Genomic DNA, 57,216 nt, shown 5'->3' with positions numbered 1-57,216 from the left:
ACAGGTCGACTCCAGCCTGCTCGACGAGTGGGAACAGCTCGCCAACCCCGAGGTGATGACGGCCGAGGAGGCTCAGGAGAAGGCCGACCAGGTCAAGCCGGTCACCTCGAACGCCCGGGCCTTCCGTGTCCTCGTCCGCAACGCGATGTTCCGCAGGGTCGAGCTGGCCGCTCTGGACAACGTCGGCGAACTCGGCGCGCTGGACGGCGACTCCGGATGGGACGCCGACGCGTGGGGCGAGGCGATGGACAAGTACTGGGACGAGTACGAAGACCTCGGGACCGGTCCCGACGCCCGTGGCCCCAAGCTGCTGTCGATCGTGGAGGAGCCGCAGAACGGTCTGTGGCGCGTCCGTCAGACCTTCGCGGACCCGAACGGCGACCACGACTGGGGCATCAGCGCGGAGGTCGACCTCACGGCCTCGGACGCCGAGGGCCGTGCCATCGTCAAGGTCACCGACGTCGGACAGCTGTGAGCACAGGAGAATCCCACCGATGACGAACCCAGCCGAGAGGCTCGTCGACCTGCTCGACCTGGAGCAGATCGAGGTCAACATCTTCCGCGGCCGCAGCCCGCAGGAGTCGCTGCAACGGGTCTTCGGCGGCCAGGTCGCGGGCCAGGCGCTGGTCGCCGCCGGCCGCACCACGGAGGGCGGCCGGCCGGTGCATTCGTTGCACGCGTACTTCCTGCGTCCGGGCCGGCCCGGCGTCCCGATCGTGTACCAGGTCGAACGGGTGCGGGACGGACGGTCGTTCACCACACGGCGCGTCACCGCCGTGCAGCAGGGCCGCACGATCTTCAATCTGACCGCCTCCTTTCACAAGCCCGAGGAAGGGAGCTTCGAGCACCAGTTGCCGCCGGCCCGCGAGGTGCCGGATCCCGAGTCCCTGCCGACGGTGACGCAGGAGATCAAGGAGCATCTGGGCGCTCTGCCCGAAACGCTGGAACGCATGGCGCGGCGCCAGCCGTTCGACATCCGCTATGTGGACCGGCTGCGCTGGACGCCCGAGGAGACCAAGGACGCCGAGCCGCGCAGCGCCGTATGGATGCGTGCTGTCGGGCCGCTGGGTGACGACCCGCTCGTGCACACCTGTGCTCTCACCTACGCGAGCGACATGACGCTGCTGGACGCCGTCCGCATCCCGGTGGAGCCGCTGTGGGGACCGCGCGGGTTCGACATGGCGTCGCTGGACCACGCCATGTGGTTCCACCGGCCGTTCCGCGCGGACGAGTGGTTCCTGTACGACCAGGAGTCGCCGATCGCGACGGGCGGCCGTGGGCTGGCCCGCGGGCGCATCTACGACCTCGAAGGACGCCTGCTCGTCTCGGTCGTGCAGGAGGGACTCTTCAGGGCGCTGTAGGCGGACTCGTCCGGGCTCCTTCGGCGCAGCCACGCGAGCAGCCTCCGCGACCGCGCCGACTCAGGCGGCGTGTGCGGGGCCTCCGTGGCGGTGAGGCGCTCTCGTACGGCGCGCGGAACACCGGTCGGTGAGGGCAGGGCGGCCTTCGGTGGAGCCCCGGTCGGCCGGCTCGGCGACGACGCGTACGCCCGGCCCGGAGCTGGGCCGGTCGAGGGATCCGGTGCCGGGCGGGGCGCGGGGCGGTCTTCCCTGGCGTCCAGAACGCTCTGCCCCAGATCGGCCCTCAGCCAGCCGATCTCGTCCGGGTCGTCCGCCGTCGCGATGCGTTCGGCGATCAGCGCTCCGGGCGAGTCCGGTGCAGCCTGTGAAACAGGCGCGGGCCGCAGGCGGTTGAGATGGGCGCGCTCGTAGGGATCCTTGACGATCTCGGCCACGTGGACGGGGTCGAGCAGCGACGCCACCGCCGCGGCACGGGCCCAGGGGTCCTCCGTCCGCCTCAGCAGGAACCCCAGGTGACGGCCACGCCAGTTGCGGGGACGAAGGTCCAGTCCTTCGCGCAGCTGGTCCCGGAGGACTTCCGGTGTACGACCGCTCAGCAGCGGCGCGTTGTGCTCGTCGGTCGCGAACTGCCGTAGTTCCTCGGCGAGGTAGAGCCAGACGACCACCCTGTACCGGTTGAGGTAGAACTTGACCGGCACCACCAGTCCCAGGCGGGCGAAGCGGGTGAAGCGGGCGTTCGTCACGCCCACGAGGGCGGCGCCCTCCGTGGTGCCGACGGCCTTCACCCGCTCGCGCAGCGCCTCCGGGAAGCCGGCTTCCGCTCGCACTCGGTCGATCTCCGCGCGGGTGATCCGGCGTCCCCCGCCTCCCTCGTCGGGAACCGAGCGAAGACAGCCGAGGTGCAGGGCCAGGTCGAACTCGCCTCGCCTGAGCTCCAGTTCCCGTGCGGCCCGGCTGAGCGAGAGGGTGGCGGACTGGGTGATGGTGGTCGCGGACATGACGGTCTCCCCTGAGGTGTGGGAGGCTCGCGCCGGTGTGCGCTCGCCTCGGGAAAAACCGTATCCGGCTTGTCGGACATCGTGGTGAGCCTGTGGAAAACCTCAGCCGCGGCCCAGTTTCAGCAGGTCAGAGGTCCGAGGCGGGCTGGTCCTCGGGCCGGCGAGCGTCCACGCGAAGGTGTTCGCCGACGCGGTTCACCAGCAACGTCATCTCGTAGGCGACCTGGCCGATGTCCGCCTCCGCCCCGCTGAGGACGGACAGACAGCTCCCCGAACCGGCCGCGGTGACGAAGAGCACCGCGTCGTCGAACTCGACCATCGTCTGCCGTACCTGCCCGGCGCCGAAGTGGCGGCCGGAGCCCTTGGCCAGGCTGTGCAGTCCCGACGAGACCGCGGCGAGGTGTTCCGCGTCCTCGCGTCGGAGCCCTGTGCTCGCGCTCGTCACCAGCCCGTCGTTGGACAGCACCAGCGCATGCCGAACGTGCTCGACGCGCTCGGTGAGGTCGTCCAGCAACCAGCCGAGTCCCGTGTTCTGTTCCATGATCCGGTCTCCCCGTGTGCTGTTCCCCCTGACCGGAGGATTCGACCTGCAAGCCTTCCCCACTGCCGCCTTCCGGGCAAGGCGGACGGATGGCATGGCAGAGAAGATGGCCGACGAGCAGACGCGAGCGTGGCACCACGGGGCAGCCGTGCGACGTGCCGTGGGCAGCCGTGCGAGGTGCCGTGGCGCCGGGTGGCGTCACCGCGGACGGCGGGCAGCCTCAGCTGACGGATTCGAGCAGCCGGGCGGTGTGCGCCCTCCCCGCGTATTCGACGAGCCGGATCAGCACCTCCTTGCCGGACTCCCGGTCGCGGGCGTCACAGAGGACGACCGGCGTACCTCGGTCGAGGTCGAGGGCGCGGGAGACGTCCTGGACGCCGTACGTACGAGCCTCCGGGAAGCAGTTGACCGCCACCACGAAGGGAATCCGGCGGTGCTCGAAGTAGTCCACCGCCGGGAAACAGTCCTCGAGCCGTCGGGTGTCGGCGAGGACGACAGCACCCAGAGCGCCCGTCGACAGTTCGTCCCACAGGAACCAGAAGCGGTCCTGGCCGGGGGTTCCGAAGAGATAGAGCGAGAGCCCGGACCGGATGGTGATGCGTCCGAAATCCATGGCCACGGTCGTGGTGATCTTCTGACCCACGCCGCCGGTGTTGTCGACGGACCGCCCTGCCTCGCTCAGCAGTTCCTCGGTGCGCAGCGGCCGGATCTCACTGACCGCGCCCACCAGCGTGGTCTTCCCCACGCCGAACCCGCCGGCGACCAGTATCTTCAGCGCCATGGCGGTCGGATCGCCACCTGCGGCGTCGGAGTGCTCGGAGACCATGGATCACTTCTCTCGGAAGTGCCGGCGACCGCCGGCATCGGTGCGTCTGGTACGGGAGAGCGAAGCCAGCATCATGACAACTACGGCTCTCTGGGGTGGGCTTGGACCGCACATTGCTCCTTGTGACCGGAACACGCCCGTTCCGTGCCCGGGAGTGAGCGCGAAGGACTGTTGTGCCGACCGGTGTTCATCACCTAGAGCGCCCTCAGCCCCTCGATCACCTCGCGGAGGATGCGTTCGTCGGGCAGGTGCGCGGGCGGCACCGGACGGCTGACGGTGACACAGCCGCGTTCCAGGAGGTCGCCCAGGAGCACCCTGACCACGCCCACGGGAAGACCGGTGCCGGCGGCCAGTTCGGCGACCGACAGGGTCTCGGCACGGCACAGTTCGACCAGGCTCCGGTGCTCCGGGCCGAGGGAGCTGTCCCCATCGGCTCCCGGCGCCGCCCTGTCGAGCGTGACCAGGGCGATCAGATCGAAACGCGCCCCGGCGGGACCGGCTTTGGTGCGCCCGCCCGTCACGGCGTAGGGGCGGACGAGCGGGCCCGCCTCCTGGTCGTACCACTGGCTGCCCGGCAACTGCGGGGCACCCGGTGCGTCCTCGGTCATCTGTTCACGCCGTCCTCGGTCATCCCGCCGCGGGCGGCTGTGCGCCGACCCGGGGCGGGGCGTGGAGATGCTCGCCGACCCGCTTGACCAGGAGCGCCATCTCGTACGCCACGAGTCCGATGTCGGCGGTGACGGTGGTCAGGACGGCGAGACACGATCCGTCGCCCGCCGCGGCCACGAACAGGAAGCCGTCGTCCATCTCCACCATCGTCTGGCGCACCCCGCCCGCGCCGAAGTGGCGGCCTGCTCCTTTGGCCAGGCTGTGGAATCCGGAGGCGACGGCCGCGAGGTGTTCGGCGTCCTCGCGCCGCAGGGCGGTGGACGCGCCCACCGCCAGTCCGTCGTTCGACAGCACGACGGCGTGCCGTACCTCGGACACACGCAGCACCATGTCGTCCAGCAGCCAGTCGAGTTCGCCGGACCGCTGGGCTCTGCCCGTGCTCGGGTCCTGGATCATGAGGGGTCTCCTTCGCTGCTGTCGCCGCCCGCTTCGGGGCCGGCGGTTGCTCCGATACCGGGGGACCGGCCGCCGCCGCGTGCCCATCCGGCCCGGTACGCGGCCATGCGCGTCCGTACGAGTTCGGGTGTGCGCTCGTCGTCCTCCGGGGACACCTGGGGTTCCGTCGGCTCGTCGGAACGCTGTCCGCGCAGTTGGGGGGCCAGGTTCGCCTGGCGCACCCGGCGTGGAAGTGCGTCGGAGGCCGCCGCCGGGTCCTCCTCGGGACGGTGCAGGCGCAGCGGCGCCACTCCCGACAGCGCGGTCTCCTTGGTACCGCTCGCCCGGGGCGGTGCTCCCCGTGATCCGGTCGCCGGTTCCTCGGCAGCCTTCGGTCGCGGTGGGACCAGCGCGGGCCGCTCGGTGACGGCCTGGACGGCGTCGCGCACCGGAGTGACCGGCACGCGCGCGTACTCCCTCTCCGGCGGCCTGTCCGTGTGCGCCTCCTGGAGGGAACGTTCCATCGGGCCGTCCTGCAGCAGTGCCGTGGGCAGCAGCACGACCGCGGTGGTGCCCCCGTAGGGCGAGGTCTGCAGGTGCACCTTGATGCCGTGCCGGGCCGAGAGCCGGCTGACCACGAAGAGGCCCAGCCGGTCGCTGTCGTACAGGTCGAGGGCCTCGGACCGCTCGATCCGCAGATTGGCCTCGGTGATCCGCTCCTTGCTCATTCCCAGTCCCCGGTCCTCGACCTCGATCGCGTAGCCGTTGGCGACCGGTTCACCGGTGATCCGCACCCGGGTGTGCGGGGGCGAGAACTGGGCGGCGTTCTCGACGAGTTCCGCCACGAGATGGGTGAGGTCGGCGACCGCTCCGCCGACCACGGCCGCCTCGGGGAGTTGCCGTACCTCCACGCGCGCGTAGTCCTCGACTTCGGAGACGGCCGCCCGGACGACGTTCGTGAGCGAGACGGGCCTTCGCCACGCCCGTCCGGGCGCGGCTCCGGACAGGATGATGAGGCTCTCCGCGTGACGTCGCATCCGCGTGGTGAGGTGGTCGAGGCGGAACAGGTCGCTCAGCTCGTCCGGGTCATCGGACCTGCGCTCCATGGCGTCCAGGAGATTCAGCTGGCGGTGCACGAGTACCTGACTGCGCCGGGCGAGGTTGACGAAGACCCCGGAGATGCCGCCGGCCAGCTCCGCGCGCTCGACGGCGGCGCTCAGGGCGGCCCTGTGCACGGTGTTCAGCGCCTGGGCGACCTGTCCGGTCTCGTCCTCCGAGGGCCGGGCCGGCGGGGCCTCGTCGTCGACGTCCACCGGCTCTCCCGCGCGCAGCCTGCGCATGGCTTCGGGGAGTTTCCGGCGGGCGATGTCGAGGGCGCTGTCGCGCAGTCCCACGAGTTCGACGACGAGGTCGCGTCCGATGCGTACGGAGATGATCAGTGAGGCGACGACGGCGCCGAGGCCGAAGAGGACCGCGGCGCCGGCCGGGGTGAGCAGGGCGTGCCCGAGCGGGTCGGCCGCGTCCGCGGCACGACGGCCCGCGTCGGCCTCGACCGTACGCATTCCGTCGCTCACCCGCTCCGCAGCGATGCTCCAGGTCGCCTCCGGGGCCGCATCGAGGGCCTTGGGGCCGGGGCGCGCGAGGAGCACCTTGTCCTCGACGGCGCGCACGTCGTCGTAGGCGCTCCCCTCCATGAGGTCGTTCCAGGCGGTTCGTTCGGGACCGCCGAGGTCCGGTGCCGCGGCGTCCGTCAGGGTGCGGCGCGTGTCCACGGCCCCCGTGAACAGCCGTAGCCGTTCACCGTCGAGGGTCCGGGCGAGCCGGGCCCCGCCGAGTACGGCGTCCTCCTGGGCGAGTGCCTCTCCAGCCCGGGAGAATTCGAGGAGCACGCGTGCGTCGGTGCGCAGGCCCGCTCCGGAGACGCCCGTGAGCGCTCCGTCGACGCCGAATGCCGTCGAAATGGTCCTGGTGTACTCGCCGTACGCCTCTTCCCATCCGGTACGGCGCTCCAGCACACCTGCGCGCAGTGACCGCAGCCGCTCCGTGTCGGCGACGAAGGCGGCGAGACGTCCGGCGACACCGGCCGGCAGGTCCGCGCCGTCGGCGACGGTGTTGTGGTCTCCCAGGCGGAGCTTCGCCACGGCGCGGTCGGTGAGTCGTGAGAGGTCCTTGAAGTCGCCCGGCGACAACTCGGTGGGGTCGGTCGCGTAGCGGACGGCTTCCGCCCGTTCGGCCTGGAGCGCGGCGACCGCGGCGTCCACGGGGGCGCGGACCGTCAGGTCCACGCGCTGCGACTGCCGCAGCCGCGCGACGTCCTGCGCCGTGCTCACGGTGGCGTAGGCCCACAGGGCGAGCAAGGAGACGATGGGCACCATCAGCAGGCTGACGATCTTGGCCCGGACGGTACGGGGCCGGACGTGCCATCGTCCCGCGCGCGTGAGCGCTTCGGGCGAGGGTCCGGCGAAGTCGCCGAGGTTCCCCTCGTCCGCCGGTGGGCCCGCGTGCGCGCGACGACCCCGCCGCGGGAGCGGTGGCTGGGCGCCGGCTGTGGTGGTCCTGCGGGGTGTACGCATGGCCTCCTCGATCGGAGAGGTTCGGGGCGTGCCGTCCGGGCCGCGCGGCTCCGGTACCGGCGTCAGCGGGCGGCGCCCTCGACCGGACGTCGGGCCGGCGGGGACGCTTCGGTTCGGCCGGACATCGGCGACAGGGCGACGAAGGCCGCTGTCAGGAAGAGGTAGGAGCCGAGACCGACGGCGAGGGGGAAGATGAACTGCATCGCCGTGGCACCGGACAGCGGTACGCCGGAGGGGGTGACTCGTACGCTCACGGCCATCATTCCGGTGTAGTGCATGCTGCTCACCGCGCCGCCCATGACCAGGGAGGCCGCGGCGACCGCCACGGGGGACCGGATGGAGAGCGCGGCCCACAGTGCGGCGGTCGCCGCCACCACGGCGATCACGACCGAGAGGGCGACGAGTGCGGGGTCGTACCGCACTTGGCCGTGCAGCCGCAGCGCGGCCATTCCCAGGTAGTGCATGCTCGCCACGCCGACCCCTGTGGTGAGCCCGCCGAAGACGAGTGCGCGGTGCCGGTCGCGACCGTAGCCGACGGCGAAGAGGCCCGCGCCGACGACGGCCATGGCGACCAGCAGACTGAGGATCGTCAGGGGCACGTTGTAGCGGATCTCCGTGCCCGTGACGCCGAAGCCCAGCATCGCGACGAAGTGCATCGTCCAGATGCCGGTGCCGATCGCGGAAGCGGCCGCGAGCAGCCAGTTGCGGCGCGACCTTCCGGTGGCGTCGAGCCCGCGGACCGTGCAGCGCAGCCCCAGTGCGGAGCCTGTGCACGCCATCGCGTACGACAGTACGGGGGTCAGCCAGCCGAAGGCGGCGTGGTCCAGGTGTCCCATGGCCCCGGGACGCTAGTGCGCGCGGGGGCGCACAACAGGGGCGCGTTTCGAAAGCTGTTGCAAACTGACGTAGACGTGCGCCCGAGCGATCGCGGCGGGCTCGAACGTGTGCACCGCGTCGTCCTTCGTGTCGGTGAGAGATCATGCGGCACATGAGCGACGACCACACACACGTCCAGGAGTTCTTCGGCGCGCGCGCCGCCGGCTGGGACAGCCGTTTCCCCGACGACGGGCCCGCCTACGCGGCAGCGGTGGCCCGGATGGGGTTGCGCACGGGTGACCGCGTACTCGACGCGGGCTGCGGCACCGGGCGTGCCCTGCCCTCGCTGCGAGCGGCCGTCGGAGGCACCGGGGTGGTGGTGGGAGCCGATCTGACCCCGGCCATGCTGGAGGCCGCGGTCCGGGCCGGACGGGACCGCGACGGAAGGCTGCTGCTGGCCGATGTCACCGCGCTGCCGCTGCGCGACGAGTCGCTGGACGCGGTGTTCGCGGCCGGGCTCGTCGCGCACCTGCCGAACCCCGCCGAGAATCTGGTGGAGTTGGCCCGGGTGGTGCGGCCCGGCGGCGCACTCGCCCTCTTCCACCCCATCGGCCGGGCCGCGCTCGCGGCCCGCCAGGGCCGGCAGATCACTCCGGACGATCTGCGCGCCGAACACAACCTGGGTCCCCTGCTGGCCGCTTCCGGCTGGGACATGACCTCGTACGTGGACGAGGACGCCCGCTTTCTCGCACTGGCCGCACGCCGGGGATGACCGCCGGTCCTTCGCCGGAGGCCGGCGGGCCCTCCACCGGGGACGGCCCGCCGGCCGGATCCCGTGATCAGCCGTCAGGCCGCGTCGGCGACGGCCGCCGCGAACGCGTCGGGATTGTCGAACATGATGTTGTGTCCGGCACCCGGCACGGTCACGACACGCACCCCTGCCGCTTCCAGGTCACCGGCTCCCGGCACTTCGCCACTGAGCTCGCCCTGGAGGAAGACACGCTCGGCCCTCAGTCCCACGAGCATCTGACGCATCGTCGGGGTGGTGCCCCGGGCGAGTCCGGTCGCCGAGCGGTGCAGGGCACGCGGATCGGCGAGTCGCATGGTCGCGGCCCAGAGGGGGCCGATCTTCTCGAGCACGCGCGCGTGACCACCGTTGTCGACGTACTCGTCCTCCTCGTAGGAGGCGATGCCGCTGCTCCCCGCGGTGACCGGAGGACGGGGATCGAGGTTGGCCTCCACCAGGACAAGCCGTGAGACGAGCTCGGGGCGGCGATGGGCGAGCACGACCGCGACGGAGCCTCCCATGCTGTGTGCGACGAGCTCGGCTCCCGCTACACGCGCCGCGTCCAGGGCTGCCGCCAGAGCCGTGGCGTGGTCCTCCAGGGTGTAGCCGAAGTCGGCGGGACGGTCGCTGATGCCGTGGCCGGGCAGGTCGACGAACAGGGTACGCCGGCCCGCCAGTTCGGGCCGGGCCGCGATGTGGGCGTTGTAGACCGTCGAGGCCGACCCCAGGCCGTGCACGTACACGCGCGCGGGTCCACCGCCCGCCGCCTCCGTCCAGCGGATCATGCTTCCCGTGCCGTCGAACTCCGCCTGCCGCATAGCGCTCTCCCCTGTCGCCGTTCCTTCGTTCTCCACAGCTCCAGGAGCATACATCGGTTCCGATGTATTGATGGAACGATGTACAGCGTTGGTGCGGCAGAATGTGGTCATGCTGGAGCTGGCCATCCTCGGATTCCTGTACGACGCCCCCTTGCACGGCTACGAGCTGCGAAAGCGCATCACCGCGCTGACGGGGCACGTGAAGCCGGTGGCGGAGAGCACGCTGTATCCCGCGATCAAGCGGCTGGAGAACGCGCAGCTGCTGGAACGCGCCACCCAGCCCGGCTCCGTCGCCGCCCCTCGTCACGTCCTGACGCTCACCGAGGAGGGCGGACGCGAACTGCGCCGCAGGCTCGCGGAACCACCGCGGCGGGACATCACGGACGAGAACCGCTGGTTCACGGTGCTCGCCTTCCTGAGGCATCTGCCGGAACCCGAGGCACAGGCGGCCGTGCTGCGCCGCAGGCTGGCCTTCCTGGAGGAACCCGCGAGCTTCTTCTACGACGGCGACCGGCCCCTGCGGGCCGAGGAGCTGGACGACCCCTTCCGGCGCGGCATCCTCACCATCGCGCGGGCCACCAGCCAGGCCGAACTTGCCTGGCTGCGGAGCACCCTCGACTCACTCGACGCGGACGGCCGCTGACACGAGATCCGGCTTCACCCGGACCGCCCCTCTTCTGTCGCCGCAGCTCCATCTCTACGTTGAGTAGCAGCAACCGCACGATCGGCGATCACGCAGGGGACGGTGACCGGATGTCCGGCATATTCGGCAGGCTCCGCTCCATCGGGCGCAGGACCGCGGCCGAGCGGCCCGAGGGGTCCGCGAGGGAGACGGCCCGGAAAGAGAGAAAGCGCACATACAACCTGTTCGAGGCGGCCGCGGTGTACGTGGCCGCGTGCGCGGCGGACGACCAGGAGCGGATCGACGAGGCGGCCGCCTGGGTGTCGCCGGAGGCTTTGTCGTTCGGGGTCAACGAGCTGGCCTGCCGGGCCGTTGTCGCTCTCGCCCGCGAACGCGACGAGTCGCCGCAGGCGGTCGCCCGTACCCTGCTCGGACTGCCGGCGGCCTGACCGGGCCGGCCCGCGAGGGCGTTTCGCCCCTGTCCAGCCGGATAGCTGCAGCTCCGCACGGGTTTCGGGCCCGTGACAAGCGCCTTCCCGTCGCTTAGGGTGCGCCGACAGATGGAGCGATCGGGAGGCTGGAATGGTCGGGACGGACGAAGAAGCCGTCGCCACCGGGGACGACGACGCGCTGTATGTGCTCACGGCGGTGCTGCTGACGCCGGCGAAGTTCCCCAGCGTGCTCGGTGACGACTACCCGGAAGCCTGCGCGACGCTCGACCTCGCGCCTCTCGCGGACGGGTACGGGCTGGTGCTCGGCCAGGACGGGGAGGGCGCGCGCTGGACCGTCGTCATCGACGACGTCTCCCTGGTCGCCGTCGCCATCGCGTCCTGGGACTGCGGGATGGAGCACGAGCTGTCGCCGGACGAGCGGACGGTCGTCGCCGCGCTGCCTGGCTGGCCCCTCGATGTCGCCGTCTCGGCCCCCGGGGTGCCGGCTCCGCACGACCCCTCGCCCGAGCTCACGGAGCGGCCTCCGCTCAGCCCGCCGGACACCACCTCCTGGGGGCCGGCCCAGCGGCGCCTCGGCGCCGACGAGATCGCGCTCCAGTGGGCCACGTGGCGCGACCAGATCGACGACAGCGAGTTCGCGCCCTCGGAGGATGCCGAGAGCGCCTCTGACGACGCTCAGGACTCTCAGGGCGGGGACGAGAAGGAGGGCGAGGACAAGAAGGGCGTGAACCGTGCCGGGATCCGCCGCGTCCTCGCCGAGGCCCGCTCGTACGTGGACACACCGCCCCCGCTGGGCCGCGTTCGCTCGTCCTTCGCCACGGGCGACGCTCGCACCCTGCGCGCCGACGGCCCCGGCTGGTCACTGGTCGCCAGGACCGACGACATCGCTTTCGTCCTGCTCGACGAGGAACCCGGCGAGGTTCTGCCCGTCGGTCGCGGGCCGGAGCTGCCCGACCTCCTGGAGGCCCTGGACAAGATGGCGGTGCGCCCCAGCTGAGTGGCCGCGTCACGCGGAACCCCGGTGACGCGGCCCTGCCCGGTCCCCTGAGTCAGTCGCGTCGGCCGCTTCGGCCCTCACCGGCCACGGTGAGCGGAGAGACGGCCGGCGGACGGCTCGGCACCGGCCGGTCGGTCCTCAGCGGCCGATCTCCTTGCGGGTGACACGGCGCAGCCTGCGCCGCTGCGACGGATCCAGCGCCAGATACGCGGCCGCCGGAACTCCCAGCACGATCAGGAAGGCGGCCCACCAGGGCAGCCAGATCAACAGGATCAGGCCGACCGCCACACCTCCTGCGGCGATCTTCGCGTTCTTCGACATGTGTCGCCTCCTCCGCGGCTGCTGCCGCTCTCTGTCCTGAGAACGGGTCCCCGCGTCCCACGGTTCCGGACCGCGACCCTGATACATCCCTGACGCGTGCCCCTACTCACCCCTGAGAGGATCCCGGGTGGCCCCGCGCGGGCGTCGGACCCGGTGCCCTCGGTGCACAGGATCCGGGGCGCGGACCCGGGGCACAAGATCCGGGACACGGATACGGGGCACGGGACCTTCCGGCGGAGCCGCGAGCCCGGCCTCCGCACAAGACACACCCGACTCCGGACAGAGCACGAACGGCGCGCGACGCACCACGCGCAGCCGACGGTGAACGACCCGTCGACCGCCCTCGCGCGATCGGCGGAGACCCGATGACCGGTCGACGCGCGGCATTCACCCTCACGTCACCGTCCGTTCGACACCGAAGCCAACTCTTGCCGTTGTCAACGAAGTTGTGGCTCAGGAGGCCTGATGTCCCCGCATGTCGCCGGCAAGCACCGCGTCAACCGATCCGTCGCCTTGGGCGTGCCGCTCGCCGTGCTGGCCGCCGTCGTGACGGCGGGCACCGCGGACGCCACGTCCGGACCGGCGCAGCCGCGCGTGACGCACACCGCGACACTCGGGAACATCCCGCTCGGCACGTTCAGCAACGCGCTGCTGCCCGGCACGGTGGGCGACGACCGCGGTGTCGACCTCGGCGGCATCGGCAGCGACATCTACCCGGCCGGACGCAAGGGCGAGTTCTGGACGGTCACCGACCGGGGGCCCAACGGCCAGATCAAGGTGGCCGGCACGAAGCGGCGGACGTTCCCGGTTCCTGGCTTCGACCCGGCGATCGTGAAGATCCGGGTATGCGGTGCCACCGTGAAGGTCATCGGCTCGATCCCGATCACCACGTCGTCGGGGAAGCCGGTCACCGGGCTGTCCAACCAGGCGGGACGCGACGAGGCTCCGTACTCCTACGACGCCCAGACCTCCCTCCCGTACAACGCGAACGGTCTGGACACCGAGGGCATCGTGCGGGCGAAGGACGGCTCGTTCTGGCTCGTCGACGAGTACAGCCCGTCACTCGTGCATGTCTCCGCGCGCGGGAAGGTCCTCACGCGCTATGTCCCCGAGGGTCTCAGGCTGACCGGCACGGACTACCCGGTCGTCGAGGCGCTGCCGGCCGTGCTGCTCCACCGCAAGAGCAACCGCGGCCTCGAAGGGCTCGCCCAGCTCCCCGACGGTGATCTCGTGATGGCACTCCAGAGCCCTCTCTCGCTGCCCGACGCGGACGCGGGCAACGCGTCGCGCACGACGCGACTGCTGCGCTTCTCCCCCAGGAAGCACGCCGTGACCGCCGAGTACGCGTACCGCTTCGACCCGGTGAACGTGGTGGACCCGAGCGAGGACGACCCGTCCGAGCTGAAGATCTCCTCCGTGGTGGCCGTCGGCGGCGACCGCCTGCTCGTGGAGGAGCGCACCGACAAGTCGGCCCGTCTGCAGTCGGTGCGGCTCACCCGGGACGCGAACATCCTCGGCGGCCCGTACGACAGCGACACCACGTCTCCGTCGCTGGAGCAGTTGGACGACCCGGAGCCGGCCGGCGTTCCGGTGGCGGCGAAGCGTCTGGTCGTCGACCTCGGGACCGTCGCCGGGGTGCCCGGCAAGATCGAGGGCGTCGCGCGCGTGGACCACGACACGCTCGCCCTCATCAACGACAACGACTTCGGGATGACGGACGGAACGGGTGCCTTCGACGCACAGGGGCGGCTCGTGGACAGCGGTATCGAGACGACCGTCACCTACGTACGGCTGCCGCGCGGTATCTGATCCCGGGAAACCCTCAGCGGGGCACGCGTGGGTGCACGCTGGACGGACACGCGCGCGTGCCGCTCATTCCAGCGGTCCGGTGAGCTTGTGGGTCCCCTTGCCGACGCTTGCGGCCAGGCTGCACGCGACCTTGTCGATGCCGGTCTCGTAGCTCCCGGTGTCCGGGTACTGCACGAGTGTCTCGCGCACCGTACCGGCCGCTTGATACGACGCCTTTCGCTCCAAGGGAGCCTTGCACAGCGCGGAGGCGGCCTTCTTGAGAGCCGCCGCTGTGGTGTAGGTGCCGTTGAGCTCGGAGACCTTCACGACCTCGGCGTCGTGCGGCTGGGTGCACGTGCGTCTGGCGGCCTGTCCGGGCAGGGCGTCGTCCGTGTCGAAACAATCGCCCTTCCGGAGAAGGTAGTAGGGCACCTCGTCGTCCGCGAGCGACGGGAAGAGGGACCGCAGGTCGCTGGGCACCAGCCCGGTGGGCAGGTTCGAGGGAAGCGACGGCACGACGCTGGGCAGGCCCGAGGGAAGCGACGGAAATCCGGACGGGAGGCTCAGCGAGGGACTGGGAGACCGCTCGGTGCTCTCGGTGGGGGACTTCTTGCCTTTGCCGCCGCCACCCATGGCCGTGACGGCCACGGCCACGATGATGCCGACGCCGACGATCACCGCGATGACGAGGAGCAGGCTGTTGCGACGCCGCCCTCCGCGGTGACCGCCGGGCCCGAGTGGCGGTCCGGGCGGCGGAGGTGGCGGGGGTGGCGGCCATCCGCCGCCGCCCTGCCCGGGAGGCAGGCCCCCTCCTTGATCCGGCGAGCCGTAGCCCCCGGTTGGAGGGCCGTCACCCCCGGGAGGAGGGCCGAAGCCACCAGGCGGAGGGCCGTACCCCCCAGAGGGCGGAGGGCCATAGCCACCCGATGGCGGAGGACCGTAACCCCCGGACGACGGAGGACCGTAGCTCCCCGAACGCAGACCTAGGACATCACCCCCGAAAGGGTGCGTGTCTCCCTGCGAACGTGGAGGCTGAGGCGGTTCGGGCGGCATGGCCATACCGCCAAGAGTCGCCTCGAATCCGGTCATCGCGCGACCCCTGTGCGGAAGTTGATACGGACTCATGCCCTGGATCGCATGATTCCGGGACCATCCACGCGAGGATCGCACGCCGAGGCGTGCGGGCCGGACCCGCCTGAGGGCGGGTCCGGCCCATCGGGAGCGGTCCGGTCAGCCGCGCGTGCCCAGGAGGTGGTCCATCGCCAGCTGGTCCAGCTGCTCGAAGGCCATGCCGCGCGCGGCAGCGGCCTCGACGTCGAAGTCCTCGAAGGCGGCACGGTCGGCGAGCAGCCCCGCGAGACCGTCCTCGGCGGTGGGCTGCGCCAGCTCGTGCAGGCGCGAGGCGCGCAGTGCCGCCTGGACCTCGGGGTCGGCACGGAACGCGGCCGCGCGCTCGCGCAGGATCAGGTAGTTGCGCATGCAGCCCTCCGCCGACGCCCACACGCCGTCGAAGTCCTCGGTCCGCGGCGGCTTGAAGTCGAAGTGCTTCGGGCCCGCGTAGCCGGCGGTCTCCAGGAGGTCGACCAGCCAGAAGGCGGACCGCAGATCGCCCGCGCCGAACCGCAGGTCCTGGTCGTACTTGATGCCCGACTGGCCGTTGAGGTCGATGTGGAACAGCTTGCCCGCCCACAGCGCCTGCGCGATGCCGTGCGCGAAGTTCAGTCCGGCCATCTGCTCGTGGCCGACCTCGGGGTTGACGCCGTACAGCTCCGGACGCTCCAGGCGCTCGATGAACGCGAGGGCGTGGCCGACGGTGGGGAGCAGGATGTCGCCTCGGGGCTCGTTCGGCTTGGGCTCGATCGCGAACCTCAGGTCGTAACCCTGCGACGTCACGTACTCACCGAGGAGGTCGAAGGCCTCCTTCATGCGGTCGAGTGCGACGCGTACGTCCTTGGCGGCGCCGGACTCGGCACCCTCGCGGCCACCCCAGGCGACGTACGTCTCGGCCCCGAGCTCGACCGCCAGGTCGATGTTGCGGACGGTCTTGCGCAGCGCGTAGCGGCGCACGTCGCGGTCGTTCGCGGTGAACGCGCCGTCCTTGAAGACGGGGTGCGTGAACAGGTTGGTGGTGGCCATCGGCACCTTGAGGCCGGTGGCGTCCAGGGTCTGCCTGAACCGCTTGATGTGCGACTCGCGCTCGCTGTCCGAGGACCCGAAGGGGATCAGGTCGTCGTCGTGGAAGGTCACTCCGTAGGCGCCGAGCTCGGCCAGTCGCTGTACGGACTCGACCGGGTCCAGGGCACGCCGGGTGGCGTCGCCGAACGGGTCCCGTCCCTGCCAGCCGACGGTCCACAGTCCGAAGGTGAACCTGTCCTCGGGGGTGGGCTGGTAGTTCATGCCGCGGCTCCTTGCTAGCTCCGACTATTTCGTCATGGCAGTTTACAAATTAGTATGCGGACGCATCTCTGGGAAGAGACGAAGTAGGAAACCTGGTCACATCGGTCCGGGGACGAACCGCGGAATCCGGTCCGTGGCGGGTCCGCACACCCCCGTGACCAGCACAGATCCCATGACCAGCACAGATCCCGCGGAGCCGCGGAAGAGGGAGAGTCCGATGTCAGCAGCCGAGGGTCCGCTCGTCATCGGGGTGGATTCGTCCACCCAGTCCACCAAGGCCCTGGTCGTCGACGCGTCGACCGGACAGGTCGTGGCGAGCGGCCAGGCGCCGCATACCGTCTCCACCGGGGCGGGCCGCGAGAGCGACCCCCGCCAGTGGTGGGACGCGCTCTGCGAAGCGCTGCGCCAGTGCGGCGACGCCGCCCACGAAGCGGCGGCCGTGTCGATCGGCGGGCAGCAGCACGGGCTCGTGACGCTCGACGCCCACGGCGAGCCCGTACGCCCCGCCCTGCTGTGGAACGACGTGCGCTCGGCGCCCCAGGCCCGTCGGCTGGTCGAAGAGCTCGGCGGCCCGAAGTCCTGGACCGAGCGGACCGGCAGCGTGCCGGCCGCGTCCTTCACGGCCACGAAGTGGGCCTGGCTGGCCGAGCACGAGCCCGACGCCGTCCGCGCGACGGCAGCGGTGCGACTGCCCCACGACTACCTCACCGAACGGCTCACCGGACAAGGCACCACCGACCGCGGCGACGCCTCGGGCACCGGGTGGTGGGCCTCCGGGAGCGAGGCGTACGACGAGGAGGTCCTGGCCCACATCGGGCTCGACCCCGCCCTGCTCCCCCGCGTTGTCCGGCCGGGCGAGGTGGCCGGAACGGTGCACGCCAGGGGCGAACTGCCGTTCTCCAGGGGCACCCTGGTCGCGGCCGGAACCGGGGACAACGCGGCCGCCGCACTCGGCCTCGGGCTGCGCCCCGGCACCCCTGTGGTCAGCCTCGGCACTTCGGGGACCGTGTACGCCGTCTCGACGCACCGCCCGGCCGATCCGACCGGCACGGTGGCGGGGTTCGCGGACGCCCGCGGCGACTGGCTCCCGCTGGCCTGCACGCTGAACTGCACGCTGGCCGTCGACCGTTTCGCCGCGCTGCTCGGCCTCGACCGCGAGGCCGTCGAGCCGGGCTCCTCGGTGACGTTCCTGCCGTTCCTGGACGGCGAGCGCACACCGAACCTGCCGCACTCCTCGGGGCTGCTGCACGGACTGAGGCACGACACGACGGGCGGGCAGCTGCTCCAAGCCGCGTACGACGGCGCCGTGCACTCCCTGCTGGGCGCCCTCGACCTGGTGCTGGACGCGGACGCCGACCGTTCGGCACCGTTGATCCTGATCGGCGGCGGGGCGCGGGGCAAGGCCTGGCAGCAGACCGTACGACGGCTCTCGGGGCGGCCTGTGCAGATCCCCGAGGCCAGAGAACTGGTCGCGCTCGGCGCCGCCGCCCAGGCGGCCGGTCTGCTGACGGGCGAGGACCCGGCGGCGGTGGCCCGGCGCTGGGACACCGCCCGCGGGCCGGTGCTCGATGCCATGGACCGGGACGAGGAGACGCTGGCGCGGATCACCGGGGTACTCTCCGACGCGGCCCCGCTGCTCGAACGGGAGCCGAACAGGAACTGACCAGGACCAGGCGTGCCGCCCCGGCGTGAACGGCTCTCGCGAGTGGGGTCCCCTCCGGCGGGAGGGGTACCCGGCCTGGGGTGGCGACGGCGCCCCGCTCTGCGCGGGACCGCCCGGTGGGGACCCGCACCGAGACAGGCCGACGGGACGGCCGGACGAGGATTGACGGAAGCATGACCGCACCGCTGCACGAGGCCCATCCGACCGGTTCCGGCCGACGACTGCCCGACACCCAGCAGGGCATGCGCCGCCGCAACCTCTCGCGGGTCATGCACACCGTGAGCGACGAGGGACCGTTGTCGCGTGCCGCCGTCGCCTCCCACATCGGTCTGACCCGGGCGGCCATATCCACCCTGGTGGACGAGCTGATCCGCACGGGGCTCCTCGAAGAACTGGGACCCGAACGGCCGGGCAGAGTGGGGCGTCCGGGCTCGGCGCTCGCCGTCAGCGGGCACGGTCCGGCCGGGATCGGCGCCGAAGTGGGTGTCGACCATCTCGCGGTGTGCGCGGTCGATCTCCGGGGCGCCGTGCGGGCCCGTGCCGTACGGCACGGCACGAACCGCGGCCGGGCGGCCGTGCCGGTGGTCCAGGAACTGACGTCGCTGGTACGGCAGGTCGTCGCCGAGGCCGACCGGGAAGGGCTGTGGCCCGCCGGCCTCGCCGTCGCCGTCCCCGGGCTCGTGGCCCGTGACGCCCGGACCGTGGTCCAGGCGCCGAACCTCGGCTGGCACGACACGGACCTCGGTGAGCTGCTGCCCGCCGAGTGGCCCCTGACCGTCGACAACGAAGCGAACTTCGGCGGCCTCGCGGAGCTCTGGCTCGGCGACACGACCCCGCGTGACTTTCTGCACGTCTCCGCGGAGATCGGCATCGGTGCCGCGGTCCTCGTGGACGGCCGGCTCCTGCGCGGGACCCGTGGTTTCGCGGGCGAGTTGGGGCACGTTCCGGTGCGTCCGGAGGGACCGGAGTGCCCGTGCGGCGGACGCGGTTGCCTCGAACAGTACGCGGGCGAGGAGGCCGTTCTGCGTGCCGCCGGTCTCGAACCGGGCGAGGACCGGGTCGGGCTGCTGTCCCGGCGCGCCGCCGACGGCGATCCGGACGTGCGCCGTGCCCTGCACGACGCCGGCACCGCGCTCGGTATCGCTCTGACCGGGGCGGTCAACCTGCTGGACCCCGAGTCGGTGGTGCTGGGCGGGGCCCTCGCCGGACTGGCGCCCTGGCTGCTTCCCTCGCTGGAGGACGAGCTGGCGCGGCGTACGGCGGGTCCCGCCTGCCCGGTGTCCGTCTCCCGTCTGGGATCCGAGGGGCCGCTGCTCGGTGCGGCGCATTCGGTGGTGCGCGCGGTGCTCGACGACCCGGCGGCGGTGGCGGGGCGGTCATAGGCGGAACGCCGACCGGTCGCAGTCGAAACCCCGGCCGGCCGGCGACGCGGCCCCCACCAGTCCCAGGCGAACCCCGGCCGGCCGGCGTCGAAACCCTCACCAGTCCCAGGCTGAACCCCACCGGCCGTCGTCAGAGCCTCCACGCGTCACAGGCGGAACCCTCGCCGGCCGTCGTCAAAATCCCACCCGTCCCAGGCGGAACCCTCGCCGGCCGTCGTCGGAGACCCCAGCCATCACAGGCGGAACCCCGCCGGCCGTCGCCAGAACCCCCACCGGTCACGCGCGGCACGCCGACCGGTCGGCGATGGGACGCCGCAGCTGCGTTGCGCGGAACATCCGGATGGACACGAGACGCCGACCGAGTGCGTCCCCCTTGCGGGTGATCGTGTTGTCCACAATCCGCGGGCTGTCCACGGAGTCGCGCCCGGCCCTTCCTGCCCAACGGGCAAGCGCCGTACCGTAATTCACGCGAGGCGCAGCCGTCCTGCCGGGGGCTGTGTTCCGGTCGGATCGGGGGGTTCAGATGTCGGAGGAGGCGGTTCCGGGTCTGCGGCGTGAGGCGATCGGCCTGCGCGAGGTCCTGTTCCAGAGCATCACGGCGATGGCGCCTGCGGCTGCCGTCGCCGCGTCCATCCCGTCGGGAGCGGCGTTCGCGGGCGGCAGTCTGCCGCTGTCCGTGCTGATCGCCCTGGTGGCCTGTCTGTTCACCGCGTCGTGCGTGGCCGAACTCGCGCGGGAGATGCCCGCCGCGGGGTCGGTGGCCACCTACACCGCGCAGGGACTGCATCCGTCCGCGGGATTCCTCGTGGGCTGGGGTTATGTGTTCGTCGAGGCCCTGGTGCCGCCTCTGCTCCTTCTTCAGCTCGGGTTCACCACCGCGGGCACACTGCACCAGGAATGGTCCTCGTACCCGGGCGACCTCTGGTGGCCCTGGTCGCTCGCGGGCGCGGCGGTCATCGCGGTGGCGGGCTATTTGGGCGTACGTGCCTCGGCCCGCTTCGGCACCGTCCTCGGCGTCTTCGAGGTGCTGGTCTTCCTCGTCTTCGCGGTGTGGCTGATCGCCAAGGCAGGCGGTGACAACACGCTGTCGGTGTTCGGCACGTCCCACACCGCCAAGGGCTACGACGGGATCAGCGGGGTGTTCGCGGGATCGGTGTACACCGTGCTGGCCTTCGCCGGGTTCGAGGCGGCGGCCCCGCTCGCGGAGGAGACCAAGGACCCGCGCCGCACGATGCACCGGGCCGTCCTCGGCGCGGCGCTCGCCATCGGTCTCGTCTACGTCCTGACGACGTACGCCATGTCGGTGTACTTCGGTCCCGACCGGTTCGCGGGATTCGGGGCGTCCGGCGCCGCCTCGTGGGAAGGGGTGGCTCGCGCCTCGTTCGGGCTGTTCTGGGTGCTCGTGTTCCTCGCGGTGGTCAACTCGACGATCGCCAATGCCAACGCGTGTGCCACCGTCTCCACGCGAACGGCCTTCGCGTTGGCTCGGATCCGGGTCTTTCCCGCGCTCTTCGCGCGCGTGCACCCCCGACACCGCTCCCCCGCTGCCGGAGTGGCCGTACAGTCCGCCGTGAGCGTGGCGGCGATGCTGGGTCTCGGCCTCGCTTACGACCCCGTGACCGCGTTCCTGCTTCTCGCGACCGTGATCGTCACCGTGGTGATCGGCGTGTACATCGTGGTCAATCTCGCCTGTGCGGGCTACTTCCTGCGCCGCAGACGCGAGTTGCTCAAGCCGGTGCGGCACCTGGTGTTCCCGCTGCTCGGCATCATCGCCTTCGTTCCCGCCCTGCTGACGGCCGCGGGTCTGCCGGCCTTCGACTTCGTGACCGAGCTGACCCCGCCCGTGTCGTACGCCGGACCCGTCGTGGGTGTCTGGATGGCGGCCGGTGTCGTGATATTGATCTTCCTGCTGCGCCGCCACCCGGGGCGCATAGCCGAGACCGCCCGTGTCCACCTCGACGAGACTTCGACCCCCGCCCCTTCGCAGAGCGGAGCTGTGCAGTCATGAGCGATCCCCGGATCCTGACCGTGCGCCCCACGCCGGACGAGTTCGCCTGGACGTTCGGCGGGGCACCTCCCGTGGCACGCATCGCACCGGGCACGGTCCTCGATCTCTACACCGAGGACTGCTTCGCGGGACGGGTGCGCTCCGAGAAGGACCTGGTCTCCGAGGTGTGCGAGTTCCCGTTCCTCAATCCGCAGACAGGTCCCTTCCATGTCGAGGGAGCGGAGCCCGGCGACACGGTCGCGGTTCATTTCGTGTCGATCGAGCCGGCCCGTGACTGGGCCGCGTCGACGACGGTCCCGCTCTTCGGCGCCCTGACCTCCACACACACCACCGCGTCCCTTCAGCCACCGCTGCCGGAGACCGTGTGGATCTGGCAGCTCGACCGGGAGCGGCGGACCGCGCTGTTCAGCGCGCGGGACAGCGACATCCAGGTCGAACTTCCGATGGATCCGATGCACGGCACCGTGGGTGTGGCGCCTGCGAACCTGGAGGTCCGCTCCGCCTTGGTGCCCGACGCGCACGGCGGAAACATGGACACGCCGGAGATGCGGGCCGGAGTGACCTGCTATCTCGGGGTGAACGTCGAAGGCGCCCTGCTCAGCCTGGGCGACGGGCACGCGCGCCAGGGTGAGGGCGAGACCTGTGGAGTCGCGGTCGAATGCGCGATGAACACGGTGGTGATCGTCGAGCTTCTCAAGGGAGTCGCCACCGCCTGGCCGCGTATCGAGTCCGACACCCACATCATCTCGACCGGCTCGGCACGCCCGCTGGAGGACGCCTTCCGGATATCCCAGCTCGATCTCGTGCAGTGGCTGGTGCGTGACTACGGGTTCAGCGAACTGGACGCGTACCAGTTCGCGACGCAGACGGTCGAGTCTCCCCTCGCGAACGTCTGCGACACGAACTACACGTGCGTGGCCAAGCTCCGCAAGGAATGGCTGCCGGCGCGTGAGACACATCGCGGACTGCACGCCCGGCTGCGGGAGACAGCCGCGGCTCTCCGGCACTGATCGCGCGGCCGAGCGGTCCGGAACCTGAACCGGCACTCCGCCGCGTCCGGTGTCCACGCCGGCAAGGCCCGACTCCGGACCGTGGTTTCACGGCCCCGACCCCCCACCGACGAAAGGCCAACTCTCCATGGAACGAGCACGGTCGTTCCCGAGCCGACGGCGGCTGCTCAAGGGCGCGGCCCTCGCGGCCTTCCCCTACGCGTTGCTCCCCGATGTGAAGGCGGCCGCGCTGCCGGCGGCCGTCGACTATCCGGACGCCGACTGGAATCCGGCAACCAGCTCCAACTACACGGCGTCCGACCGCCCTTACAGCTACGAACTCGACTACGTGGTCATCCACGTCACCCAGGCCACGTATGCCACGACCCTGTCCATCTTCCAGAATCCGCAGAAGAAGGTGTCCGCGCACTATCTCGTGCGCTCGGCCGACGGCCATGTCACCCAGTGCGTGAGGGAGCGCGACGTCGCCTGGCACGCGGGCAACTGGGACTACAACACCAGAAGCATCGGTATCGAGCACGAGGGCTGGGTGGACCGGCCCGCCTACTTCACCAACGCGCTCTACGAGGAGTCGGCCAAGCTCACCGCCGCGATCTGCGACCAGTACGGGATTCCCAAGGACCGTGCCCACATCCTCGGTCACTACGAGGTGCCGGGCACCGATCACACCGATCCGGGACCGAACTGGGACTGGACGCGCTACATCAGACTCGTCAACTTCGCCTGACCGGGGACGGACCTCGCGGTGATCCGGGCGGACGAGCCGCGAGGCGCCGAGCGGAAGGGGAGCGTCACACGGGTTGTCCAGGCCCGCACCGGGAGTGACGATGGGACCCAGTCGCATCGCCTTCCGGGAGGCCGAGTTGACCGATCCTTGGGTGGCCCTGGAACCGGGCGCCGATCCCGCCGAGCGGGTTCGGCTGATGCGCCGTGCGTACGAGTCGTTCACCGAGGCCGGCACCGTGCCGCGGCCGGTGCGTACCGTGGTCGCCGAGTCGTGGCGGCGTTCGGCGCGGGCGGGCGTCGTGCCGGAGGGCACCGCGAGGGTGGAACTCACGGACGGGGAACTCGGTTCCTACCGGGCGGAGCATCCGCTCGCGCGGGTGATGCCGCTGTTCCGGGAGCTCATGGGAACGTTCGCGGCGGACGGGGAGCATCTGCTGGCGGTGTGCGACGCGCAGGGCAGGCTCCTGTGGGTCGAGGGGCACCCCGGAACGCGACGGCAGGCCGGACGGATGAACTTCGTGCCGGGCGCGCGATGGTCGGAGTCGGCGGTCGGGACGAACGCGCCGGGCACGGCGGTCGCCGTCGACCGGCCGGTGCAGGTGTTCGCCGCCGAGCACTTCATCCGGCGGGTGCAGCCCTGGACCTGTGCGGCAGCGCCCGTCCACGATCCACGCACCGGGCGGGTGCTCGGCGCGGTGGACATCACCGGCGGAGACGGGCTCGCGCATCCGCACAGCCTCGGCTTCGTACAGGCGGTGGCGCGCGCCGCCGAGGCTCATCTGGCGCTGCTCGCACCGCCGCAGACCCTGGCCGACTCCCTCGAACTGACCGCGCTGGGACGCGACGAGGCTCAACTGGTGTCGGACGGGCGGAAGATCAGGCTCAGCCGTAGGCACAGCGAGATCCTGGTGCTGCTGGCCCGGCACCCGGAAGGCATGACGGGCGACGAGTTGCAGTGCGCGCTCTATGAGGACGAGTCGGTGACTCCGGTGACTCTGCGGGCCGAGCTGGCGCGGCTGCGCAGAATTCTGGGGCCCGGGCTGCTGGGCTCACGTCCCTACCGTCTCACCCGGCCGGTCGAGTCCGATGTGGCGGTGCTGGAACGGCGGCTCGGCAGTGGCGCGGTGACGGCGGCCGCGGCGGTGTACGCCGGGCCGCTGCTTCCGGGTTCGACGGCACCGGCGGTGACCCGGTTGCGGCGACGGCTCGCCGACGGGCTGCGCACGGCGATCATCGCCCGGCGGGATCCCGACCTGTTGGCCGACTGGGCGCGTGCGCCCTGGGGCGAGGACGATCTCGACGTCTGGCGGGCGCTGTCCGCGCTGCGCCCGGCGGCGGCCGTGCACGCGCGGGTGGCGGAGCTGGAGTCCGAGCAGTCCGCACCGGCCGGATGGGCGTACTCCCCGCGCGACAGCCGGATGCGACCGCAGCCACGCTGACGAATGGGGACGGGCCCCTTGCCGGGCGGAGGGGCATGTCCGGGGCAGCGTCCGAGACCGGGGCAGAGTCCGAGTCCGAGACCGGGCCCAGGTCAGACATGGGGAGCGGCCGGGCCCAAGTCCGAGGCCGGGCTCAAGATCGGGTCCGGTCAAGGCCCAGGCCTGGTTCCACCAGAGTCCAGATCCAGAGCCGGACTCAAGCCGGGTTCGGTCGCAGAACCTGATCGTGATCCTGCTCCTGGGCCTGGCCTTCGGCCTCCTCCTGGTTCTGGTCCTGGGCCTGGTTCTGGGCACTGGGCTTGGGCACTGGTCCTGGGCCTGGTTCTGGGCACTGGGCTTGGGCACTGGTCCTGGGCCTGGGCCGCGCAACGTCCTTGCAACGTCCGGGTTCCTAGCCTCGTGGCGAGAGCTGCCCAACGGCGGGCAGCGCTTCTCCGGGAGGCAACCAGCATGACCCGTTACGCGGCGCCCGGCACCGAGGGCGCGATCGTCGCCTACCAGGCGCGGTACGACCACTTCATCGGCGGGGAGTACGTGGCACCGGCTCGCGGGCAGTACTTCGAGAACCCGAGCCCGTTGAACGGGCAGCCGTTCACCGAGGTCGCGCGAGGCACGGCCGAGGACGTGGAACGCGCGCTGGACGCGGCCCACGCGGCGGCGCCGGCGTGGGGGCGCACCTCCGTGACCGCGCGCGCCGACATCCTGCTCAAGATCGCCGACCGGATGGAGGCGAACCTGGAGAAGCTGGCGGTCGCCGAGACCTGGGAGAACGGCAAGCCGGTCCGCGAGACGCTGGCGGCGGACATCCCGCTCGCGATCGACCACTTCCGCTATTTCGCGGGGGCGATCCGTGCTCAGGAGGGCGCGCTCAGCGAGGTCGACGACGACACCGTCGCGTATCACTTCCACGAGCCGCTGGGCGTGGTCGCGCAGATCATTCCGTGGAACTTCCCCATCCTGATGGCGGTGTGGAAGCTGGCCCCGGCTCTGGCGGCGGGCAACGCGGTCGTCATCAAGCCGGCCGAGCAGACACCGGCGTCCATCCACTACTGGATGAGCCTGATCGCGGACCTGATCCCGCCGGGTGTCGTGAACATCGTCAACGGCTTCGGCGTGGAGGCGGGCAAGCCGCTGGCGTCCAGCCCGCGGGTGGCGAAGGTCGCGTTCACGGGTGAGACCACCACGGGCCGGCTGATCATGCAGTACGCCTCGGAGAACATCAAGCCGGTCACGCTGGAGCTGGGCGGCAAGTCACCGAACATCTTCTTCGACGACGTGTGGGCGCACAACGACGACTTCCGCGACAAGGCGCTCGAAGGCTTCACGATGTTCGCGCTCAACCAGGGCGAGGTGTGCACCTGCCCCTCGCGCGCCCTCGTCCAGCGGGGCAACTACGGCGAGTTCATGGAGGCGGCGGTCGCCCGCACGGAGCTCATCAAGCCCGGCCACCCGCTCGACACCGACACGATGATCGGCGCCCAGGCGTCCAACGACCAGTTGGAGAAGATCCTCTCCTACCTGGACGTCGGCCGGCAGGAGGGCGCCAAGGTGCTCACCGGCGGTGAGCGCATCGAGCACGACGGTGAGCTGAAGGGCGGCTACTACGTCCAGCCGACGATCTTCGAGGGCGACAACCGGATGCGGATCTTCCAGGAGGAGATCTTCGGCCCGGTCGTCTCGGTTACGTCGTTCGACGACTTCGACGACGCCATCAAGATCGCGAACGACACGTTGTACGGGCTCGGCGCCGGCGTGTGGACGCGGGACATCAACACCGCCTACCGGGCGGGCCGTTCCATCCAGGCCGGGCGCGTCTGGACGAACTGCTACCACGCGTATCCGGCACATGCCGCTTTCGGTGGATACAAGCAGTCCGGCATCGGACGCGAGAACCACAAGATGATGCTGGAGCACTACCAGCAGACGAAGAACCTCCTGGTGTCGTACTCGCCGAAGAAGCTGGGTTTCTTCTAGACACCTGCGAAGGGCGCCTGACCCGGCTTTCGCCCGTCAGGCGCCCTTCGCCCATCCCGCGCTCGACCAAGCCCGGCTCGCACGCTGACTCCCCGTTCCTCGCACGGCCGCACCCCTCCTGACCAGTGCTGACGAACGAGTCACGGACCAAACCCCGGGTTCGCCCTCGGTTCTCCGGAATCGGCGCCGTGCGGCCGGTCTCCGTTCGCATGCTGCGAGAACGGTACGGCGGGGAGAAGGAGTTGCCCCACCGCGGAATCGGTCGCGTGGACCCGGGAGGCCAACCCCCTTGCCGCTCCTGACGGAATGCAGGTAATACGCTTAACCGGATCGGCTGCTGTCCGCAGTTGACTGGTGTACAGGTAATGCGTGGTATCGGGGGGACAGTCATGGGGGACCTGGGCAAGGACTCTGAGTCGATAGCGAAGGCGGCACCACGACTGCGCAAGGCGCCTCAGCACATCGCCAAGCCGCTGCAGGCCTTCAAGGCCGCCTCGCACGACCTCTCGGCAATGGGCGCGCTGGGCTCCCTGACGAGTGCGACCGACGACGTGCGTGAGGGCATGGAGATGCTCGCCGAGGTCGCGGCGGACCTCGTGGACGAGTGGCACGGGGAGGCGAAGCTGATGACCGATCTCTCCGAGGCGTTCGACATCCTCGACGCCCTGCTCGAAGCCGCGGCGCGCGGAAAGAATCAGGGCTGAGCACCATGGTCGACCTCAACCCCTTGCACTACCTCAACACGTTCAACCACATGGCCGGCGACAACATGGCCAGCATGATGGAGTTCCTGGGGATCTCCGACCCGGCGGTGGACCCGGACGGCGTACGGGAGATCGCCAAGAAGTGGCGCACCCTGGCCGAGGCTGTCGATGCCTCCGTCACGGACGCGGAAGCCGCCCTGCGGATCGTGACCTGGGAGGGCAAAGCCGCCACCGCCTTCAGCAAGCGGGCGAAGAAGACCCGTACGCAGGCCACGAAGACGGCCGACTCGCTGCGCGACGGCGCCGACGCTCTGGACACGTACGCCGACGAGGCACACGAGCTGCTCACCGAACTCAACGTCATCATCGTCGAGATCATCGAGGTGGAGATGGCGAGTCTGGCCCTCTCCGTCCTCACGGGCGGCGCCTCCGCCGTGGTCGGCACTCTCGCCGCGGGCGCGCGCTTCGCGAAGGCCATGGCCCTGATCGGCCGGATCGAGCACGCCGGCACGGCGATGGCCCGCGTCATCCGAGCGGTCCTGGAAGTCATCCGCGGCCTACGTCGGACCTTGAAGGCCCTCAAGGAGATCAAGACGGTCGCGCGGGTCGGCAAAATGGCGGGTGAAGGCAGCAAGTTCGCCGCGCTGGACACCCTGCTGAAGGATCCCTCCACCTTCAAGGACCCCGGCAAGCTGGCTGAGACCCTGGCGCTGGGCGCGGCCTTCGGGGTCGGTCTGGGCAGCCTGTCCACGTTGCTGGGCAAGGGACTCGGCAAACTCAAGCCCAGGGATCTGTCCAGACTGCGCAGCGCCTTGAAGCTCAACTGCGCCTCCTTCGAACGGCTTTCGTTGCGGCCGGGCTTCGACAAGCTGCCCGCCTCGGTGCGCAACGCGCTCAAGAAGTTCGTCCGAGACCCCATCGACGTGGCCACCGGCGACGTGGCGCTGACGCGGACGGATGTCCGGCTGCCCGGTGTGCTGCCGCTTCTCCTGGAGCGCACACACGTCTCCTCGTACCGCTTCGGTGGCTGGTTCGGTCCTTCCTGGGCCTCCTCCCTGGACCAGCGGGTCCAGGCCGACGAGGACGGCTTCGTCTACGCGGCCGCCGACGGGGCCCGGCTCTGCTTCCCGGTGCCCGACCCGGAGACCGGCGAGCCCGTCCACCCGGAGACCCCGGGCTCGCGCCTCACCCTGGCCTGGGCCGATGGCTTCGACGGCGCGATATGTGTAACGGATCCCGACAGCGGCCTCGTCCAGGTCTTCCACAGCCCTGTCCCGGCCGCTGCCGGCGAGGCCGTCGATCTGCCGCTGCAATACCTCCAGGACCGTCACGGCAATCGCATCACCATCGAGTACGAAGAGGGCGACATCCCCACGGCGGTAACCCACTCGGGCGGCTACCGCATCGCTCTGGACCGCGACGACGACCTCTCACGCATTACCGGTCTGCGCCTGCAAGACCCCACAGAACCCTCCTCCCCCGGCACCACCCTGCTCACCTTCGGATACGACGAGACCGGCCGTCTCACGGAGGAGGTCAACTCCTCTGGTCTGCCGATGCGTTACACCTACGACGCCGCGGGCCGCCTCACCTCCTGGACCGACCGCAACGACACCACGTACTGGTACGCCTACGACGAGTCGGGCCGGGTCGTGGCCACCGGCGGCACGGGCGATGCCCTGGCCTCCGCCCTCAGCTACGAGGACGCGACGCGCACCACCCGGGTGACGGACTCGCTCGGTCACGTCCGCGTCTACGAGCACAACGAGTCCTTCCGTCTGATCAGAGAGACGGACCCGCTCGGCCATGTCACCGGCCAGGAGTGGGACGAGAACCTGCGCCTGACCGCGCTCGTCGATCCGCTCGGGCACATCACTCGCTATCAGTACGACGAGCGGGGACGAGTGGTGTCGGTGACCCGCCCCGACGGCCTGGGCACGACAGCCACGTACAACGAACTCGGACTGCCGACGACGGTCACGGGCGAGGACGGCACCCAGTGGCACAGGGAGTACGACGAGCGCGGCAACCTCACCCGTGTCACGGCTCCCGACGGAGTCGCGACCCGCTACGAGTACAACGCATCCGGTCATCTGACCAAGGTCACGGACGCCCTGGAGCACACGACCCGCGTTTACTGCGGCCCGGCAGGCCTCCCCGACCGGGTCACCGATCCGCTGGGTGCGTCGACGTGCTTCGAGCGCGACGCGTTCGGACGCCCCGTCCAGCTCACCGACCCGCTCGGCTTCGTGACGCGCATGGAGTGGTCCGTCGAAGGCAACCCGATGCGCCGTATCGCTCCCGACGGCAGCACCGAGGCGTGGACCTATGACAGCGAGGGCAACTGCATCGCCCACGCCGACGCGCTGGGCGCGGTCACCCACTACGAGTACACGCAATTCGACCTGCTCGCCGCACGCACAGGCCCCGACGGCAGGCGCCACACCTTCACCTACGACACTGAACTGCGCCTCACCCAGGTCGCCAACGCCCAGGGTCTGACGTGGAAGTACACCTACGACCCGGCCGGGCGCCCGTTCTCGGAGACCGACTTCGACGATCGCACGATCGGCTACCGGCACGACGCGGCAGGACGACTCGTCTCCCGCACCAACTCCCTCGGCCTGACGACCCACTTCACCCTCGACGAACTCGGGCAGATCGTGCGCCAGACGGCAGGGGCCGTCAGCAACAGCTACACCTACGATCCGTCCGGGCAGGTCACGCGGGCCACCGCACCCGAGGTCCAGGTCGACTTCCGCTACGACGCTCAGGGACGACTCCTCGCGGAGACGGTCAACGGCCGGACCATCTCGTATCGCTATGACCTGCTCGGCCGCCGCATCAGCCGCACCACCCCCAGCGGTGCCACCAGCGGCTACGACTACGACGCCGCGGGCAACCGCACCGCGCTGCACTCCGGCGGGCGGACGATCGACTTCGAGTACGACCTGGCGGGGCAGGAGGCGCTCCGGCGCATCGGCGACGTCATCGGCGTGGCCCATGCCTTCGACGCCCTCGGCCGGCTCACCGTCCAGTCGGTCACGGGCACCGACGGGCGCTCGATACGCCGCCGCGCGTACGACTACCGTGCGGACGGCAACCTCATCGGCCTCGATGACGACGTCGAAGGCGCGTGCCGCTTCGACCTCGACCCGGCCGGGCGCGTCACCCGGGTCCGGGCGGGGAACTGGTCCGAGCACTACCTCTACGACGCGGCAGGCAACCAGACCGACGCCTCATGGCCCGACTCGCACCCAGGATCGGAGGCCACCGGCACGCGCTCGTACGAGGGCACTCGCATCACCCGCGCCGGAGGCGTCCGCTACGAGCACGACGCCCTGGGCCGCATCGTGCTCAGGCAGAAGACCCGGCTGTCGCGCAAGCCCGACACCTGGCGCTACAGCTGGGACGCGGAGGACCGGCTCGCCGCGGTCAGCACGCCCGACGGCACCCTGTGGCGCTACCTCTATGATCCGCTGGGCCGCCGCATCGCCAAGCAGCGCATGGCCACGGACGGCGTCTCGGTGGCGGAACAGGTCGACTTCACCTGGGACGGCACGACGCTCTGCGAGCAGAGCACCACCGGCAACGGCCCGGCGGGCCCGGTCACGCTGACCTGGGACCACCAAGATCTGCACCCCGTCGCGCAGACCGAGCGCATCGGGGCGAGCGACGCCACGGACGACGCCTGCCAGGATGAGATCGACGCCCGGTTCTTCGCGATCATCACGGATCTCGCCGGTTCCCCGACGGAACTCCTCGACGAGGAAGGCGGTGTCGCGTGGCGCGCCCGCTCCACACTGTGGGGCGCTACCGCATGGGCGGAGAACAGTACCGCCTACACACCCTTGAGGTTCCCCGGGCAGTATCACGACTCCGAAACCGCCCTGAACTACAACTACTTCCGCTATTACGACGCCGAGACCGCCCGCTATCTCAGCCCGGACCCTCTGGGCCTTGTCCCGTCACCGAATCCCAACACGTACGTGGACAACCCTCACCGGTGGACGGACCCCCTGGGGCTCGCGCCCGAGGAATGCCGCGAACTGGGACTGCGCGACGACGCGCTGAATGCCATCACCAAGCTTGAGAACATCAAGAAGGACCCGATCGGGTCCATCAACTCCCAGCCGAATCACAACCATTACAGCGCCGCTCGCCGCGAGGCCAGAGGCGAGGTCGTGGCCCGAAAGCCGGACGGCACCCCCTTCGACCACATCAGCGACCTGAAACAGGCCAGGAACGGCCTGGAGGGCATCCGCAGGATCCTGACCAAGGAACTGCAGAAGCCACCGGAGACCATCACCCCGCGCGGCAGGGAAGTGCTGAGCCGGAAGCGGAAGGACGCCATCGTCGAGCTCGAACGGCTGAACCGCTTCCTGAAGTCCATCGGCCACGGGTGAGGGCGGCTGCGGATGACGCCGATCCGTACCCTGAGCAATGCGGACGCAGAGACGCGCTCCAGAAGTGAAGCTTTCGCGCCGACGGCCGCGGAGCACGAGAGGACCCGACAATGCCCGAAGACTTCGACCGCGGTCGCTCTCTCGAGGAGCTGGAAGGCCTGCGCTGGCCGGCTCCTCCCGCGGACACGACCCCCATGGTCCGGAACGTGTACGAGCTGCGGCGTCGACCGGTCGCGAGCCTGAAGCCGCACGAGCTGGCCCGGCTGATCGGACAGGACGTGGGGCTGCCCTGGCTCCTGCCCCCGGCCGTGGAAATCCTGCGGGACACCGCGTCGAAGCAAGCCGAGGGCGGTTGGTTCGAGGATGACCTGCTCTACGCCGTCATCACCAGGAAGCCGGAGGTCTGGGCCACCGCCCCGGAGCTGGCTCACGAACTCAAGGAAGCCGTCGCCGTCCTGACCGACGTCTCACGCTACCTCCGCCAGGACATCGACGCGTTCCTCTCGGCCCTGCCCGGGGACGACGCCTGACAGCGAGTGGACTTCCTGTGAAGCTTCCCCCGCGTCTCGGCTACGGCAATCAGGCGCCCTCGCCGTTGAACCCGGCGGGCTCGGCCCCGACCTTCGTGGTGGACTCATCGTTCACGCCGCCGACCTACCCACGTGTGGTTGACGTATCACCTGCCTGCCCCTACCGCACAAGGTGACAGGTCAATCCCTCGGCCCAAGGCGCCGGTCATGAGGGCCTGCCCGAGCGGCCTGAGGACGACCGGATACAGTGCGCGAGACGGCAGCCCGGTCAGGGAGGGACAGCGTGACCGACACCAGCAACACCCGACCCCCCGACAGCGAAGCGCGAGCGCCGCGGCCGAGCGGACTGCACCGCCTGATGCGCTACATCCCCCTGATCGCCCCCGTCCTGCTGTGGGCCGTGCCCTGCTGGGTGCTCCTGTACACCGGCCAGCACTGGCCGCTGCCCGTCTCCCTGGTCGGCACCGCTCTGTTCGTCCTCGGCCTCGTCGCGATGCCCCTCGCGATGGTGCGCGGCCACGGCAAGCGCCAGCAGGACCGGGCGGCGATCGTCGGTGACACCCTGCTGGGCGCCAGCTGGGTTCTGTTCACCTGGTCCGTTCTGCTCGGCGTCCTCCTGCGGCTCGCCCTGACCCTGGCCGGCGTCGGCGAGAGCCAGGACCGGGCCCGCATCGTCACGTGGGCCGTCCTCGGTGTGACCGCCGTACTACTCGCCTGGGGGTACTCCGAAGCCCGCCGCGTGCCACGCGTGCGCCGGCTCGACGTACAACTCCCGCGGCTGGGCGCAGGGTTGGACGGCCTCCGCGTCGTCCTGATCACCGACACCCACTACGGCCCGCTCGATCGCGCCCGCTGGTCGACACGGGTGTGCGAGACGGTGAACACCCTGGAAGCCGACGTGGTCTGCCACGCCGGCGACATCGCGGACGGCACGGCCGAACGCCGACGCGCCCAGGCCGCTCCGCTCGGTACCGTCCGGGCCACCCGGGCCCGGGTCTACGTCACCGGCAACCACGAGTACTACAGCGAGGCCCAGGGCTGGGTCGACCTGATGGACGAGCTGGGCTGGGAGCCGCTGCGCAACCGCCATGTACTGCTCGAACGCGGAGGCGACACCCTCGTCGTCGCCGGCGTGGACGACGTCACCGCCGAGTCCTCCGGCCTGGCGGGCCACGGCGCCCACCTGGCCGGAGCCTTGAACGGCGCCGACCCCGACCTGCCCGTCCTGCTCCTGGCGCACCAGCCCAAGTTCGTCGACCGAGCGGCAGCGGACGGCATCGACCTCCAGCTCTCCGGCCACACCCACGGCGGCCAGATCTGGCCCTTCCACCACCTGGTCCGCATCGACCAGCCCGCCGTCGCCGGCCTCAGCCGCCACGGCACCCGCACCCTGCTCTACACCAGCCGCGGCACCGGCTTCTGGGGCCCGCCGTTCCGCGTCTTCGCGCCCAGCGAGATCACCCTGCTCGTGCTCCGCTCGCCGCACCTGCCCGCCTCGCCGTAGTCCTGGGCCGGCCGGCACATCCGCCGACTTGGGGGGGGCAGGCGGGGAGCGTGCCTCACCTGAACGAAGGGGTCAACGGCTCCTTAAGTGTTCGGCGTTTCCCGGATCACGGCGAAGAGCGCCCGGTCCGTGGGAAGGCCGCCGGCGTCGAAGGCGCGATGCCGGCCGAGGTGTTCGACCCGCCCGCCTTCGCAGTTCTTCAGCAGATACTCCGTCAGCCAGACATCAGGCGTCGGCACCATGCGCGGCAGTCCGAACGACTCGGGCATCTCGTCCTCGCCGCTGTCGAAGAACATCACCTTGCCGGTCCGGGCCCAGAGCCCGCGCAGCAGGTCGGTGGCGGTGCCGAAACCCAGCTCCCGCACCAGGTGATGCCACAGGGACAGCAGGAGGGTGCAGTCGGTCGCCGGCAGCAGGGCGAGCGTGTCGGGGCGGAACTCGAGGCTCATCACCGCGACGTTGTCCAACTGGTTCCGCCGCACCGCCATCGTCGCCGTCCGGACACACTTCGGGTCCGACTCCAGGGCGACGGAGGGCACCCCGCGCTGGGCAAGCATGATCGGGAAGTAGCCGACGTTCGCGCCCACGTCCAGCGCGCTCTCCACTCCGACCCGCTCGACGACCGGTTCCATCGCCGCCCATCGCGACCCGGTACCGACGGATCGTTTGGCCCTGCGCACACGGATGCCCGGGACCGGCTGGTAGATGCCATCGGGCAGCGCGTCGAGTTTGAGGCGGAGCAGATCGATCCCGTCGTCGAGTTTGCGACGAGCGTCTTCCATCAAACGAGTCGTGGGGAATCGCTGATGAAGGCGCACCATGCGCGTGGAAGTCTGAGTTCCGGTCAACTGGTCCACGGGTACCTCTATCGACTGGCGATATTAGGTCGCTCGCATTGCCACACCGAAGCAATAATACCTTTCGCCCTGATGTTCCACCACGTGGCCCCGAAGAGCCGGACGGCCTGGGCACGCCCCGGGATGCGGCCTGGTGAGCGGCAGAGCACCCTTGACGGGTGAAGGTTCAGAACGCCTACCGTTCGCGACGCGTGAGGAACTGGCGCCATGCGTTTTTCGGGCCCTCGAACCTCGTCGAGCCGGGATTTTCTCGACGTGACGACTCCGGCGCCCCGGGATAATTGGCAGCGCCTGGTCGACAACAGCGACAAGGCACTGATCACCCAGACCCCGGGCTGGCTGGACTGCATTTGCGCGACGGATTCATATGACGACGCCAGCCGCTTTTACGAATTCGGCAATTCGGGCGGGATCGTCGTACCGCTGGCCCGCCGACGCGGCTGGCCCGCCCGTCTGATCGCCCAGGACGCCTGGCCCTCCGAGTGGGGCATCGGAGCTCCTGTCACCGCGGAGGCGCCGGACCCACGGCACGCGCGTGCCGTCTTCGAGGATCTGGCCCGGCTTCCCTCGAATCGCGTGTCCGTGCGGTTCGGGCCTGACACGGACCCCGTGTGGCTGTCGTCGGTTCCGTCCGGCTTCACCCCCTTGCCCCACACGTCGTACATCCTGGACCTCGGCGGTGGCTTCGATGATGTCTGGGGCCACTTCAAAGGATCGGTCAGAACCGCCGTACGCAAGGGTGAGAAGGCGGGGGTCGACGTGGAGGTCGACCGCACCGGACGCCTGGTGCCGGACTTCTACGCGCTCTACCAGCACTCGATCGCCCGCTGGGCGCGGCAGGCGCACGAGCCGCTGGCGCTCGCTCAGTGGCGCAGGAACCGGATCGATCCGCTGCACAAGTTCCAGACCGTCGCCGAGACGTTCGGGGAGTCCTGCGCCGTCTGGCTGGCCTCGTACCAAGGTCAGCCGGTGGCGGCCATCTTGGTGCTCCGCCACGGGCCTCACGCCAAGTACTGGCGCAGTGGCATGGTCAAAGAACTGGCTCATCCGATTCGCGCCACCACACTGCTGCACAAGCTCGCCATCGAGGACGCCTGCGCGGCCGGTTGCCGCTTCTACCACTTCGGCGACTCCGCTCCCGAATCCTCCGTCAGCGTCTTCAAGGAACGGCTCGGCGCCCGCGGCTACCCGTCGTTCGGCTATCGCAGGGAAGTGCTTCCGCTGACGGCGGGCGATCAGCTGCTGCGGAGCGCCGTGAAGCGTCTCATCGGTTTCAAGGACGAGTGACACCCGGTCCCACCGAGATGCCCGGCCCGGGTGCCCCGCCTAGCATCGGTGGTGGGCACGTGGGTCCTCGGTCCGCGAGCGTCGTCCTCGCGGGGCCCCTGCGCCGGGCGGGAGAGGCCCGTGAACGCACCTGCTGAGCTCCTGATCGACACGCCGGCCGGTCTCGCGCACATCACCACACCGGCTCCACGTGACGTCTGGTGGGAGCTGGCGGGCAAGGACCCGGACACCAACCCCAGTCAGACCCCGCTCTGGCTGGACTGCCTGTGTGCCACAGGGCCGTACCGGGACGCGAGCCGCCTCTACGAGTTCGAGCGAGGCGTACGGCTCGTACTCCCCCTGGTCGCCAGAAGGCACCGCCCGCGGATCCTGGGCGTGGAGGAGTCCTGGCCCGCCCAATGGGGCATCGGTGGGCCGGTGTGCCCGGACAGCGTGAGTCCGGCGGAGGCGGGCGCGGTCTTCGCCGACCTCGCGCGGCTGCGCGCGCTCCGGGTCGGTGTGCGGCTGCGGCCGGCGGACCAGAGCGTATGGGCGAACTCCGCGACCGGCTTCGACGTCGAGCCCCACATGACACAGATGGTGAACCTCGACGGCGGCTTCGGCACCGTCTGGGAGCAGCGCTTCGGACGTCGTATGCGACGGGAGATCCGCCGGGCCGAGCGCTCGGACGTCGACGTCGAGGTGGACCGGAGCGGCCGGCTCGTTCCCGCCTTCTACCACCTGTACCGGAAGTCGATCGTGCGCTGGGCCGAACAGCAGCACGAGCCACTGGCGTTGGCGCGCTGGCGCAGAACGCGGGAGTTCCCCGTCCGGCGGCTGGAAGAGGTGGCCGCCCGGCTCGGTGACGGGTGCGCGATCTGGATGGCCTGGCGCGCCGGTGAGCCCGCCGGGGCGTGCATCGTCCTGCGCCACGGCGGTCACGCCAAGATGTGGCGCAGCGCCATGGACCGGGAACTGGCTCATCCGGTCCGCGCCGTCCCCCTGCTCTACCGGCTGGCGATCGAGGACGCGTGCGAGTCGTCCTGCCGGACGTTCGACATGGGCGAGTCCGCCCCGGGGTCCTCCCTCGCCGAGTTCAAGGCGGGGTTCGGCGCGGAGGGCTTCCCCTCCCCCCGTCTTCTGCGGGAACGGCTTCCCGTCTCCGCGGCCGATCGCCGGCTGCGGACGGCCGTCAAGCGCCTGATCCGCTTCCAGGACCCCTGAGGCCGCCTCCTTCCCGTGGTCACCCCACGTCGACGGGTTCGACGTCGTCGCTGTGATGCAGGGATTTCAGGCCGTACGCGTCCAGCATCATGCGCAGCAGTCCGAACTGGTTGTTCGGCTGGGCATGGTTCCCCGGCCGGACATGTTCACCCGCCAGGACGGTGGGGACGTGGTTCGGTCCATTGCCGTCGTCCTCGTCCCAGGTGACGACCAACAGGCTGTTGTGGGTCATCGCCCAGTCGGCGTAGCCGCCGAGGTTGTCGCGCAGCCAGGTGTCCGCCTGCCGCACACCGCCGTCGTGCATGTCGTGTTCGAGGTCCGGGACGACGAACGCGATGGTCGGCAGATCCGTGAAGTCACGAGGGAAGTCGGTCCACGGGCGGTTGACGGACGCGGGAAGGTTGTCGAAGTTCACCCACGGGTTGTGCCGGCGCACGTAGGCACCGTCGGCGCAGCCGGTGAACCCGACGCGCGGCATGCTCTGCGCGTAGCCCACGAAGGTCAGGCCGGACTGGCGGAGTTGCGAGCCGAGATTGCGCGACGTGAGCCGGTGCGGGCAGGAGTCGTCGTCGACCCCCAGGAAGGAGCCCGCGAAGAGCGCCAGGTAGTTGGGCTGGCTGGGGCGGGTGAGGGCGTAGAACTGGGTGAGCGAGGCACCTCGCCGGGCCAGTTGGTTGAGGTACGGGGCCTCGGCGTTTCCGATGACGGCGTCGTACGACTGATTCCCCTCGATCACCACGACGATGTGGTCCGGCCGGGGAAGCCCGGTCCGGGCCGGTGAGTCGTCACAGCCCGCTGTCGTCAGGAGCGTCGCCATCACGGCCGCCCCCGCGAGGAGCCCTCTCGCCAGAAGGCGTCCGTGTCCCCGTCGTACGCCTCTCACGTGTGGCTTCACCGCTCTCTGTCCGGGGGCCGTTTCGACCTGCGCCGCGCGTGACCGCCGCGACCTGCCACTTGCAGCAATCGGAAATACCGTCACAATCGGTATTGATACCTCTTTCTGGTCGACATCCAGCGTTGATGTGGACCGACGAGCGGGAGTGCCGACGGCCGTGTCCCTGATGGCCGCCACGCCGGGGCGGGAGACCGACAGGCCGGAACCGGAAGGTGCCACATGCGTCGAGTCAACGCCCCTGTCACCCGCGGTGGGAGGACGGCCGGTCCCTTCGAGGAGTCGGCGTTCCGCGTCACGCGAGCCGTCGTGGGAGCACCGGTTCCCCGGGAGACGTCTTCATGGGCAAGCTCCAGACGCTGACAGGCGGGCGCGTGGCGTCCTTCACCAACGCCGTGGCCCGGCGGTCAGGTTCCGCCGCCGGTGAGCGGCACCCCTCAAAGCGGACCACGGCGCTCCAGTGGGCGACACGCCTGCTCCTTCCCTCGGCCCTCGTCCTCTGGCTGCTGTCCCTGCGCCATGTGGATCTCGCCGGAATGCGCGACTACGGTCTGCTTCAGGTGCTGCCGGTCCTCTTCTGGGTCGCCGTCGTCCTGCTCACCCTCGGCTTCTGCCTGGCACTGACCGGCCGGCGAAGCGGCGGTGGATGGCCGGCGGGATACGTCCTGGGGCTGATCGCGGTCATCCACGCGACACCCACACTGCTCTACCCGACGCTGCGCTACAGCTGGGCGTGGAAACACGTCGCGGTCGTCGACGCGGTGATCCGCCACCATGGCGAGGTACCCCACGCGGACAAGCTCGCCATCTACAACCAGTGGCCCGGATTCTTCGACCTCAACGCGTTCTTCCTCCAGGCCACCGGCCTGCATTCGGCGCTCGGCTACGCGACGTGGACCCCGCCCGTGTTCAACGCCGTGCTGCTCGCTCCCCTGCTGCTGCTCTACCGGACGGTGACGCGTGACCGCCGGCTGATCTGGGGGGCGGCATGGGTCTACTACTCGTCCTCCTGGGTGGGGCAGGACTACTTCGCCCCCCAGGCCTTCGCGTTCCTGCTCTTCGTGACGGTGATCGCCCTGGTCATGGGGCAGTTGCCCACCTCGGCGCTGTACCGGACGGGCGACACACGCGCCGGCCGATGGCCCGTCGGCCGCTTCGTGGTGGTCATGGTGATCGCCGCCGTCATCATCTCCTCACACCCGCTGACACCGTTCATGCTGGTCAGCGCGCTGGTGGCGCTGGCGCTCCCGCGGCGCAACCGACGGGTCGTTCTGCCCGTCCTGGCCGGCACGGTGGTGCTGGCCGTGCTCTGGGACGCCACCGTCGCCCGCCCCTACCTGTCGGAGAACCTGAGCGACTTCGTGGGCTCCCTGCTGAAACCCGACACCAACGTCGTCTCCGGGCTGGCCGCCCTCGGCGCCGCGGCCCCGGGTCAGGTCGTGGTGTCCTGGGTCGACCGGGGCCTGTCCGCCGCGGTCTTCGTTCTGGCGGCCGTCGCCTTCGTGTCCCACCCCTGGGTCCGCCGCACCGGCCTGCCGCTGCTCGTGGTGGCTCCGCTGCCGCTGCTGGCGGCGAACGCCTACGGCGGAGAGATGATCTTTCGCGCCTACCTCTTCGCCCTGCCCGCGGCCTCGCTCCTGATCGCCGTCCTCCTCCTCAAGCGGAGCGCACGTCCGCGCCTTCGGATGCTGGCCGCCTTTCCGGTGATGCTCGCCCTGCTCGGGGGACTCATGTTCGGCTACTACGGCAAGGAGTCGGCGAACTACTTCACGGAGGACGAGGTGGCGGCCGGCCGGTTCGTCGCGGCCACCGCTCCGCCCGGGTCCACCATCGTCTCCCTGACCTCGGCCGTGCCCGGCCTGTACCTGCGGTACGACGAGAACCCCCAGGTGCAGTTGGACGAGCAGGACATCCGCGACCGGCGGCGCCTGGTGAACGATCCGGTGAAGGGCCTGGAGGGGTTCATCCAGCGGGCAGGCCCGCAACAGCCCGCCTACATCATCCTGAGCCGGGCGCAGGCCGCCGACCTCTACCAGAGGGGGATCCTGCCGGGCGGTACCGTACAGCGCCTGGACTCGGCCCTGTCGAAGACCCCGGGCTACATCCCCGTCTACCGCAGCAAGGACGCGGTGGTGTACCGGTATCAGGGCGCGAAGAGCTGAGCCGGGCCATGACCTACCCGCGCTGGGGACTCGCGCTGTCCGGCTGGGTGGCCCTGGCCGTGGTCACCCTCCTGCCCGACGCCCTGGTCCTGCGTGCCGTGGTGACGACGGCGTTCCTGCTCGTCTGTCCCGGCCTGGCGGCCTCGCGGTGGGCCCGGTCGCGCGTCCGGCGTCTCAGGGACCGCACCGCGGTCCTGGAGACGGGTGTCCTGGCCCTGACGCTCAGCCTGTCGATGGCGGTGCTCGTCGTGGAGCCCCTGTTCCTCGGTGGCGCGTTCACCGTCACCCGGGCGCTGCTCGCGCTCGCCGCCGCCACGTCCGTCCTGGCCCTGCTGCCCCTGCCCGGCGAAGGCCGGCGCCAGAAGCCGCGTGACGTCCCGGACCCGGACCCGCCGACGGCCGACAGCGGCCGATCCGGGCCGCCGGCCTCGGAGTGAGGCGCCGCCGCGGCCTCGCCCGGTCGCCGCTGCGATCCAGGTGAGGGCTTCACAGCGGTCCCCGCACGGCCGGAACACGGCCTGCGCCCCGGCCTGACCGGCACGGACCGATCCGCGCCTCCCGGCGAACTCCGCCCCTCGCTTGACGTCGCTCACAAATCGGGTGAAGGTGTAGATATACGTCGTAAACATATGCCGTATGGGCGCACTCGGAGATGCAGATCATGTACAACGACACGATCACCGGTAACGAGCGTGAAGCCGGGACGCAGGCCACCGTCAGTCTGGTCGTCCCCGCCCTCAACGAGGCGCGCAACATCGCGTGGGTCTTCGATCAGATCCCAGCGTGTGTGGACGAGGTGATCCTCGTCGACGGCAACTCCACCGACGCCACCGTCCCCATGGCGCAGCACTGTCTGCCGACCGTCCGCAACGTGCGGCAGAACGGCCCCGGCAAGGGCAACGCGCTGCGCACCGGCTTCCTGGAGGCCAAGGGGGACTACGTGGTGATGATGGACGCCGACGGCAGCATGTCACCGGCGGAGATCCCCCACTTCGTGCACTTCCTCGACCACGGCTACGACTTCGTCAAGGGCTCACGGTTCGTCGCCGGCGGTGGTTCGCTCGACATCACCCCCATCCGCAAGATGGGCAACCACGTGCTCCTGCTCGCCGCCAACCGGCTGTACGACGCCTGCCTGACCGATCTGTGCTACGGCTACTGCGCCTTCCGGCGCAGCTTCCTCGACCAGCTGGACCTGCATGCCGCCGGTTTCGAGATCGAGGCCGAGATGATCGTGCATGCGCTGCGCTCCGGTCTGCGCATCGCCGAGGTCCCCAGCCTGGAACTGCCCCGGCGCAGCGGCTGCTCGAACCTCCACGCCATATCCGACGGACGCCGGGTGCTGCGCACCCTGTTCTCGGAACGGCCGGGCGCCCGGTCCGCCGCCGCGCGACCCGCGCGGAGCGCGTCGTGAGTTCCGCCCCGGCCCGCTCCCCTGTCATCCGGCCCCCGGTGCCGGTGGTCGACATCGACCTGGCCCGGCCGGGAGAGTTCCGGCTGCCCGGTGACCGCGGGCCCGCCCGGCCCCAAGGACAGGCCCGGGCGCTCGTACGACTGCACGGTCGCCCGCTGGGCATGGTCAGCGCCGCGGACGCCTCGGGGCCCGAGGGCCTGTGGCGGGCGCTGGCCGACACCGCCCACCGGGAACTGGCCGGGCAGCTCGCCCGGCACCGCGCCGTGGACCGCACCGGCCCATCGGACGGTGGCGTCCGGCACCCCGTACTTCAGCAGGCCCCCCTCATCAGCGTGGTCGTGGCCACCCGTGACCGTCCGGAGAAGCTGCGGCACTGCCTGCGCTCGCTGCTGCGCTCGACCTATCCCGACTTCGACATCATCGTGGTCGACAACGCCCCGGCGGACGACACGACCGAAGTCCTCGTCCGCTCGGAGTTCACCGGACGGGTCCTCTACGTCCGCGAACCCGTCGCCGGACTGGCCCGGGCCCACAACGTCGGGCTCGGCCGGGCGCGCGGATCCGTCGTCGCCTTCACGGACGACGACACGCTCGTCGACCCCGGATGGCTTTCGGCGGTGGCCGGGACGTTCGCACACGACCCGCGGATCGGCTGCGTCACCGGGCTGATCGTGCCCGCCGAACTGGAGACTCAGGCCCAGACCGCCCTCGAACGTCAGGGCGGGTTCGCGAAAGGGTACGTACCCCGCACCTGGTCCCTGTTCGATCCGCCCGCGGACCCCCTGTTCCCGTTCACCGCCGGACGCTTCGGCTCGGGCGCCAACATGGCGTTCCGTACCACCGTGCTCCGCGCCCTGGGCGGCTTCGACACGGCGACGGGTGCCGGGACCCCCGGCCGGGGCGGTGACGACCTGCTCGCCTTCTTCGAGATCCTGACGGCCGGTCACACCCTCGCCTACCAGCCGAGCGCCGTCGTCTGGCACTGTCATCGCCGCACGATGGACGCCGTGGCAGCGCAGGCCTTCGGCTACGGCGCCGGTCTCGGCGCCTATCTCACCGGCGCGCTGCTGAGCAACCCGCGTCAACTGCCCGCCCTGCTGAGGCGGCTGCCCCGCGGCATCCAGTACGCCATGACCCGGTCACGCGACCGCGGCGCCGATCCCGAGGCCGACTGGTCCCGGCACCTGGCGCTCCTCGAAGTACGGGGGATGGTCTACGGCCCCTGCGGCTATCTCCGCGGACGCCTCACCGGCGCCGGCGCCGGAACCTGATGACGAGGTGAGCGGCTTGTACACCCGTCGGGTGACCGAATCGGCAGCAGGAGGCGCCGGTATGCGACGACGGCCCCTGGACATGCTGCGCGCCGGTGTCGCCGCCGCGCTCCCGGGTGAGCCCGTACTCCGCACGGGACACGTCCTCGCGGTCAGTTCCCTCGTCAACGCGGGCCTCGGCTTCTTCTTCTGGACCTTCGCGACGCACTGGTACGACGAGCGGACCGTGGGCCTGGGCTACTCGGCACTCATGGCGTCTCTCCTGCTCACGGGCATCGGCCAGCTCAACCTGAACGACTTCCTGGTGCGGTTCGTGCCGACCGCCGGCCGCCGCACCCGCCGTCTGGTCCTCACCTGCTATGCGGCGAGCACGTCCTTCAGCGTGGTGGTGGCTGTGGCATTCCTCGCGCTGGTACCGGTGGTCGAACCGGAGCTCGGCTTCCTGCTGACACCGGTCACCGCGATCTGCTTCGTGGTGGCGACCGCCGGCTACGCCGTATTCGTCCTGCAGGACGGCGCGCTGACCGCGGTCCGCATGCCGGGCTGGGTCGTGGGCGAGAACCTGATATTCGCCGTCGTGAAGATAGTGCTGCTCGCTCTGGCCGCAGCTCTGGGCTTCTTCTCCGGGATACTGCTGTCCTGGGCGGGAGCTCTCGTGGTGTCGCTGGTCGTGGCCAATTACGTCCTGATGCGCAGAGGCGTTCCCCGGCACGAGCGGACGACGACGACCGCGCCGCCACCGCCGCGCATGCTCGGGTACGCCGCGGCCGACTGGGCCGGCTCCCTGTTCCGGGTCGCCGGCTACACCCTGGTCCCGCTCATCGTGCTGAACACCTGCGGTGCCGAGGCGAGCGCCTTCTACTCGGTCGCCTGGGGCGTCGCGTACGTGCCCTACCTGATCGCCCGCAACATGGGAACGTCGCTGCTCGCGGAGTCCGTGCGCGGGCCCGAACGACTCGTGAGGCACTCCCTGCGCGTCCTGCGTCACTCGGGTCTGCTGCTGGGCGGCATCACGGTCGTCCTGGTCGCCGCGGCCCCGCAGATCCTGTCGATCTTCGGTGCCTCGTACGCCGCCGAAGGAACCACGCTGCTGCGGCTGCTGGCCCTGTCCGCGCTGCCGAACCTGCTGCTGAGCGTGGCCATCGACGTGGCCCGGGCGCGGCGGCGTCTGCACTGGGCGGTGTGGCTGCAGGCGGCGATGTGCGTCCTGGTGCTCGGGCTCACCCGGCTGCTGCTGCCGGAGTTCGGCGTCGCGGGCGCGGGCCTCGCCTGGCTCGTCGCGCAATGCGTGATCGCCGCGTTCCTGCTCGTGTCCTGGTCCCGCTGGCTCGTCCCCGTCACTGAAGGGTCATCATGAACAGCGCACTCTCCACCGAGCGCACCGTCCCCACCCTGTCGGTCGTCATCTGCGCCTACACCCTCGACCGTTGGGAGGATCTGCGGGCCGCGATCGGGTCGGTGCTGGTCCAGGATCCGCCCGCCGACGAGGTCGTGCTGGTGGTCGACCACAACCAGGCCCTCCTGGAGCGCGCCGAACGCGAACTGTCCGGCGTCCACGTGGTGCCCAACCAGCGGCGCCGCGGTCTGTCGGGGGGCCGCAACACCGGAGTGTCGGTGTCGCGGACCGACGTGGTCGCCTTCCTCGACGACGACGCCACCGCGGAACCGGGATGGACGGGCCGTCTGCTGGCGCCCTACCGCGACCCTCGCGTGGTGGGCGTCGGCGGGTTCGTCCGGCCGTGGTGGGCGACGGCGCGCCCCGTGTGGTTCCCCCCGGAATTCGACTGGGTGGTGGGCTGCTCCTACCGGGGACAGCCCCGGCAGGCCGCCCGCGTCCGCAACTTCATCGGCGCCAACATGTCCTTCCGCAGAAGCGAACTGCTCGCCGTCGGCGGCTTTCTCGACGCCCTCGGACGCGTGGGCAGCCGTCCGGCGGCGAGCTGCGACGAGACGGACCTGTGTCTGCGGCTCGCCGCCCGCGACCCGGAGGCCGTCCTGCTGTACGAGCCGGCCGCCGAGATACGGCACCGGGTCCCCGAGTCCCGTACCAGCTGGTCCTACTTCCGCAACCGCTGCTACATCGAAGGACTGTCCAAGGCGCTGGTGGCACGGCGCTGCGGCCGCGGGCCGGCCCTGGCCAACGAGCGCGTGTACGTGCGGTCGACCATCTCGCGGGCCCTCGCCCGCAACGTGACCCGGATCCGACGGCCCGGCGCGCTGCGCACGATCGGAGCGCTGTCCGGAGGTGTGTGCGCGACCGTCACCGGTTACCTCGTCGGATCGATCCGGCCGTTGGGCTCCCCGGCCCTCTCCCGGCGTCGCCGCGCAGTGGCGACGCCGACGACGACGGCCCCGTCATGAGCGTCGTACCCGTCTTCCTCTACCACGCGGTGTCGGACGACCCACCGCCGTGGCTGGCCCCGTTCACGGTGAGTCCACGCACGTTCGCGGAACACCTGGACATGATCGCCGACAGCGGACTGCGCGTCGTCCCGTTGCGGCAGTTGGTCGCCGCCCTGCTCGGCGGTCCTCCGGTGCCACCGCGGTCCGCGGTGCTGACCTTCGACGACGGATACGCGGACTTCGCCTCCACGGTGGCTCCGCTGCTCGCCGCACGGGGACTTCCCTCGACCCTGTACGTGACCACGGGCGCCCTGCGCGCCGCCGGCCGGCCGTCGGGCGGCGGGCCGTTCCCGTCCGTGGCGACGCTCGAATGGAACCAGGTCAGGGAGCTGGACACGGCCGGGGTCGAGATCGGCGGACACTCCGTGACTCATCCGCAACTGGACACGCTGCCCCGGACCTCGGTGCGGGAGGAGGTGACCGGGTGCAAGCAGCGGATCGAGGACACGCTCGGGCACCGTGTCGACGCCTTCGCCTACCCGCACGGCTATTCCAGCCGCGCCGTTCGCGCGCTGGTGCGGGAGGCCGGCTGGACCTCGGCCGCCGCCATCCGGGCGGACTCCGCCTTCAGTTCGGAAGGGGACGACCCGCTGCGGTTCGCCCGGCTCATGGTCCGGGCCGACACCGGCCGCGACCGTTTCGCGCTCTGGACCGGCGGCGAGGGGGCACCCGTGGCACCGTTCGCCGAAGGACTGCGGACCAGGGGCTGGCGTGCCTACCGCCGGGCGAGAGCGATGACCGGGCTGCCCTACCGGGCGATACCAGCCTGACCCCGCCGCGGCCAAGTACCAGGAGCGCGCGGGCCGCTGACGGTCCGTCAACGCTGCCAGACCCGGACCCAGTCCACGAGCATGCGCGCCGAGTCGGTGCCCGGGGGCGGGGTGGAGGGGAGGCCGACGGCCAGGTTCAGAATGACTTCCATGGGCACGTGGGGAATGCGCTCGGGGGCGGTCACCCGGAACCGTTCGACCCCGTCGACGTACCAGACGAGTCTGTCCTTCTCCCAGAGCAGCCCGAAGAGGTGGTAGCCGTCGGGGAAACCGGACGCGGTGAAGGTCCCCCGCTCCTTCCTCTCGGCACCCTCGGCGTTCCTCCAGTGCACGAACATCGACAGCCTGCGCGTGGTGCCGAGGAACTCCATGATGTCGACCTCGGGCGGGGTGTAGCGGTTCGCGGGCATCATCCAGAACTCCGGTGCCATCCCGCCCTGTTCCGGGATACGGACCGCCGCCTCGAAGTAGCCGTAGGTGAAGGTCTTTCGGGGCTGGGCGTACCAGTCGTCCCGGCCGGTGGAGATCATGCCGGACACCCAGGGGTAGACCTTTCCGTCGCTGCCGCGGACGGCCCGGCGCTGGGCGGTGAGGCTCAGTTTCCCTCCGCTCACGGTGACCTGACCGGGCTGGTACCACTCCAGTTCGTTGTTGGTGCTGATGGTGCAGCCGCGCTCGTTCCAGTCGTAGCACGTGGTCCAGCGGCCCTTGTCGAGACGCGATCCGTCGAAGTCGTCGTGGAAGACCAGTCGCCAGTCGCCGGGCACCACGGGCCGGGGGACCGCCGTTCCGGGCGGGGATCCGCAGGCACCGCATGCCACCAGCAACAGCATGAGCACGCCGAGCACCGCGCCCCGTGACGTCATGGGCGGGCACGGGTCCCGGCCGCGACCGAGCCGGCCAGACGGCGCGCGGCGAATCCGGTGCCGGCGACGAACCGCAGCACGGGTCCGAAGGTGGGAGCGGCAGCCAGTCCGGTGAAGAACAGTCCGGGCACGGAGGACTCGAACCCGGACGACAGCCCGGGTGCGCCGTGGAACGTCTCGACCTCGCGGCGGAGTTCGGGTGCCAGCAGCTCGAGCCGGTCGACGTCCACCCGGTACCCCGTGGCCAGCAGCAGATGGTCGGCGCGCAAGGTCTCCGTACGTCCGCCGGTGTCCATGCCCCCGAGCTCAAGACGCACCATGCCGTCCTCTACCCCCGCGGAGCGGACCGTGCGGCCGCACAGCACCGGGATCCGGTCGTCGACGCGTTCTTTCAGCCACCAGCCGCCGGAGGGACCGAGCACGTTGTGCAGCAGCCGCAGCCGCAGCCCTTGCGGCAGCCGGCGAATCGCGCGGCCGCCGTGGCTGCACGCCAGCAGCGACCAGCCCGGTCCGAGCGGGGAACCCGGCTTGAGGATCCTTACCGGACGCGGCCGGTCGCAGGGACGGTCGGTGTCGGGCGGGCTGCCGAAGGCGACGGACGCCGCGCGGGCGATCACTGTGGGAAAGGCCCCGGCCTCGTGCAGCAGCGCGGCGCTCTCCAGGGCCGACTGCCCGGCGCCGAGGACAGCGACCCGCTGTCCCGAGAACCGGCCCAGATCGCGGTGCCGGCTGGTGTGGGAGACCCGCTCTGCCGGGAGGAGCCCGGCCAGTTCCGCGGGCTCGTGGGCGAACGGGCCCAGCCCGGTGGCCATCACCACGTTCTCGGCGAGGAACTCTTCCCCGGAGTCCAGGGTGACGCCGAACAGCCCGTCGACAGGCACGACGGTACGGACCCTGCGGCGCTCCAGTTCCGGCACACGGCGCTCCTGGAACCACCGCCCGTAGGCGATCATCTCCTCGACGGGGATGGGGTACCGGTCGCCGACGGGGCCGCGTCCCCGCGCGGTACGGAAGTCCTCCAGACGGTATCCGGACTCCGGCGCGGAGAGGGAGGAAGCGGCGGGGACGGACTTCAGGAACATGCCTTCGGGCATGTTGGCGTGCCAGGACTCCATGGGTTCACCGAACACCCGCCGCGGTGTCCCCGCCGCGCTCAGCCAGGCGGCCGTGGCGAGCCCGTAGGGGCCCGCCCCGATCACGACCGTGGGCAGCCGCTGCGGAGCGTCATGGATGCCCCTGCTCCCGGCCGCTCCGTGCCGGGCGCCGAACCGGGTGTTCATGGGCATGGTCGCTCCCTCTCGTCTCGGGTGGCGCCGCGGCCGTCACGGCCGCGTACCGGCCCAACGCGCGCATTCGTCGAGCACGGGGGCGACCGTGTGGGTGAGCCACCCGTAGCTGTGGCCGAACCTCGGAGACTTGCAGACGTTGTTCACCACGTGCCACAGCCAGCTCAGCAGGGGAACGGCCACCGGATCGGCGACACCGTCCTCCGGGTCCAGCCCGGCCAGCGCGAGCAGGGCGCGGTCGGCGTCCGGTATCCGGCCGGCGCGCAGCGTCTCGGCGACCAGGCGACCCAGCGGGCGGCCGGTGAAGGTACTGCGCAGGGCCAGGACGAAGGAGTAGGCGTCGATCTCGCACGGCCCGTCGGCGCGGCCGCTGCTCCAGTCGAAGACACCGGTCACCCGGAGGGGGACGCGGTCGAGCAGCACGTTGCCGGGGTGGTAGTCGCCATGGGTCCAGCCCTCCGTCAGCACCGCACCGGTCAGGGCCGCGTCCAGCCGGTGGCGCAGGGCCTCGAATTCGACCGCTCGACGGCCGGACCGGTAACGGGGCATTCCTGCGGACAGAGCCGTCAGCTGTGATTCGCACCAGGCGGAGGCCCGGTCGGCCGCCTTGCGGGGCCGCCCGGTGGCGGACCGTATGTCCGCCAGCAGCCGCATGGCGGGCGCCATGGCGGCATACGGGTCCCCGGAGGTGTCCAGGATCAGCCGCTCGGCCGGGACGCCCTGGAGCGCGGTCTGGGCAAAGGTCCCCTCGGGCCCGGGCGAGCCGACGACCCGAGGCAGGAGAGCACGCCATGGGGCGAGCCGGCTGTCGGCGGCGAGCTCCCGCAGGACCTCCCACTCCCGCGCCGCGACGGCGGCGGCGGCCTCGTCCCTGGGGTGTTTGATCACCAGGCTCTCCCCGCCGTGCCGCAGCTCGAACACCAGCAGGCCCGCCTTGGGCAGCGAGGGGCGCCGGACCACGGTGATGTCCCTGGGACCGGCGCCGGGTACGAGCCAGTGAGCCCGGAGGCGGTCGTCGAGACCGGCCAGAGCGCGCGGGAAGTAGAGGGGCAGCAAACCGGAGAGCGAGGACATCTTGGCGGGTGTCTTCATACCAGACCTTGCCGGGCTGTCAGCGGCACGACCCCTGATTGTCGGGGATACTGAATGCGGGCGATTCACCACTGTCGAGTGGATCCGCGAGCTTCGTCCATGTTAGTTCCTTTCAGGAGAAGCGTCCCGGAGTGGTGCGGGTGGTCGTCTTGCTGGACACCGAGGTACCCGTACTCCTCGCCAGAATCGGCAACTATCCGTTGCACCACGGCAGTCTGGGGGTGGTGCGCACGGTCGGACGGCTGGGCGTCCCGGTCCACGCCGTTGTCGAGGACCGCTTCACCCCGGTCGCCCTCTCGCGCCATCTGACGAGCAGATTCGTGTGGCCGACGACCGGTTGCGAGGAACCGGAGCAACTCGCGGACGGTCTGCTGTCCATGGGCCGGGCGATCGGCGCCCGGTGCGTGGCGGTGCCGACCGACGACGAGGCGGCGATCCTGCTCGCGGAGTACGCGCACCGGCTGAAGGATTGTTTCCTGATTCCGCCCGTGCCGGCCCACCTGCCGCGTCTGCTGGCCTGCAAGGCGAGCCTGCACCGGATCTGCGCCGAGGCAGGTGTGCCCTCGCCGTCGTCAAGGGCGCCGGAGAGCCGCGACGAGCTGGTCGACGCAGGCCGCGAGCTCGGCTATCCGCTCGTGCTCAAGAATCTGGCGCCGTTCAGCAGACTCCGCACCCCGGCCGTCAGCGGCACCACCACCGTCGTACCCACCGAACGGGCGCTGCTCGACCGCTTCCCGACGGGCCGTCCGCCGCCCGTCCTCGTGCAGGAGTACATCCCCAGACAGCAGGCGGAGGACTGGATCACCCACATGTACTGCGGTACGGGCGGTGTTCCGCGCGCTCTGTTCACCGGCCTGAAGCTGCGCTCCTGGCCTCCGTACGCGGGGATGACCGCCCGGGCGGTGGGACTGCGCAACCCCGAACTGGCCCGCCTGGCGGAGCGGCTGTGCCGCCGTACCGGTTACAGCGGACTGGCGGATCTCGACTGGCGTTACGACCGCCGGGACGGACAGTACAAACTCGTCGACTTCAACCCGCGCGTCGGCGCCCAGTTCCGCCTCTTCGAGAGCGTCCACGGAGTCGATGTCGTCCGCGCCATGCATCTCGACCTGACCGGCCGGGCCGTGCCGGACGGCGCCCAGGCCGAGGGGCGGGTCTTCGTCGCCGGCCAGCTGGACTTCGCGTCGGCGGTGGCGTGGCTGCGCCATGAGCGCCGGCTGCCGTCCGATCTGCTGCACGTGCGGGCCACCGAGCGGGCCTGGCTCTCCTGGGACGATCCCCTGCCGGCCGCGGCCGAGGCGCTCCGATTCACGGGGCTGGTGACCTGGCGCCTGCTGCGGCCGGAGCGCTCCGGCCCGGCCGGGTGCCGCTGACCGGAGATCTCACCGGCACCCCGTCGGCGCCACGGCCCACGGGGCGTTTCCGTCCGCGACCGGCCGGGCCGTGCGGCCGCCGGGTTCATGGATCCGTCCTCGGCACGCATTGACCTCAGCCCGTCCTGGGGCGACCATGTACGTATACGTCGTAAATATACGGACTGGCGGTCCACGGCTCGGCCGAGCGGAAGGACGAATCTCATGCGTGTGGCGGTGTCCGGTGGCAGCGGCTTTCTGGGGTCCCATCTGTGCGAGGAACTGCTCCGCAGGGGTGACACCGTCTACTGCCTGGACAACTTCTCCTCGGGCCGGAAGGCCAACATCGCCCGCCTGCTGGACCGGCCGGGCTTCCACTGCGTTCCGTGCGACGTCACGGAGCGGTTCCGCTTCGCCCGGACGGTCGACGCCGTCGCACACCTCGCGTCGCCCGCGTCCCCGGCCGACTACCACCGCCATCCGCTCGAAACGCTGGCGGTCGGCAGCCGGGGGACGGAGAACATGCTGCGGCTGGCCGAGAGCCAGGAAGCGCGCTTCGTCCTGGCGTCCACCAGTGAGGTCTACGGGGATCCGGCGGTGCATCCGCAGGACGAGGACTACTGGGGGCACGTCAATCCCATCGGCCCCCGCAGCGTCTACGACGAGGCCAAGCGCTTCGCGGAGGCCCTCTCCATGGCGTACCGGCGCAGCCAAGGGGTCGACGCGGGGATCGTCCGGATCTTCAACACGTACGGCCCTCACATGCGCCCGTACGACGGCCGCGTGATCTCCAGTTTCATCAGGCAGGCACTCGACGAGGAACCTTTGACGATCTTCGGCGACGGCTCCCAGACGCGGAGCTTCTGCTACGTCGACGACCTGGTCCGCGGCCTGGTGGCCATGCTCGACTCCGCCGAGCCGGGACCGATCAATCTGGGCAATCCGGAGGAGCACACGGTGCGGGAACTGGCGGAACTCGTGACGGCGATCACCGGATCCGGCGGCGAGCTGCGCCATCTTCCGCTGCCGGTCGACGACCCGGTCCGCAGGCGCCCTGTCATCGCCAGGGCGCGCGAGGCGCTCGGCTGGCAGCCGCGGGTGTCTCTGGACGAGGGTCTTCGGCACACCGTCGACTGGTTCGCGGCGGAGGCGCGGGCATCCGCCGCGACCGCCGGAGCGGGCCGTGGCGGCCGGACCGTCATGACGTAGGACGACGCGCCTCGAAAGCCGCGCCGCCGCAGGGGTTCGCCTCGAGGCCGCGCTGTCACAGGGGAGTCGGCGGCCCGGGGGCCGACAGCCGAAGGGCGCCGGCCGCATGACGCGGCCGGCGCCCTGGCGCGTCGGTGGGGTCAGTGCTGCCAGGCCCTCACGTAGTCGACCATCATGTCTGCGGGCACGACGTTGGTTCCGCTGTGACTGGGGTTGATGGCGTTGTTGAGGATCAGATACATCGGGGCGGAGGTGATCCCGGAGGTGATCTGACCGACCTGCTTTCCGTCGTAGAAGTACGTGACGGAGCCCTGCTTCCATTCGGCGCCGAACGTGTGCCAGCCGCCGGAGTAGGTGCCGGTAGCGCAGCCTCCCGGACCGCCCGCCGTGGAATGGAAGTGATAGCAGGCGGAGCCGCCCAGGCCTTCGAGGACGTCCAGCTCACCATCGGTCGGCCAGTTCTGCCCGTCCAGCCAGAAGGAGGGCCAGTTGGCCATCTTCGTCCCGGACGAGGGCGTGTAGATGCGCGCCTCGAAAGCGCCGTAGGTGAACTGCGCCTTTCCGTTGCTGGTCACCAGGCCGGAGACGTTGGGATACGTCTTGCCGTCGACGGTGGTCGGCTGCTGGATGAGCTTGAGGTGGAGCGATCCGCCGCCGACCGTGACCTGCGACGGCGAATAGGCGGATCCCTCGGCGGAGTTCACCGGTTTGGTGGCACACCCGGAACAACCGAACCAGTTCGCGTTCCACTTGGAACCGTCGAGACTGGTGCCGTTGAACTCGTCGCTGAACGCCTGGTGCCACGTGCCGGGGATACCGACAGGCGCGGCGCCGGTCGTGGACGGCGCGGAGGACGTCGGTGTCGCGGTCGGCGTCGGCGCCGAAGTCGACGGCGGCGTCGCCGTCGGCGTGGGGGACGCGGGCGGTGTGGTCGTGGCGGCGGGAGTGGAGGCCGTCGGTGCCGGTGCCGCGGTCGCCGTCGGTGCCGCGGTGGGAGTCGGCGTCGCGGTGGTGCCGGTGCCGGATCCAGCGGTGAAGGATTTCACCGGAGAGAGGCTGTGCCAGCGGTCGTGGAACTTGTACGCCACGTAATACGTATAGGCGCCGGCCGGGAATGCGCGGGAGCCCGAGGTGAATGCGGTGGACCGGGTTCCCAGCGTGGTCGCGACGGCTCCGGGGAAGTCGTAGTTTCCGCCCCCGGCGGATCGCACGGCGACCGTCAGTGCCTGCACTTTGATCGTTTTGGCGCTGTGGACCGTGGCGGTGGCTTTGGACTGTCCGTTCGGGGCCGCGGACACGGAAAGGGAATCGACCACGACGCCCGGCGTGGCCGCCTCCGCCTGATCTGTCTGCGTAAGGACGCCTCCGGCGAGCGCGGCGGTGGTGACCGCCAGCACACCCAATTTCGTTCGCATGGCGCGAGGACGGCGGTGTTTCCGATTATCAGTTGTGCAATTCATTGGCATGTACGCGTGACCTTTCGCCCCCATGCGACAGCTGGACCATTCGCAGAACACGTGAGCAATGGCGGACTGAACGGTGATGGACTCTGCGCGAGGCGAACTCGATCCGCAAGTGTCCCGCCGACGACGCATCACGCCCATATCGCCTGGAAATTCTTGTCCCGCAGCCGAGTTGGCCACGGCCGGCGGGGTCCAGTGATGTCCGACACGCCAGGGGGCATTTCGGTCATATGCGTTGAATCACGCGTTACCGGTGGGATCTGACACCCGGTGAGCCCCTCGCGGGGTGGCCGCTCCAGGGCGAGGGCGGCCGCGGCGCATGATCCGCACCTTCCCGCGGGGCACCGAAAGCCCCTGCGCCACCCCTCGGGCGGGCCGCCATCCACCTTTGCCCACAGGGGAGTTGGCGGCTCGGGCGCTGCCGCGGTCTGCCCACGGGCATCTCGGCCCCTCGGTTACGTCCGGAGTATTGACGCCCGATGAAACAACTCAATAGTTTCAGTATCATCGACTCACCCTGGGGGGTGCTCGCTTCGTCGCCCCGACCCGAACGTCAGCAGTCCGCAGATCTGACCGTTCACGCCGCGATTCCGGCAGGAGGGATCCCCATGGGCCGCTACAGCCGGCTCCGCCGCATCCAGCAGATGGATCCGCAGCAGGACTACGAGCAGATCTACCGGTGGGTCGTCCACTACGAGTTCCCCCGCGACTATCTCCACGGGACATCGATCGCGTTCCTGCGCGACTACGGCATCCCGCACATCTCACAACTCCTGGACCGGACGCAGGAGTTCGAACGCGCCGGCCAGAAGCGGTACGACGACACGGTGCTGATCACGTACGAGATGGTCCGCGAGGGGCTGGACTCCGAGCACGGGCGGGCGGCCGCCCGCCATCTGAACCGCATACACGGCCGCTACCGGATCGCCAACGAGGACTTCCTGTACGTCCTGGCCACCACGGTGGTGGGGCCCAAGCGGTGGATCGACCGGTTCGGCTGGCGGCGCCTGTCCGAGCAGGAGACCGAGAGCCTGGCGCTGGTGGGCCGGCGGATGGGCGAGATGATGGGCATCTCCGGCGTACCCGGCACCTACGCCGCGTTCGAACGGCTCCACGACGACTACGAGCGGGAGATGTTCGCCTACGACCCCGCCAACCGCAGGGTCGCCGCCGCCACCCTGCGGATCATGGCCTCGTGGTACCCGGCACCGGCACGGCGCCTGGCGTCCCGGGTCGCCCTCGCCGTCCTCGACGAACCGCTGCTCAAGGCGCTCGGCTTCCCCCCGGAGCCGCGCCGGCTGCGGGCCGCCGTCCATCGCGCGTTCCGCGTCCGGGCCGCGCTGATCAGGCTGCTGCCCGCGCGGCCGGAGCGCTTCCCGCGCAAGCCCAAGGCGCGCACCTACCCCTTCGGCTGGACCCTGGACGACCTGGGTCCGCACTGGGCGCACTCCCGTCCGCCGGCACCGCTCCCGGACGAGCCGCCGCCCGGACAGGCCGCCGCACCGGCGCGGTCGTCCGCTCCCCCCGCTCCCCGTCAGGAGACCCGATGACCGACACCACCCCGGCCGCCGCGCCACGCACGGCGACCTTCACCACGCACTCCCCCGCGACCGGTGAACCGATCGCCTCGCACCCGGTGAAAGGGCCTGAGGAGGTCTCCCGCGCCGTGGCCCGGGCCCGGAGCGTCCAGGCCGGCTGGGCGGCGCTGCCCGGGTCCCGGCGCCGTGACCACCTGCTGCGCTGGAAGAAGGCCCTCGCCGCCGCCCTGGACGACGTGGCCCGGGTCATCGCCGAGGAGACCGGCAAGCCGGCCGGGGACGCCGCGCTGGAGGTCGTCCTCACGCTGGAGCACCTGGGGTGGGCCGCCCGCAACGCCGATCGGGTGCTGCGCCGGCGGAAGGTCGGCACCGGGCTGTTCGCCGTCCACCAGCGGGCCTCGCTGGTGCACCGGCCGCTGGGCGTGGTCGGCGTGATCGGCCCCTGGAACTACCCCCTGTACACCCCGATGGGTTCCATCGGTTACGCCCTGGCCGCGGGGAACGCCGTGGTGTTCAAGCCGTCCGAGCTGACCCCGGGCACCGGCGTCCTGCTGGCGGAGCTCTTCGACGCCGCCGTGCCCGAACACGCGGGGCTGCTCACCACGGTCACCGGCGCGGCCTCCACCGGGGACGCCCTGGCGCGGTCCGGGGTCGACAAACTGGCGTTCACCGGATCACCGGGGACGGCCCGCAAAGTGATGGCGGTGTGCGCCGAGACGCTGACACCGTTCCTCGCCGAGTGCGGCGGGAAGGACGCGGTGATCGTCGCCGCGGACGCGGACCTGGACGCGGCCGCCGACGCGATCGTGTGGGGAGCGCTGAGCAACGCGGGACAGACCTGCGCGGGGGTGGAGCGCGTCTACGCGGTGCGCGAGATCCACGGGGCACTGTGCGAGCGGGTGGTCGAGCGGGCCGGGGCACTGCGCCCGGGTGCCGAGCCGAACGCCCCCTACGGCCCGATGACCCTGCCGGGCCAGATCTCGATCATCGAGCGCCATGTGACCGACGCGGTCTCGGCGGGCGCGCGGGCCCTTCTCGGCGGGCCCGGGTCGGTTCGCGCCCCGTATGTCGCGCCGGTCGTGCTGACCGGGGTTCCGGAGGACGCGGCGGCGATGGCCGAGGAGACCTTCGGGCCGGTCGTGTCGATCAACGAGGTCGCCGACGTGGACGAGGCGGTGGAGCGGGCCAACTCCTCGCGCTACGCCCTGGGGGCGGCGGTGTTCTGCCGCAACGGGCGCGCCGGTGCGGCGATCGCGGCGCGGCTGCGCGCGGGCGCGGTGTCGGTGAACTCGGTGCTGGGCTTCGCCGCGGTGCCGGCGCTGCCGTTCGGCGGTTCGCAGGACTCCGGCTTCGGGCGGATCCACGGCGAGGAAGGGCTGCGCGCCTTCACGTCCGTGCAGTCGACCACGGTGCAGCGGTTCACCCCGCCGGTCGTGCTGACGTCCTTCTCGGTTCCGGCCGCCACGCGGGAGCGCGCGGTGCGGCTGGCCCAGGCACTGCACCGGCGCCGCTGACCGGCCGCTCGCGCACTCCGCCGGGCCCCGGACCCGGGACGCCGGACACCAGGACCGGCCGGTGAGGCAGGTCCAGCCGGTGTGGCGGGTTCGGTTCGCGGTTCGGTCAGGCGTCCAGCAGCGGGGCCAGATAGCGGCGGGCGAAGGCCCGCGCCTGGTCCTCGTCCTCCATCTCGATACAGCTGGCGGGGTTGAGCAGGAAGGACACGGCGACCCGGACCATCAGCTCGGCGACGGGACGCGGGTCGTCGTCGGGACGGCCCTCGACCTGTTGCGCGCGGCACAGATGGACCGTCAGATACTCGACGGTGGCGGAGAGCGAGGAACTGCCCTGCACCGTCAGATACGGCAGCACCACCTCGGGTTCGAGGCGCAGCAGGCCGCCGAAGAGCGGATGGGCGCGGGTGTGGCGCAGCGCGACCACGAAGCCCTCGACGACCCGTTCCCTCATGGTCGGCAGCGCCGCCACCGCCGCGTCCAGCCGCTGGAAGAACCGGCTGAGTTCGCGCAGCAGGGTGTCCTCGACCAGCTTGTCCTTGGTCTGGAAGCGCCGGTAGACGGTGACCCGGGAGACGCCGGCCCGCTTGGCGACGTCGTCCACGGAGGAGCGGCGCAGCCCCAGGAGCGTGAACTGGTCCAGTGCCGCGTCGAGGATCCGGCGCTCCGTACGGTCCTCCGGCTCCGGCTGGGCCATGGCCCGGGCGAGCCACGAGTCGTTCGTGTCAGCTCTCATGGTGCTCCACACGATACCGGCAGGAGGTTCCCCGAGAGTCTCTGATACGTCGCGCATATCTTTGTAGCTCACCTGTGAGGGGGAACGCGTCGGGGGCCCCCCCCGCCCCCCGGGGGGGGGGGGGCCCCCGGGGGGGGGGGGGGGGGGGGCCGGCCGGGGGGGGGGGGGGGGGGGGCGCGCCCGGGGGCGAACCCCGCGAGGCCCCCCAACACCACCG

Annotated in this window: 49 protein-coding genes (1 of these 49 cut by a window edge); 31 read left to right on the top strand and 18 right to left on the bottom strand. The window is 70.8% G+C overall.

All coding sequences use genetic code 11. The features are described from left to right. Positions 1–475, top strand: partial view of a DEAD/DEAH box helicase gene (locus ACF07B_RS27810; RefSeq protein ID WP_369479740.1) — the end only. 2,039 nt of this gene lie to the left of the window's left edge; 475 of the gene's 2,514 nt are visible here — the last part of the coding sequence; its start codon lies beyond the left edge, outside the window; its stop codon occupies positions 473–475. Between the two features lie 19 nt (positions 476–494). Continuing rightward, complete coding sequence (locus ACF07B_RS27805) at positions 495–1,361, top strand: acyl-CoA thioesterase (protein WP_392180939.1); 867 nt, start codon at positions 495–497, stop codon at positions 1,359–1,361. Here ACF07B_RS27805 and ACF07B_RS27800 read toward each other — a convergent pair. The 7 genes from ACF07B_RS27800 to ACF07B_RS27770 form a co-directional block, all read right to left on the bottom strand. Continuing rightward, positions 1,298–2,359, bottom strand: a complete 1,062-nt coding sequence (locus tag ACF07B_RS27800; RefSeq protein WP_392180938.1) for a DUF6397 family protein — start codon at positions 2,357–2,359, stop codon at positions 1,298–1,300. The genes ACF07B_RS27805 and ACF07B_RS27800 overlap by 64 nt on opposite strands. Positions 2,360–2,486: 127 nt before the next feature. Next, positions 2,487–2,900, bottom strand: coding sequence for a roadblock/LC7 domain-containing protein (locus ACF07B_RS27795; RefSeq protein ID WP_392180937.1), 414 nt, complete (start codon positions 2,898–2,900; stop codon positions 2,487–2,489). A gap of 220 nt (positions 2,901–3,120) precedes the next feature. After that, on the bottom strand, positions 3,121–3,726 hold the full coding sequence (locus ACF07B_RS27790; protein ID WP_392180936.1) for an ATP/GTP-binding protein: 606 nt from the start codon (positions 3,724–3,726) through the stop codon (positions 3,121–3,123). A 194-nt stretch (positions 3,727–3,920) separates the two neighbouring features. Beyond that, positions 3,921–4,334 (bottom strand): DUF742 domain-containing protein, encoded by a 414-nt coding sequence (locus ACF07B_RS27785; RefSeq protein WP_392180935.1) that lies wholly within the window; start codon positions 4,332–4,334, stop codon positions 3,921–3,923. A 19-nt stretch (positions 4,335–4,353) separates the two neighbouring features. Beyond that, positions 4,354–4,791, bottom strand: coding sequence for a roadblock/LC7 domain-containing protein (locus ACF07B_RS27780; protein ID WP_392180934.1), 438 nt, complete (start codon positions 4,789–4,791; stop codon positions 4,354–4,356). Beyond that, on the bottom strand, positions 4,788–7,343 hold the full coding sequence (locus tag ACF07B_RS27775) for a nitrate- and nitrite sensing domain-containing protein (RefSeq protein ID WP_392180933.1): 2,556 nt from the start codon (positions 7,341–7,343) through the stop codon (positions 4,788–4,790). The genes ACF07B_RS27780 and ACF07B_RS27775 overlap by 4 nt, the downstream gene beginning before the upstream one ends. A gap of 62 nt (positions 7,344–7,405) precedes the next feature. Further along, positions 7,406–8,179 (bottom strand): MHYT domain-containing protein, encoded by a 774-nt coding sequence (locus ACF07B_RS27770; protein WP_392180932.1) that lies wholly within the window; start codon positions 8,177–8,179, stop codon positions 7,406–7,408. A gap of 143 nt (positions 8,180–8,322) precedes the next feature. Here ACF07B_RS27770 and ACF07B_RS27765 point away from each other — a divergent pair, with 143 nt between their 5' ends. Continuing rightward, positions 8,323–8,931, top strand: a complete 609-nt coding sequence (locus ACF07B_RS27765; protein ID WP_392180931.1) for a class I SAM-dependent methyltransferase — start codon at positions 8,323–8,325, stop codon at positions 8,929–8,931. 74 nt (positions 8,932–9,005) lie between these two features. Here the strand turns inward: ACF07B_RS27765 and ACF07B_RS27760 are convergent, their stop codons facing one another. Next, positions 9,006–9,764 (bottom strand): alpha/beta fold hydrolase, encoded by a 759-nt coding sequence (locus tag ACF07B_RS27760; protein ID WP_392180930.1) that lies wholly within the window; start codon positions 9,762–9,764, stop codon positions 9,006–9,008. Positions 9,765–9,873: 109 nt separating this feature from the next. Between ACF07B_RS27760 and ACF07B_RS27755 the strand changes: the two genes are divergently transcribed. The 3 genes from ACF07B_RS27755 to ACF07B_RS27745 all read left to right on the top strand — a co-directional run bounded on the left by ACF07B_RS27755 (position 9,874) and on the right by ACF07B_RS27745 (position 11,835). After that, positions 9,874–10,407, top strand: a complete 534-nt coding sequence (locus ACF07B_RS27755) for a PadR family transcriptional regulator (protein WP_392180929.1) — start codon at positions 9,874–9,876, stop codon at positions 10,405–10,407. A gap of 110 nt (positions 10,408–10,517) precedes the next feature. Next, complete coding sequence (locus tag ACF07B_RS27750) at positions 10,518–10,835, top strand: hypothetical protein (protein WP_392180928.1); 318 nt, start codon at positions 10,518–10,520, stop codon at positions 10,833–10,835. Between the two features lie 133 nt (positions 10,836–10,968). Beyond that, entirely contained in the window at positions 10,969–11,835 is an 867-nt protein-coding gene (locus tag ACF07B_RS27745; RefSeq protein ID WP_392180927.1) for a hypothetical protein, read from the top strand. Between the two features lie 138 nt (positions 11,836–11,973). Here the strand turns inward: ACF07B_RS27745 and ACF07B_RS27740 are convergent, their stop codons facing one another. Continuing rightward, on the bottom strand, positions 11,974–12,156 hold the full coding sequence (locus ACF07B_RS27740; RefSeq protein ID WP_081223009.1) for a hypothetical protein: 183 nt from the start codon (positions 12,154–12,156) through the stop codon (positions 11,974–11,976). Positions 12,157–12,621: 465 nt separating this feature from the next. On the opposite strand from ACF07B_RS27740, the gene ACF07B_RS27735 reads away from it, so the two are divergent. Then, positions 12,622–13,965: an esterase-like activity of phytase family protein gene (locus ACF07B_RS27735; protein ID WP_392180926.1), complete on the top strand. Its 1,344-nt coding sequence runs from the start codon at positions 12,622–12,624 to the stop codon at positions 13,963–13,965. A 63-nt stretch (positions 13,966–14,028) separates the two neighbouring features. Here ACF07B_RS27735 and ACF07B_RS27730 read toward each other — a convergent pair whose 3' ends face one another. Beyond that, entirely contained in the window at positions 14,029–14,622 is a 594-nt protein-coding gene (locus ACF07B_RS27730) for a hypothetical protein (protein WP_392180925.1), read from the bottom strand. Positions 14,623–15,174: 552 nt separating this feature from the next. Continuing rightward, the gene (gene xylA / locus ACF07B_RS27725; protein ID WP_369479756.1) at positions 15,175–16,341 is read right to left on the bottom strand and encodes a xylose isomerase; all 1,167 of its coding nucleotides are present in this window, start codon (positions 16,339–16,341) and stop codon (positions 15,175–15,177) included. 217 nt (positions 16,342–16,558) lie between these two features. On the opposite strand from xylA, the gene xylB reads away from it, so the two are divergent. From xylB to ACF07B_RS27670, 11 genes are all read left to right on the top strand, one after another. After that, positions 16,559–18,004 (top strand): xylulokinase, encoded by a 1,446-nt coding sequence (gene xylB, locus ACF07B_RS27720; RefSeq protein ID WP_392180924.1) that lies wholly within the window; start codon positions 16,559–16,561, stop codon positions 18,002–18,004. A gap of 173 nt (positions 18,005–18,177) precedes the next feature. Further along, positions 18,178–19,386: an ROK family protein gene (locus tag ACF07B_RS27715; protein ID WP_392180923.1), complete on the top strand. Its 1,209-nt coding sequence runs from the start codon at positions 18,178–18,180 to the stop codon at positions 19,384–19,386. A 523-nt stretch (positions 19,387–19,909) separates the two neighbouring features. Then, a complete protein-coding gene (locus tag ACF07B_RS27710; RefSeq protein ID WP_392180922.1) occupies positions 19,910–21,394 on the top strand; it encodes an APC family permease in 1,485 nt (494 codons plus the stop codon). Then, positions 21,391–22,404, top strand: a complete 1,014-nt coding sequence (locus ACF07B_RS27705) for an acetamidase/formamidase family protein (protein WP_392180921.1) — start codon at positions 21,391–21,393, stop codon at positions 22,402–22,404. The genes ACF07B_RS27710 and ACF07B_RS27705 overlap by 4 nt, the downstream gene beginning before the upstream one ends. A gap of 127 nt (positions 22,405–22,531) precedes the next feature. Continuing rightward, positions 22,532–23,131: an N-acetylmuramoyl-L-alanine amidase gene (locus tag ACF07B_RS27700; protein ID WP_392180920.1), complete on the top strand. Its 600-nt coding sequence runs from the start codon at positions 22,532–22,534 to the stop codon at positions 23,129–23,131. A 100-nt stretch (positions 23,132–23,231) separates the two neighbouring features. After that, positions 23,232–24,569: a GAF domain-containing protein gene (locus ACF07B_RS27695; RefSeq protein ID WP_392180919.1), complete on the top strand. Its 1,338-nt coding sequence runs from the start codon at positions 23,232–23,234 to the stop codon at positions 24,567–24,569. Between the two features lie 450 nt (positions 24,570–25,019). Further along, positions 25,020–26,543 (top strand): aldehyde dehydrogenase family protein, encoded by a 1,524-nt coding sequence (locus ACF07B_RS27690; protein WP_392180918.1) that lies wholly within the window; start codon positions 25,020–25,022, stop codon positions 26,541–26,543. Positions 26,544–26,932: 389 nt separating this feature from the next. Then, positions 26,933–27,247, top strand: a complete 315-nt coding sequence (locus tag ACF07B_RS27685; RefSeq protein ID WP_392180917.1) for a hypothetical protein — start codon at positions 26,933–26,935, stop codon at positions 27,245–27,247. Positions 27,248–27,252: 5 nt separating this feature from the next. Then, positions 27,253–31,653: a polymorphic toxin type 28 domain-containing protein gene (locus tag ACF07B_RS27680; RefSeq protein WP_392180916.1), complete on the top strand. Its 4,401-nt coding sequence runs from the start codon at positions 27,253–27,255 to the stop codon at positions 31,651–31,653. A 110-nt stretch (positions 31,654–31,763) separates the two neighbouring features. After that, positions 31,764–32,183, top strand: coding sequence for a contact-dependent growth inhibition system immunity protein (locus tag ACF07B_RS27675; protein ID WP_392180915.1), 420 nt, complete (start codon positions 31,764–31,766; stop codon positions 32,181–32,183). Between the two features lie 283 nt (positions 32,184–32,466). Then, the gene (locus ACF07B_RS27670; protein WP_392180914.1) at positions 32,467–33,687 is read left to right on the top strand and encodes a metallophosphoesterase; all 1,221 of its coding nucleotides are present in this window, start codon (positions 32,467–32,469) and stop codon (positions 33,685–33,687) included. An 83-nt stretch (positions 33,688–33,770) separates the two neighbouring features. Here ACF07B_RS27670 and ACF07B_RS27665 read toward each other — a convergent pair whose 3' ends face one another. Then, positions 33,771–34,469 (bottom strand): hypothetical protein, encoded by a 699-nt coding sequence (locus ACF07B_RS27665; protein ID WP_392180913.1) that lies wholly within the window; start codon positions 34,467–34,469, stop codon positions 33,771–33,773. Between the two features lie 330 nt (positions 34,470–34,799). On the opposite strand from ACF07B_RS27665, the gene ACF07B_RS27660 reads away from it, so the two are divergent. Continuing rightward, positions 34,800–35,831, top strand: a complete 1,032-nt coding sequence (locus ACF07B_RS27660) for a GNAT family N-acetyltransferase (RefSeq protein ID WP_392180912.1) — start codon at positions 34,800–34,802, stop codon at positions 35,829–35,831. Between the two features lie 120 nt (positions 35,832–35,951). Then, on the top strand, positions 35,952–37,034 hold the full coding sequence (locus ACF07B_RS27655; RefSeq protein ID WP_392180911.1) for a GNAT family N-acetyltransferase: 1,083 nt from the start codon (positions 35,952–35,954) through the stop codon (positions 37,032–37,034). A 19-nt stretch (positions 37,035–37,053) separates the two neighbouring features. Here the strand turns inward: ACF07B_RS27655 and ACF07B_RS27650 are convergent, their stop codons facing one another. Beyond that, complete coding sequence (locus ACF07B_RS27650; RefSeq protein ID WP_392180910.1) at positions 37,054–37,851, bottom strand: alkaline phosphatase family protein; 798 nt, start codon at positions 37,849–37,851, stop codon at positions 37,054–37,056. A gap of 416 nt (positions 37,852–38,267) precedes the next feature. Between ACF07B_RS27650 and ACF07B_RS27645 the strand changes: the two genes are divergently transcribed. The 7 genes from ACF07B_RS27645 to ACF07B_RS27615 all read left to right on the top strand — a co-directional run bounded on the left by ACF07B_RS27645 (position 38,268) and on the right by ACF07B_RS27615 (position 45,946). Continuing rightward, a complete protein-coding gene (locus tag ACF07B_RS27645) occupies positions 38,268–40,088 on the top strand; it encodes a glycosyltransferase (RefSeq protein ID WP_392180909.1) in 1,821 nt (606 codons plus the stop codon). Positions 40,089–40,096: 8 nt separating this feature from the next. After that, on the top strand, positions 40,097–40,525 hold the full coding sequence (locus ACF07B_RS27640; RefSeq protein WP_392180908.1) for a hypothetical protein: 429 nt from the start codon (positions 40,097–40,099) through the stop codon (positions 40,523–40,525). A 224-nt stretch (positions 40,526–40,749) separates the two neighbouring features. Then, positions 40,750–41,502 carry a glycosyltransferase family 2 protein gene (locus tag ACF07B_RS27635; RefSeq protein WP_362398064.1) on the top strand — a complete coding sequence of 251 codons (753 nt, stop codon included), beginning with the start codon at positions 40,750–40,752 and terminating at the stop codon, positions 41,500–41,502. Continuing rightward, positions 41,499–42,773 carry a glycosyltransferase gene (locus ACF07B_RS27630; RefSeq protein ID WP_392180907.1) on the top strand — a complete coding sequence of 425 codons (1,275 nt, stop codon included), beginning with the start codon at positions 41,499–41,501 and terminating at the stop codon, positions 42,771–42,773. Before ACF07B_RS27635 ends, ACF07B_RS27630 begins: the two co-directional genes overlap by 4 nt. Positions 42,774–42,834: 61 nt before the next feature. After that, entirely contained in the window at positions 42,835–44,130 is a 1,296-nt protein-coding gene (locus ACF07B_RS27625) for a lipopolysaccharide biosynthesis protein (RefSeq protein WP_392180906.1), read from the top strand. Beyond that, complete coding sequence (locus tag ACF07B_RS27620) at positions 44,127–45,134, top strand: glycosyltransferase family 2 protein (RefSeq protein ID WP_392180905.1); 1,008 nt, start codon at positions 44,127–44,129, stop codon at positions 45,132–45,134. The genes ACF07B_RS27625 and ACF07B_RS27620 overlap by 4 nt, the downstream gene beginning before the upstream one ends. Then, positions 45,131–45,946, top strand: a complete 816-nt coding sequence (locus tag ACF07B_RS27615) for a polysaccharide deacetylase family protein (RefSeq protein ID WP_392180904.1) — start codon at positions 45,131–45,133, stop codon at positions 45,944–45,946. Before ACF07B_RS27620 ends, ACF07B_RS27615 begins: the two co-directional genes overlap by 4 nt. Before the next feature lie 47 nt (positions 45,947–45,993). Here ACF07B_RS27615 and ACF07B_RS27610 read toward each other — a convergent pair whose 3' ends face one another. The 3 genes from ACF07B_RS27610 to ACF07B_RS27600 are packed head-to-tail and all read right to left on the bottom strand — an operon-like array spanning position 45,994 to position 49,190. After that, complete coding sequence (locus tag ACF07B_RS27610) at positions 45,994–46,812, bottom strand: family 16 glycosylhydrolase (RefSeq protein WP_392180903.1); 819 nt, start codon at positions 46,810–46,812, stop codon at positions 45,994–45,996. Continuing rightward, positions 46,809–48,098: an NAD(P)-binding domain-containing protein gene (locus ACF07B_RS27605; protein ID WP_392180902.1), complete on the bottom strand. Its 1,290-nt coding sequence runs from the start codon at positions 48,096–48,098 to the stop codon at positions 46,809–46,811. Before ACF07B_RS27605 ends, ACF07B_RS27610 begins: the two co-directional genes overlap by 4 nt. 36 nt (positions 48,099–48,134) lie before the next feature. Continuing rightward, positions 48,135–49,190: a phosphotransferase family protein gene (locus tag ACF07B_RS27600; protein WP_392180901.1), complete on the bottom strand. Its 1,056-nt coding sequence runs from the start codon at positions 49,188–49,190 to the stop codon at positions 48,135–48,137. A 140-nt stretch (positions 49,191–49,330) separates the two neighbouring features. On the opposite strand from ACF07B_RS27600, the gene ACF07B_RS27595 reads away from it, so the two are divergent. Beyond that, on the top strand, positions 49,331–50,563 hold the full coding sequence (locus ACF07B_RS27595; RefSeq protein ID WP_392180900.1) for an ATP-grasp domain-containing protein: 1,233 nt from the start codon (positions 49,331–49,333) through the stop codon (positions 50,561–50,563). A gap of 204 nt (positions 50,564–50,767) precedes the next feature. Next, positions 50,768–51,751 carry a UDP-glucuronic acid decarboxylase family protein gene (locus tag ACF07B_RS27590; RefSeq protein WP_392180899.1) on the top strand — a complete coding sequence of 328 codons (984 nt, stop codon included), beginning with the start codon at positions 50,768–50,770 and terminating at the stop codon, positions 51,749–51,751. Positions 51,752–51,891: 140 nt separating this feature from the next. On the opposite strand, the gene ACF07B_RS27585 is transcribed toward ACF07B_RS27590, so the two are convergent. Beyond that, on the bottom strand, positions 51,892–53,166 hold the full coding sequence (locus tag ACF07B_RS27585) for a family 16 glycosylhydrolase (protein WP_392180898.1): 1,275 nt from the start codon (positions 53,164–53,166) through the stop codon (positions 51,892–51,894). Positions 53,167–53,822: 656 nt separating this feature from the next. Here ACF07B_RS27585 and ACF07B_RS27580 point away from each other — a divergent pair. Continuing rightward, the gene (locus tag ACF07B_RS27580; protein WP_392180897.1) at positions 53,823–54,764 is read left to right on the top strand and encodes an oxygenase MpaB family protein; all 942 of its coding nucleotides are present in this window, start codon (positions 53,823–53,825) and stop codon (positions 54,762–54,764) included. After that, the gene (locus tag ACF07B_RS27575; RefSeq protein ID WP_392180896.1) at positions 54,761–56,266 is read left to right on the top strand and encodes an aldehyde dehydrogenase family protein; all 1,506 of its coding nucleotides are present in this window, start codon (positions 54,761–54,763) and stop codon (positions 56,264–56,266) included. The genes ACF07B_RS27580 and ACF07B_RS27575 overlap by 4 nt, the downstream gene beginning before the upstream one ends. A 106-nt stretch (positions 56,267–56,372) precedes the next feature. On the opposite strand, the gene ACF07B_RS27570 is transcribed toward ACF07B_RS27575, so the two are convergent. Further along, on the bottom strand, positions 56,373–56,999 hold the full coding sequence (locus ACF07B_RS27570; protein ID WP_392180895.1) for a TetR/AcrR family transcriptional regulator: 627 nt from the start codon (positions 56,997–56,999) through the stop codon (positions 56,373–56,375). Positions 57,000–57,216 lie beyond the last annotated feature (217 nt).

It is taken from the genome of Streptomyces sp. NPDC015532 (assembly GCF_043078065.1).
GTDB lineage: Bacteria > Actinomycetota > Actinomycetes > Streptomycetales > Streptomycetaceae > Streptomyces.
This window is presented reverse-complemented; position numbering and strand designations above follow the sequence as displayed.

Excerpts from the sequence above, each read along its gene's own strand:
- ACF07B_RS27650 (WP_392180910.1), bottom strand. The coding sequence starts at position 37,851 with ATGGCGACGCTCCTGACGACAGCGGGCTGTGACGACTCACCGGCCCGG.
- ACF07B_RS27680 (WP_392180916.1), top strand. The coding sequence starts at position 27,253 with ATGGTCGACCTCAACCCCTTGCACTACCTCAACACGTTCAACCACATG.
- ACF07B_RS27580 (WP_392180897.1), top strand. The coding sequence starts at position 53,823 with ATGGGCCGCTACAGCCGGCTCCGCCGCATCCAGCAGATGGATCCGCAG.
- ACF07B_RS27795 (WP_392180937.1), bottom strand. The coding sequence starts at position 2,900 with ATGGAACAGAACACGGGACTCGGCTGGTTGCTGGACGACCTCACCGAG.
- ACF07B_RS27695 (WP_392180919.1), top strand. The coding sequence starts at position 23,232 with ATGGGACCCAGTCGCATCGCCTTCCGGGAGGCCGAGTTGACCGATCCT.
- ACF07B_RS27740 (WP_081223009.1), bottom strand. The coding sequence starts at position 12,156 with ATGTCGAAGAACGCGAAGATCGCCGCAGGAGGTGTGGCGGTCGGCCTG.
- xylA (WP_369479756.1), bottom strand. The coding sequence starts at position 16,341 with ATGAACTACCAGCCCACCCCCGAGGACAGGTTCACCTTCGGACTGTGG.
- ACF07B_RS27765 (WP_392180931.1), top strand. The coding sequence starts at position 8,323 with ATGCGGCACATGAGCGACGACCACACACACGTCCAGGAGTTCTTCGGC.
- ACF07B_RS27805 (WP_392180939.1), top strand. The coding sequence starts at position 495 with ATGACGAACCCAGCCGAGAGGCTCGTCGACCTGCTCGACCTGGAGCAG.
- ACF07B_RS27750 (WP_392180928.1), top strand. The coding sequence starts at position 10,518 with ATGTCCGGCATATTCGGCAGGCTCCGCTCCATCGGGCGCAGGACCGCG.
- ACF07B_RS27785 (WP_392180935.1), bottom strand. The coding sequence starts at position 4,334 with ATGACCGAGGACGCACCGGGTGCCCCGCAGTTGCCGGGCAGCCAGTGG.
- ACF07B_RS27760 (WP_392180930.1), bottom strand. The coding sequence starts at position 9,764 with ATGCGGCAGGCGGAGTTCGACGGCACGGGAAGCATGATCCGCTGGACG.
- ACF07B_RS27570 (WP_392180895.1), bottom strand. The coding sequence starts at position 56,999 with ATGAGAGCTGACACGAACGACTCGTGGCTCGCCCGGGCCATGGCCCAG.
- ACF07B_RS27585 (WP_392180898.1), bottom strand. The coding sequence starts at position 53,166 with ATGCGAACGAAATTGGGTGTGCTGGCGGTCACCACCGCCGCGCTCGCC.
- ACF07B_RS27635 (WP_362398064.1), top strand. The coding sequence starts at position 40,750 with ATGTACAACGACACGATCACCGGTAACGAGCGTGAAGCCGGGACGCAG.
- ACF07B_RS27745 (WP_392180927.1), top strand. The coding sequence starts at position 10,969 with ATGGTCGGGACGGACGAAGAAGCCGTCGCCACCGGGGACGACGACGCG.
- ACF07B_RS27705 (WP_392180921.1), top strand. The coding sequence starts at position 21,391 with ATGAGCGATCCCCGGATCCTGACCGTGCGCCCCACGCCGGACGAGTTC.
- ACF07B_RS27625 (WP_392180906.1), top strand. The coding sequence starts at position 42,835 with ATGCGACGACGGCCCCTGGACATGCTGCGCGCCGGTGTCGCCGCCGCG.
- ACF07B_RS27640 (WP_392180908.1), top strand. The coding sequence starts at position 40,097 with ATGACCTACCCGCGCTGGGGACTCGCGCTGTCCGGCTGGGTGGCCCTG.
- ACF07B_RS27575 (WP_392180896.1), top strand. The coding sequence starts at position 54,761 with ATGACCGACACCACCCCGGCCGCCGCGCCACGCACGGCGACCTTCACC.
- ACF07B_RS27755 (WP_392180929.1), top strand. The coding sequence starts at position 9,874 with ATGCTGGAGCTGGCCATCCTCGGATTCCTGTACGACGCCCCCTTGCAC.
- ACF07B_RS27780 (WP_392180934.1), bottom strand. The coding sequence starts at position 4,791 with ATGATCCAGGACCCGAGCACGGGCAGAGCCCAGCGGTCCGGCGAACTC.
- ACF07B_RS27735 (WP_392180926.1), top strand. The coding sequence starts at position 12,622 with ATGTCCCCGCATGTCGCCGGCAAGCACCGCGTCAACCGATCCGTCGCC.
- ACF07B_RS27665 (WP_392180913.1), bottom strand. The coding sequence starts at position 34,469 with ATGGAAGACGCTCGTCGCAAACTCGACGACGGGATCGATCTGCTCCGC.
- ACF07B_RS27685 (WP_392180917.1), top strand. The coding sequence starts at position 26,933 with ATGGGGGACCTGGGCAAGGACTCTGAGTCGATAGCGAAGGCGGCACCA.
- ACF07B_RS27775 (WP_392180933.1), bottom strand. The coding sequence starts at position 7,343 with ATGCGTACACCCCGCAGGACCACCACAGCCGGCGCCCAGCCACCGCTC.
- ACF07B_RS27620 (WP_392180905.1), top strand. The coding sequence starts at position 44,127 with ATGAACAGCGCACTCTCCACCGAGCGCACCGTCCCCACCCTGTCGGTC.
- ACF07B_RS27645 (WP_392180909.1), top strand. The coding sequence starts at position 38,268 with ATGGGCAAGCTCCAGACGCTGACAGGCGGGCGCGTGGCGTCCTTCACC.
- ACF07B_RS27605 (WP_392180902.1), bottom strand. The coding sequence starts at position 48,098 with ATGCCCATGAACACCCGGTTCGGCGCCCGGCACGGAGCGGCCGGGAGC.
- ACF07B_RS27610 (WP_392180903.1), bottom strand. The coding sequence starts at position 46,812 with ATGACGTCACGGGGCGCGGTGCTCGGCGTGCTCATGCTGTTGCTGGTG.
- xylB (WP_392180924.1), top strand. The coding sequence starts at position 16,559 with ATGTCAGCAGCCGAGGGTCCGCTCGTCATCGGGGTGGATTCGTCCACC.
- ACF07B_RS27800 (WP_392180938.1), bottom strand. The coding sequence starts at position 2,359 with ATGTCCGCGACCACCATCACCCAGTCCGCCACCCTCTCGCTCAGCCGG.
- ACF07B_RS27715 (WP_392180923.1), top strand. The coding sequence starts at position 18,178 with ATGACCGCACCGCTGCACGAGGCCCATCCGACCGGTTCCGGCCGACGA.
- ACF07B_RS27690 (WP_392180918.1), top strand. The coding sequence starts at position 25,020 with ATGACCCGTTACGCGGCGCCCGGCACCGAGGGCGCGATCGTCGCCTAC.
- ACF07B_RS27615 (WP_392180904.1), top strand. The coding sequence starts at position 45,131 with ATGAGCGTCGTACCCGTCTTCCTCTACCACGCGGTGTCGGACGACCCA.
- ACF07B_RS27600 (WP_392180901.1), bottom strand. The coding sequence starts at position 49,190 with ATGAAGACACCCGCCAAGATGTCCTCGCTCTCCGGTTTGCTGCCCCTC.
- ACF07B_RS27700 (WP_392180920.1), top strand. The coding sequence starts at position 22,532 with ATGGAACGAGCACGGTCGTTCCCGAGCCGACGGCGGCTGCTCAAGGGC.
- ACF07B_RS27790 (WP_392180936.1), bottom strand. The coding sequence starts at position 3,726 with ATGGTCTCCGAGCACTCCGACGCCGCAGGTGGCGATCCGACCGCCATG.
- ACF07B_RS27590 (WP_392180899.1), top strand. The coding sequence starts at position 50,768 with ATGCGTGTGGCGGTGTCCGGTGGCAGCGGCTTTCTGGGGTCCCATCTG.
- ACF07B_RS27710 (WP_392180922.1), top strand. The coding sequence starts at position 19,910 with ATGTCGGAGGAGGCGGTTCCGGGTCTGCGGCGTGAGGCGATCGGCCTG.
- ACF07B_RS27675 (WP_392180915.1), top strand. The coding sequence starts at position 31,764 with ATGCCCGAAGACTTCGACCGCGGTCGCTCTCTCGAGGAGCTGGAAGGC.
- ACF07B_RS27770 (WP_392180932.1), bottom strand. The coding sequence starts at position 8,179 with ATGGGACACCTGGACCACGCCGCCTTCGGCTGGCTGACCCCCGTACTG.